Source organism: Catenuloplanes indicus (assembly GCF_030813715.1).
In the GTDB taxonomy this organism is placed as follows: Bacteria; Actinomycetota; Actinomycetes; order Mycobacteriales; family Micromonosporaceae; genus Catenuloplanes; species Catenuloplanes indicus.
In genome coordinates, this window is sequence record NZ_JAUSUZ010000001.1 from 7,188,494 (window position 1) to 7,246,164 (window position 57,671).

Annotated in this window: 44 protein-coding genes and 1 pseudogene (2 of these 45 running past the window's edge); 28 read left to right on the plus strand and 17 right to left on the minus strand. The window is 72.8% G+C overall.

From position 1 onward, the window contains the following. Nucleotides 1–1,512 carry the 3' portion of a RelA/SpoT family protein gene (locus tag J2S42_RS32665; protein WP_370879452.1) on the plus strand. Its footprint begins 885 nt before the window's first position, so the window shows 1,512 of its 2,397 coding nt (coding positions 886–2,397); its start codon lies beyond the left edge, outside the window; its stop codon occupies nt 1,510–1,512. A 766-nt stretch (nt 1,513–2,278) separates the two neighbouring features. Here J2S42_RS32665 and J2S42_RS32670 read toward each other — a convergent pair. Together J2S42_RS32670 and J2S42_RS32675 are read right to left on the minus strand one after the other, a co-directional pair. Next, nucleotides 2,279–3,109 (minus strand): peptidylprolyl isomerase, encoded by an 831-nt coding sequence (locus J2S42_RS32670; RefSeq protein ID WP_307245406.1) that lies wholly within the window; start codon nt 3,107–3,109, stop codon nt 2,279–2,281. A 54-nt stretch (nt 3,110–3,163) separates the two neighbouring features. After that, nucleotides 3,164–4,024 carry a peptidylprolyl isomerase gene (locus tag J2S42_RS32675; protein WP_307245408.1) on the minus strand — a complete coding sequence of 287 codons (861 nt, stop codon included), beginning with the start codon at nt 4,022–4,024 and terminating at the stop codon, nt 3,164–3,166. A 212-nt stretch (nt 4,025–4,236) separates the two neighbouring features. On the opposite strand from J2S42_RS32675, the gene J2S42_RS32680 reads away from it, so the two are divergent. From J2S42_RS32680 to J2S42_RS32715, 8 genes are all read left to right on the plus strand, one after another. Continuing rightward, entirely contained in the window at nt 4,237–4,923 is a 687-nt protein-coding gene (locus J2S42_RS32680) for an MBL fold metallo-hydrolase (protein ID WP_307245410.1), read from the plus strand. A 24-nt stretch (nt 4,924–4,947) separates the two neighbouring features. Further along, nucleotides 4,948–6,285 carry a histidine--tRNA ligase gene (hisS, locus tag J2S42_RS32685; RefSeq protein WP_307245412.1) on the plus strand — a complete coding sequence of 446 codons (1,338 nt, stop codon included), beginning with the start codon at nt 4,948–4,950 and terminating at the stop codon, nt 6,283–6,285. 185 nt (nt 6,286–6,470) lie between these two features. Next, nucleotides 6,471–7,694, plus strand: coding sequence for an urea ABC transporter substrate-binding protein (gene urtA / locus J2S42_RS32690; RefSeq protein WP_307245414.1), 1,224 nt, complete (start codon nt 6,471–6,473; stop codon nt 7,692–7,694). Beyond that, a complete protein-coding gene (gene urtB / locus J2S42_RS32695) occupies nt 7,694–8,539 on the plus strand; it encodes an urea ABC transporter permease subunit UrtB (RefSeq protein ID WP_307245416.1) in 846 nt (281 codons plus the stop codon). The genes urtA and urtB overlap by 1 nt, the downstream gene beginning before the upstream one ends. Further along, nucleotides 8,536–9,702: an urea ABC transporter permease subunit UrtC gene (gene urtC, locus J2S42_RS32700; RefSeq protein ID WP_307245418.1), complete on the plus strand. Its 1,167-nt coding sequence runs from the start codon at nt 8,536–8,538 to the stop codon at nt 9,700–9,702. Before urtB ends, urtC begins: the two co-directional genes overlap by 4 nt. Further along, nucleotides 9,699–10,448, plus strand: coding sequence for an urea ABC transporter ATP-binding protein UrtD (gene urtD / locus J2S42_RS32705; protein ID WP_307245420.1), 750 nt, complete (start codon nt 9,699–9,701; stop codon nt 10,446–10,448). The genes urtC and urtD overlap by 4 nt, the downstream gene beginning before the upstream one ends. Then, entirely contained in the window at nt 10,445–11,143 is a 699-nt protein-coding gene (gene urtE, locus J2S42_RS32710) for an urea ABC transporter ATP-binding subunit UrtE (RefSeq protein ID WP_307245422.1), read from the plus strand. Before urtD ends, urtE begins: the two co-directional genes overlap by 4 nt. A gap of 67 nt (nt 11,144–11,210) precedes the next feature. After that, nucleotides 11,211–13,130, plus strand: coding sequence for a LamG-like jellyroll fold domain-containing protein (locus J2S42_RS32715; protein WP_307245424.1), 1,920 nt, complete (start codon nt 11,211–11,213; stop codon nt 13,128–13,130). Nucleotides 13,131–13,239: 109 nt separating this feature from the next. Here the strand turns inward: J2S42_RS32715 and J2S42_RS32720 are convergent, their stop codons facing one another. The 3 genes from J2S42_RS32720 to J2S42_RS32730 form a co-directional block, all read right to left on the minus strand. Further along, on the minus strand, nt 13,240–14,859 hold the full coding sequence (locus J2S42_RS32720) for a methyl-accepting chemotaxis protein (protein WP_307245426.1): 1,620 nt from the start codon (nt 14,857–14,859) through the stop codon (nt 13,240–13,242). Nucleotides 14,860–14,961: 102 nt separating this feature from the next. Further along, complete coding sequence (locus J2S42_RS32725) at nt 14,962–17,238, minus strand: putative bifunctional diguanylate cyclase/phosphodiesterase (protein WP_307245428.1); 2,277 nt, start codon at nt 17,236–17,238, stop codon at nt 14,962–14,964. A 68-nt stretch (nt 17,239–17,306) separates the two neighbouring features. Then, nucleotides 17,307–17,804 carry a PaaI family thioesterase gene (locus tag J2S42_RS32730; RefSeq protein WP_307245430.1) on the minus strand — a complete coding sequence of 166 codons (498 nt, stop codon included), beginning with the start codon at nt 17,802–17,804 and terminating at the stop codon, nt 17,307–17,309. A gap of 89 nt (nt 17,805–17,893) precedes the next feature. Here J2S42_RS32730 and J2S42_RS32735 point away from each other — a divergent pair, with 89 nt between their 5' ends. After that, nucleotides 17,894–19,465: an MFS transporter gene (locus tag J2S42_RS32735; RefSeq protein ID WP_307245432.1), complete on the plus strand. Its 1,572-nt coding sequence runs from the start codon at nt 17,894–17,896 to the stop codon at nt 19,463–19,465. Nucleotides 19,466–19,479: 14 nt separating this feature from the next. On the opposite strand, the gene J2S42_RS32740 is transcribed toward J2S42_RS32735, so the two are convergent. The 3 genes from J2S42_RS32740 to J2S42_RS32750 form a co-directional block, all read right to left on the minus strand. Then, nucleotides 19,480–20,316 carry an SDR family oxidoreductase gene (locus tag J2S42_RS32740; protein ID WP_307245434.1) on the minus strand — a complete coding sequence of 279 codons (837 nt, stop codon included), beginning with the start codon at nt 20,314–20,316 and terminating at the stop codon, nt 19,480–19,482. Nucleotides 20,317–20,329: 13 nt separating this feature from the next. Further along, nucleotides 20,330–20,860: a hypothetical protein gene (locus tag J2S42_RS32745; protein WP_307245436.1), complete on the minus strand. Its 531-nt coding sequence runs from the start codon at nt 20,858–20,860 to the stop codon at nt 20,330–20,332. A 248-nt stretch (nt 20,861–21,108) separates the two neighbouring features. Further along, complete coding sequence (locus J2S42_RS32750) at nt 21,109–22,116, minus strand: 2-dehydropantoate 2-reductase (RefSeq protein ID WP_307245438.1); 1,008 nt, start codon at nt 22,114–22,116, stop codon at nt 21,109–21,111. Nucleotides 22,117–22,226: 110 nt separating this feature from the next. Between J2S42_RS32750 and J2S42_RS32755 the strand changes: the two genes are divergently transcribed. Continuing rightward, nucleotides 22,227–22,895 (plus strand): TetR/AcrR family transcriptional regulator, encoded by a 669-nt coding sequence (locus tag J2S42_RS32755; RefSeq protein ID WP_307245440.1) that lies wholly within the window; start codon nt 22,227–22,229, stop codon nt 22,893–22,895. Nucleotides 22,896–22,945: 50 nt separating this feature from the next. Here J2S42_RS32755 and J2S42_RS32760 read toward each other — a convergent pair whose 3' ends face one another. Further along, nucleotides 22,946–26,023, minus strand: a complete 3,078-nt coding sequence (locus J2S42_RS32760; RefSeq protein WP_307245442.1) for a hypothetical protein — start codon at nt 26,021–26,023, stop codon at nt 22,946–22,948. A gap of 370 nt (nt 26,024–26,393) precedes the next feature. Here J2S42_RS32760 and J2S42_RS32765 point away from each other — a divergent pair, with 370 nt between their 5' ends. Further along, nucleotides 26,394–27,752 carry a hypothetical protein gene (locus J2S42_RS32765; protein WP_307245444.1) on the plus strand — a complete coding sequence of 453 codons (1,359 nt, stop codon included), beginning with the start codon at nt 26,394–26,396 and terminating at the stop codon, nt 27,750–27,752. Between the two features lie 91 nt (nt 27,753–27,843). Here J2S42_RS32765 and J2S42_RS32770 read toward each other — a convergent pair whose 3' ends face one another. From J2S42_RS32770 to J2S42_RS32795, 6 genes are all read right to left on the minus strand, one after another. After that, the gene (locus J2S42_RS32770; protein WP_307245445.1) at nt 27,844–28,620 is read right to left on the minus strand and encodes an urease accessory protein UreD; all 777 of its coding nucleotides are present in this window, start codon (nt 28,618–28,620) and stop codon (nt 27,844–27,846) included. 337 nt (nt 28,621–28,957) lie between these two features. Next, nucleotides 28,958–29,617 (minus strand): urease accessory protein UreG, encoded by a 660-nt coding sequence (gene ureG / locus J2S42_RS32775; RefSeq protein ID WP_307245447.1) that lies wholly within the window; start codon nt 29,615–29,617, stop codon nt 28,958–28,960. Between the two features lie 37 nt (nt 29,618–29,654). Next, nucleotides 29,655–30,314 (minus strand): urease accessory protein UreF, encoded by a 660-nt coding sequence (locus tag J2S42_RS32780; RefSeq protein ID WP_307245448.1) that lies wholly within the window; start codon nt 30,312–30,314, stop codon nt 29,655–29,657. Then, nucleotides 30,314–32,020, minus strand: a complete 1,707-nt coding sequence (locus tag J2S42_RS32785; RefSeq protein WP_307245450.1) for an urease subunit alpha — start codon at nt 32,018–32,020, stop codon at nt 30,314–30,316. The genes J2S42_RS32780 and J2S42_RS32785 overlap by 1 nt, the downstream gene beginning before the upstream one ends. Further along, nucleotides 32,017–32,340, minus strand: coding sequence for an urease subunit beta (locus tag J2S42_RS32790; RefSeq protein WP_307245452.1), 324 nt, complete (start codon nt 32,338–32,340; stop codon nt 32,017–32,019). Before J2S42_RS32790 ends, J2S42_RS32785 begins: the two co-directional genes overlap by 4 nt. A gap of 9 nt (nt 32,341–32,349) precedes the next feature. Continuing rightward, on the minus strand, nt 32,350–32,652 hold the full coding sequence (locus J2S42_RS32795) for an urease subunit gamma (protein ID WP_307249164.1): 303 nt from the start codon (nt 32,650–32,652) through the stop codon (nt 32,350–32,352). 212 nt (nt 32,653–32,864) lie between these two features. On the opposite strand from J2S42_RS32795, the gene J2S42_RS32800 reads away from it, so the two are divergent. Both J2S42_RS32800 and J2S42_RS32805 read left to right on the plus strand, forming a co-directional pair. After that, nucleotides 32,865–33,413, plus strand: a complete 549-nt coding sequence (locus J2S42_RS32800; RefSeq protein ID WP_307245454.1) for an Atu4866 domain-containing protein — start codon at nt 32,865–32,867, stop codon at nt 33,411–33,413. A gap of 2 nt (nt 33,414–33,415) precedes the next feature. Further along, nucleotides 33,416–34,726 carry an amidohydrolase family protein gene (locus J2S42_RS32805; RefSeq protein WP_307245456.1) on the plus strand — a complete coding sequence of 437 codons (1,311 nt, stop codon included), beginning with the start codon at nt 33,416–33,418 and terminating at the stop codon, nt 34,724–34,726. A 36-nt stretch (nt 34,727–34,762) separates the two neighbouring features. On the opposite strand, the gene J2S42_RS32810 is transcribed toward J2S42_RS32805, so the two are convergent. Next, a complete protein-coding gene (locus J2S42_RS32810) occupies nt 34,763–36,982 on the minus strand; it encodes a transglycosylase domain-containing protein (RefSeq protein ID WP_307245458.1) in 2,220 nt (739 codons plus the stop codon). Nucleotides 36,983–37,148: 166 nt separating this feature from the next. Between J2S42_RS32810 and aspS the strand changes: the two genes are divergently transcribed. The 12 genes and pseudogenes from aspS (at nt 37,149) to J2S42_RS32870 (ending at nt 55,176) form a co-directional block, all read left to right on the plus strand. Further along, nucleotides 37,149–38,948, plus strand: coding sequence for an aspartate--tRNA ligase (aspS, locus tag J2S42_RS32815; RefSeq protein ID WP_307245460.1), 1,800 nt, complete (start codon nt 37,149–37,151; stop codon nt 38,946–38,948). A gap of 3 nt (nt 38,949–38,951) precedes the next feature. Next, nucleotides 38,952–39,776 (plus strand): SDR family oxidoreductase, encoded by an 825-nt coding sequence (locus tag J2S42_RS32820; RefSeq protein ID WP_307245462.1) that lies wholly within the window; start codon nt 38,952–38,954, stop codon nt 39,774–39,776. Between the two features lie 61 nt (nt 39,777–39,837). Continuing rightward, nucleotides 39,838–41,181, plus strand: a complete 1,344-nt coding sequence (locus J2S42_RS32825; RefSeq protein WP_307245464.1) for a sulfatase-like hydrolase/transferase — start codon at nt 39,838–39,840, stop codon at nt 41,179–41,181. Nucleotides 41,182–41,248: 67 nt separating this feature from the next. Then, nucleotides 41,249–41,467 (plus strand): hypothetical protein, encoded by a 219-nt coding sequence (locus J2S42_RS32830; RefSeq protein WP_307245466.1) that lies wholly within the window; start codon nt 41,249–41,251, stop codon nt 41,465–41,467. 176 nt (nt 41,468–41,643) lie between these two features. Next, nucleotides 41,644–43,083: pseudogene (locus J2S42_RS32835) on the plus strand (replication-associated recombination protein A); the annotation flags it as partial. Between the two features lie 1,015 nt (nt 43,084–44,098). Further along, nucleotides 44,099–49,027, plus strand: a complete 4,929-nt coding sequence (locus J2S42_RS32840; protein ID WP_307245468.1) for a hypothetical protein — start codon at nt 44,099–44,101, stop codon at nt 49,025–49,027. Nucleotides 49,028–49,150: 123 nt separating this feature from the next. Continuing rightward, a complete protein-coding gene (locus tag J2S42_RS32845; RefSeq protein WP_307245469.1) occupies nt 49,151–49,603 on the plus strand; it encodes a DUF948 domain-containing protein in 453 nt (150 codons plus the stop codon). A 27-nt stretch (nt 49,604–49,630) separates the two neighbouring features. Continuing rightward, entirely contained in the window at nt 49,631–49,927 is a 297-nt protein-coding gene (locus tag J2S42_RS32850) for a hypothetical protein (RefSeq protein WP_306832675.1), read from the plus strand. Continuing rightward, a complete protein-coding gene (gene alaS, locus J2S42_RS32855; protein ID WP_307245471.1) occupies nt 49,924–52,605 on the plus strand; it encodes an alanine--tRNA ligase in 2,682 nt (893 codons plus the stop codon). The genes J2S42_RS32850 and alaS overlap by 4 nt, the downstream gene beginning before the upstream one ends. Nucleotides 52,606–52,697: 92 nt before the next feature. Beyond that, entirely contained in the window at nt 52,698–53,159 is a 462-nt protein-coding gene (gene ruvX / locus J2S42_RS32860) for a Holliday junction resolvase RuvX (protein WP_307245473.1), read from the plus strand. Then, the gene (gene mltG / locus J2S42_RS32865; protein WP_307245475.1) at nt 53,159–54,352 is read left to right on the plus strand and encodes an endolytic transglycosylase MltG; all 1,194 of its coding nucleotides are present in this window, start codon (nt 53,159–53,161) and stop codon (nt 54,350–54,352) included. Before ruvX ends, mltG begins: the two co-directional genes overlap by 1 nt. Then, nucleotides 54,349–55,176 (plus strand): shikimate dehydrogenase, encoded by an 828-nt coding sequence (locus tag J2S42_RS32870; protein WP_307245477.1) that lies wholly within the window; start codon nt 54,349–54,351, stop codon nt 55,174–55,176. Before mltG ends, J2S42_RS32870 begins: the two co-directional genes overlap by 4 nt. A 264-nt stretch (nt 55,177–55,440) precedes the next feature. Here J2S42_RS32870 and J2S42_RS32875 read toward each other — a convergent pair whose 3' ends face one another. Further along, nucleotides 55,441–56,667 (minus strand): multidrug effflux MFS transporter, encoded by a 1,227-nt coding sequence (locus tag J2S42_RS32875; protein ID WP_307245479.1) that lies wholly within the window; start codon nt 56,665–56,667, stop codon nt 55,441–55,443. A gap of 79 nt (nt 56,668–56,746) precedes the next feature. On the opposite strand from J2S42_RS32875, the gene J2S42_RS32880 reads away from it, so the two are divergent. Together J2S42_RS32880 and aroC are read left to right on the plus strand one after the other, a co-directional pair. Next, nucleotides 56,747–57,226 (plus strand): MarR family winged helix-turn-helix transcriptional regulator, encoded by a 480-nt coding sequence (locus tag J2S42_RS32880; RefSeq protein ID WP_307245481.1) that lies wholly within the window; start codon nt 56,747–56,749, stop codon nt 57,224–57,226. A 13-nt stretch (nt 57,227–57,239) separates the two neighbouring features. After that, on the plus strand, nt 57,240–57,671 hold the 5' end (the start) of the coding sequence (gene aroC / locus J2S42_RS32885; protein ID WP_307245483.1) for a chorismate synthase. 747 nt of this gene lie beyond the right edge of the window; only the first 432 of its 1,179 coding nucleotides appear in the window; it begins with the start codon at nt 57,240–57,242; its stop codon lies off the right edge, out of view.

Below are 57,671 nucleotides of genomic sequence, written 5' to 3' on the forward strand. Positions count from 1 at the left end.
GCCAAGATCAAGGCGGAGACCACCGGCCGTCCCAAGCACCTGTACTCGATCTACCAGAAGATGATCGTGCGGGGCCGGGACTTCAACGACATCTACGACCTGGTCGGCGTGCGAATCCTGGTGGACACCGTGCGCGACTGCTATGCGGCACTCGGCGTGATCCACGCGAACTGGCAGCCCGTACCGGGCCGGTTCAAGGACTACATCGCGATGCCGAAGTTCAACATGTACCAGTCGCTGCACACCACCGTGATCGGCCCGTCCGGCAAGCCGGTGGAGATGCAGATCCGGACGTACGCGATGCACCGCACCGCGGAGTTCGGCATCGCCGCGCACTGGAAGTACAAGGAGCAGAAGGGCGCGACCGTGGTCGGCCCGCCCGCGCACATCGACGAGATGACCTGGCTGCGGCAGCTGCTCGACTGGCAGCGCGAGGCGAGCGACCCGAGCGAGTTCCTGGACGCGCTCCGGTTCGACCTCTCCAGCCAGGAGGTCTACGTCTTCACGCCGAAGGGCGACGTGATCCCGCTGCCGACCGGCTCCACGCCGGTCGACTTCGCCTACGCGGTGCACACCGAGGTCGGGCACAAGTGCATCGGCGCGCGGGTCAACGGCAAGCTGGTACCGCTGGAGTCGACGCTCTCCAACGGCGACGTGATCGAGATCTTCACGTCGAAGTCCGACTCGGCCGGTCCGTCGCAGGACTGGCTCGGCTTCGTCAAGTCGCCGCGGGCGCGCACCAAGATCCGGCAGTACTTCAACAAGGAGCGGCGCGAGGAGGCGATCGAGGCCGGCAAGGAGGCCATGGTCAAGGCCATGCGCAAGCAGGGCCTGCCGCTCCAGCGCCTGCTCACCTCCGACGCGCTCATCGCGATCGCCCGCGACCTGCACCTGAACGACGTCTCCGCGCTCTATGCCGCCGTGGGTGAGAACCAGGTCTCCGCGCAGTCCGTGGTCCAGCGCCTGGTGGCCGGCTACGGCGGCGAGGAGGGCGCGGTCGAGGACATCGCCGAGACCGCCGTACCGACCCGCCCGCCGAGGACCCGCGCCACCGGCCACGACCCGGGCGTCGAGGTCCGCGGCGTCTCCGACGTCTGGATCAAGCTGGCCCGCTGCTGCACCCCGGTCCCCGGCGACGCCGTGTTCGGCTTCGTGACCCGGTCCGGCGGCGTCAGCGTGCACCGCGACGACTGCGCGAACGCCGAGGACCTGAAGGTCCAGGAGGACCGGATCGTCGTCGTCACCTGGAAGCCGACCAGCGCCTCCACGTTCCTGGTCGCGATTCAGGTAGAGGCGCTCGACCGGCACAAACTGCTGGCCGACGTGACTCGCGTGCTCTCCGACGAGCGCGTCAACATCCTCTCCGCGACCGTGACGACCACGCGCGACCGGGTGGCGGTGAGCCGCTTCAGCTTCGAGATGGCCGACCCCAAGCACCTCGGCCACCTGCTCGCCGCGGTCCGCAAGGTCGACGGCGTCTTCGACGCCTACCGCGTCACCTCCGGAGCCTGACCACCACCGGTTCGCCGTCGGAAGTGCAAAGGCGTACAACCGATATGCCCGCTTCCGGCGGCACCGGTTCCGCTTGCTCCCGCGGGCACCGGTCGTCGCTGGCGCTCCTCCCTGCACGATCCGTGGCCGCAAGCCCGAGCCGCCCGCGGCGACGTCGCTTCATGGCGAATGTCGGGCAGGCGCCGGCAGTCTGTCGCCATTCCGCCGGATCGTCGGCGCCGATCGCCAGCGGCACGCTACCGCGAATGGCGTCGCCCGCCCGTGTGTCGGCCGCACTTCCCCGCTCGCCGGACGCCACCGGCCCTGAGTGATCAATCAGTGGAGCAAAAGGTAGGTCAACTTCGATATTTGATCTCCTTTTCGCTCCACTGATTGATCACTCAGGGGTGGGCGAGCGCGTTCCCGGCGCGGATCAGCGCAGCAGGTCTGCCGACCGTGGGTGTCGTATGGCGAAATATCGGACCTGGGTTCGACGGCTGCCGGCGTCGACGTTCTTGTAGAGATCCTTTCAGTGGTGCTGGGTGTGCGGTGTGGCGGTGTCCAGGGGCTGGTGCGGGCTGTGGGGTTGATCGTGCGGCCTCGGATCGTGCAGGGAGGAGCGCCAGCGACGACCGGTGCCCGCGGGAGCATGCGGAAGGTGGCCCTGCCGGAAGCGGGTATATCCGAAATGTCGTTTAATGGGGGCTTGCCCGGTCGCCGCTCCGGGGCGGGACACGCGACGGCCCCCGGCGCGAGGTGCGACGGGGGCCGAGGTGGTGCGGGTGGGTCAGGCGGCGGCGACGGTGACGGTCTGGATGTTGATGTCTTCCTTGGGGTGGCCGCCGCCGGGGCTCGGGTCGAACGCGCCGTCGTGGCCCTTCTCGGTGGCCTTCTTCAGGACCGCGAGGCCGGCGTCGGAGACCTTGCCGATGATGGTGTAGTCCGGGGACAGCTCGGTGTCCTCGTAGATGAAGAAGAACTGGCTGCCGTTCGTGCCGTCCGCGCCGCTGTTGGCCAGTGCGACCACACCGGCCGGGTACGGCGGGATGTCGGTGGTCGGCAGGTACTCGTTGCTGTAGCGGTAGGCCGGGCCGCCGGTGCCGTCGGTCTCGCGGTAGCCCTTGCCCTTCGCGCTCGGGTCGCCGCACTGGAGCATGCCGGGGAACATGCGGTGGCACTTGGTGCCGTCGAAGAACTTCTTGCCGGACAGGTACGTGAACGACTCGACCGCGCACGGCGACTTGGTCTTGTCCAGCGTCACGTCGACCACGCCGAAGTTCGTGGTGACGCTCATGACCGACTTGCCGACGTTGGACGCGCTGGCCGGCGGCATGCCGACGTCGACCGTGGTGCCCTGGCCCTGGTCCGGCGCGGCGGTCCAGGCGCAGGTGGTGGTGCCGGCGGCGACCGGCGAGGTGGTGGTCTCGTCGTCGTCACCGCGCAGCACGGTGACCGCGATCAGCACGCCGGCCGCGACCACCAGGACGGCCGCGCTGGCGGACGCCACGATCCAGAGGTTCTTGCGCTTGCGGGCGGCAGCCTCCTTGCGGGCCGCCATTTCCCGCTCGAGCTTGGCCCGTGCTGCGGCGCGCTGCTGCCGCTCCTTGATGGACGACACGGTGTTCCTCCTGGATGACGTATGTGCTGGCAGCGATATGAGGGTCAGGGTAAGTCAGGAAGCTGTGGACGCGGAGGCGGCGGGTGCGGCCGGTGCGGCGGTGGCGCCGACCTCGCCGACGGTCAGCGACGTGATGAGCACGTCGTTCTTCGGCACGACCTTCTCGCCCGCGTCGTTCGCGACCGTCTCCGCCTTGCCGATCTCCTGCACCGTCTCCAGGCCGGTCGCGACCGAGCCGATGATCGGGTACTGCGGCGTGGCCGGGTTGAAGTCCTTGAAGAAGATCAGGAACTGGCTGCCGTTCTGGCCCGGGGTCGGCGAGGTGAGCGCGATCGTGCCGGCCGGGTACGCCGGGGTGACGCTGCCCGACGGCGGCGCCGACGGGTTCGTGGCGGACGGGACGTTCTCGTCGAAGTACGTGTACGTCGGCCCGCCGAGCCCGTCACCGGTGATGTCGCCGCAGTGCAGCGCACCCTCCTCGGTGATCTCCGTGCACTTCGTGTTGTCGAAGTACTGCCGGCCGGCCAGGTAGCTGAAGCTGGCGACGGAGCACGGCGCGTCCGTGATGTTCAGCGTCGCGGTCACCGGCGCCAGTGAGTTGAACGTGATCGTCGCCGGCCGGGTGCCCTCGGACGGGATGCCGTCGGTCGGCGGCTGGCCCACGTCGCGGCTCGCATCCGCGCCGGACTGCGTGGTCCACGAGCACGGCTCGCCGCTGGCCTCGGTGGTGTCCGGGTCGCGATCGAAGACGCCCAGCGCCCACACCGCGATGCCGGCGCCGAGCACGGCCACGATGCCGATGGCGGTGGCCGCCCCGATCCGGCGCCGGCGGCGCTCCTTGGCCGCCCGCCGCGCCATCTGCCGGTCGAGCTTCGCGCGCGCGAGCTTGCGCTGCCGTTCCTTGCTGGGAGCCACGAGTCCTAATCTCCTGTCACGGTCCGCGGGGGCAAGACGCACTCTCAGTGCGGCACGCCACACGAGGGCGTAGTGTACGGCCAACCGCTGGGAAAGTGGCGCCCAGGTAGCGCCGACACGCCATCAAAGATCATCGACGCGCGCCGCGCCCTGCCGATTGTCGTTTGCCGTTGCCGATAAGCTGACCTGGAAACCCGGACCGGGGAGGGTACGTGCTCGTCGACGGCTTTGCGGCCGAGGCCTTCGGGACCAACTGCTACGTGGTGGCGACCGGCCCCGGGGAGCAGTGCGTGGTCGTCGACCCGGGCATCGGCGTCGTCGACCGGCTCGAGGAGTTGCTGGCGAAGCACCGCCTGCACCCCGCGGCCGTGCTGCTCACGCACGGGCATCTGGACCACACGTTCTCCGTGACGCCGGTCGCCGGCGCGCACGGCATCCCGGCCTACGTGCACTCGGCCGACCGTGAGCTGCTCAAGGACCCGTCGAAAGGGCTGTCCATGGACTACCGGGCGCTGTTCGGCGGCCGCCTGGAGTACGCGGAGCCCGACGACGTCGTGGAGATGATCGACGGCGCCGTGCTGGACCTGGTCGGCTTGGAGATCGCGGTCGACCACGCACCGGGCCATACCGGCGGGTCGGTGCTGTTCCGGCTCCCGGGGAACGCGGACGAGGAGATCTGTTTCTCCGGCGACGTGCTCTTCGCGGGGTCGATCGGGCGCACCGACCTGCCGGGCGGCAGCATGGACGCCATGCGGACGAGCCTGCGGGACCGGATCCTGCCGCTCGCCGACGAGACGATCGTCCTGCCCGGCCACGGCCCCGCCACGACCATCGGGCGCGAGCGCGCCACCAACCCCTACCTCCGCGAGTTCGGCTCGCCGCCGGCCCGCGGACTGTAGGGCTCGGACTTCTAAGGAAACGCCTTGAGTAGCAAGATCACGCCCCTGTCCGGGTTTCCCGAGTGGCTGCCGTCGCAGCGCCTCATCGAGCAGGAGATCCTCGGCCGCGTCCAGCGCACGTTCGAGCTCTACGGCTTCGCGCCGCTGGAGACGCGCGCGGTCGAGCCCCTGGACCAGTTGTTGCGCAAGGGGGAGACCTCGAAGGAGGTCTACGTCCTGCGCCGCCTGCAGGCGGAGGACGGCGGAACCGACGACACTGTCGTAAAAGATGAACTTGGTCTGCACTTCGACCTGACCGTCCCGTTCGCCCGGTTCGTTCTGGAGAACGCGGGCAAGCTGCAGTTCCCGTTCCGCCGCTACCAGATTCAGAAGGTGTGGCGGGGCGAGCGGCCGCAGGAGGGCCGCTACCGCGAGTTCTACCAGGCGGATATCGACATCGTGGACCGGGACACGCTGCCCGCGCACTACGAGGCGGAGATCCCGCTGGTGATCGGCGACGCGCTCGGCGGGCTGCCGATCCCGCGCGTGAAGATCCAGGTCAACAACCGCAAGGTGCTGGAGGGCTTCTACCGCGGGCTCGGCATCGAGAGCACCGAGGACGTGCTCCGCCAGGTCGACAAGCTCGACAAGATCGGCCCGGCCAGGGTGTCCGAAGGGCTGATCGCCGGCGGCCTCTCCACCGCCCAGGCGGAGAAGGTGCTCGCGCTCGCCGAGATCCAGGCGCCGGACAGCGGCTTCGCGGACCGGGTCAAGCAGCTCGGGGTCAGCGACCCGCTGCTCGACGAGGGCCTGGCGGAACTGGTCCGGGTGGTGGACACCGCGGTCGCGGAGAAGCCCGGTCTGGTGGTCGCGGACCTGCGGATCGCACGTGGGCTGGACTACTACACCGGCACGGTGTACGAGACGCTGCTGGAGGGATACGAGCGGTTCGGCTCGATCAGCTCCGGCGGCCGGTACGACAACCTGGCCACGTCCGGCCGGGACGTCTTCCCGGGCGTGGGCATCTCGATCGGCGTCACCCGGCTGCTCGCGATCCTGTTCGGGCGGGACGCGCTGACCGCGTCCCGCGCGGTGCCGACCTGCGTGCTGGTCGCGGTGAACAGCGAGGAGGAGCGCCCGCGCAGCGTCGCGGCCGCGGCCGCGCTGCGCCGCAACGGCATCCCGGCCGAGGTGGCGCCGAACGCCGCGAAGTTCGGCAAGCAGATCCGGTACGCGGAGCGCCGCGGCATCCCGTACGTCTGGTTCCCGGGCGAGCGGGACTCGGTGAAGGACATCCGGTCCGGCGAGCAGGCCGACGCGGACGCGGCCACGTGGACGCCGCCGCAGGAGGATCTGCGGCCGGTCGTCACCGGCGCCGTCTGATCCGTCGCGGTAATGGCGCGGCGGAGCATGATCCGCCGCGCCATTACGCTGCGTGCATAACTCCTCACAACGTACCGACGGCGGTTGTGAGGTGTCGTTAAAGTGCCGGACATTCACGGGCGCGGATATGTGAAATGGCACGCCCCTAGCTTCCTCTCCACCTGCACCGACAGAGAGGAAGTCGGATGTCACGAGGTTTTCGGGGTACGTTCGCCGCACTGGGTCTCGCCGCCGCGCTCGCCGTCACGTCCGGCTGCGTCGGCTCGCCGGACGGCAGCGCGCAGGCCGCGAACGGCGACACGATAAAGGTCGGTGTCCTCCACTCGCTCAGCGGCACCATGGCGATCAGTGAGGTCACGGTCAAGAACGCCGAGCTGCTCGCGATCGAGGAGATCAACGCGGCCGGCGGCGTGCTGGGCAAGAAGCTGGAGCCGGTTGTCGAGGACGGTGCGTCCGACTGGCCCACGTTCGCCGAGAAGGCGCAGAAGCTGATCAGTCAGGACCGAGTCGCCACGGTGTTCGGCGGCTGGACGTCCGCCAGTCGCAAGGCGATGCTGCCGGTCTTCGAGCGGAACAAGGCGCTGCTCTGGTACCCGGTGCAGTACGAGGGACTGGAGAGCTCGCCGTACATCTTCTACACCGGCGCGACCACGAACCAGCAGATCGTGCCGGGTTTGGACTACCTGAAGGAGCAGGGGAAGAAGAAGGTCTTCCTGGTCGGCAGCGACTACGTCTTCCCGCGTACCGCAAACAAGATCATCAAGGCGTACGCCGCCGCGAACGGGATGGAGATCGTCGGCGAGGAGTACACGCCGCTCGGCCACACCGAGTTCTCCACCGTGGTCAACAAGCTCCAGCAGGCCCGGCCGGACGCGGTGTTCAACACGCTGAACGGTGACTCCAACGTGGCGTTCTTCAAGGCGCTGCGCGGCGCCGGCATCACCGCGGACACGATGCCCACGGTCAGCGTGAGCGTGGCCGAGGAAGAGGTCGCCGGCATCGGCCCGGACAACATCGCCGGTCACCTGGTCGCCTGGAACTACTACCAGACCACCGCCGGCGCCACGAACGAGACGTTCGTCAAGGCGTTCAAGGCGAAGTACGGCGCGGACAAGGTCACCTCCGACCCGATGGAGGCCGGCTACAACGCGGTCAAACTGTGGGCCGCGGCCGTGCAGAAGGCCGGCACGGTGGAGGTCGAGGCCGTGAAGAACGCGGCCAAGGGCGTCTCGCTGGACCTGCCGGAGGGCACGGTCACCATCGACGGCGAGAACCAGCACGTGTTCAAGACCGCGCGGATCGGCCTGGTGCAGCCGGACGGTCAGATCAAGGAGGTGTGGAACTCCGGGCAGCCGATCAAGCCGGACCCGTACCTCAAGGGGTACGACTGGGCGACCGGGCTGAGCTGATGGCGACCCTGAACCAGCTCTTCATCGGCGCGAGCATGGGCGCGGTGCTGCTGCTGATCGCGCTCGGCCTGACGTTCACGTTCGGCCAGATGGGCGTGATCAACATGGCTCACGGGGAGTTTCTACTGGTCGGCGCGTACACCGCGTACGTGCTGCAGAACGTGACGCTGGCCCTGCCGGTGGCGTTCGTGATCGCCGGGCTGCTCGGCCTGGTCCTGGAACGGCTGCTGATCCGGCGCTTCTACGGCCGGCCGCTGGACACGCTGCTGCTCACGTTCGGCGTCAGCCTGATCCTGCAGCAGCTCGCCCGGGACGTCTTCGGTGCGCCCAACGTCGGCGTCACCGCGCCGTCCTGGCTGACCGGCGGCGTGGCCGGCATCCCGTACAGCCGGATCTTCATTCTGGTCCTGGCCCTGGCCTGTGTCGGCGCGATCTCGCTCTACCTGACCCGGATGAAGCAGGGGCGCCGGATGCGCGCGGTCATGCAGAACCGGCAGCTCGCGGCCGTCAGCGGCGTCGCCACCGAGCGCGTCGACCAGCTCACCTTCTTCATCGGGTCCGGGCTGGCCGGCGTGGCCGGCGTCGCGCTCACGCTGATCGGGCCGGTCGGGCCGTCGCTCGGCACCTACTACATCGTGGACGCGTTCCTGATCGTGGTGGCCGGCGGGCTCGGCCAGCTGCGCGGCGCGGTGATCGCCGCGTTCACGCTGGGCGTGCTGAACAGCTTCGTCGAGTTCTGGACCGACGCCAGCCTCGCCAAGGTGGTGGTGTTCGCGGTGATCGTCGCGTTCCTCCAGGTCCGTCCGCAGGGCCTGTTCGTCCTCCGCAGCCGGGCGCTGACATGAGATCGGCCCGGCTCGGTGTCTTCGTGATCGTCGGGCTGCTGCTGCTGCTCGCGGCACCGGCGCTGCTGCCCGCGTTCCGGCTGGAGCTGCTGGCCAAGTGGCTCTGCTACGCGATCGTGGCGGTCGGCATCCACCTGGCCTGGGGCCGCGGCGGCATGCTCACGCTCGGCCAGGGCGTTTTCTTCGGCCTCGGCGGCTACGCCATGGGCATGCACCTGAAGCTGGCCGACGCCGGCCCCGGGGCGCTGCCCGACTTCATGGTGTGGAGCGGCGTCGAATCGTTGCCCGCGCTCTGGGCACCGTTCCGCAACCCGGTCTTCGCGCTGGTCATGGTGGTCGTGCTGCCGGCCGTGACGGCGCTGCTGCTCGGCACGCTGGTGTTCCGGCAGCGGGTGCGCGGCGCGTACTTCGCGGTGCTCTCCCAGGCGCTCGCGGCCGCGTTCGTGATCCTGCTGGTCGGTCAGCAGGGCCTGACCGGCGGCACGAACGGGCTGACCAACGTGCAGTTCTTCTTCGGGCTCGACCTCTACGACCCGGCGCAGAAACGGATCGTCTACTACCTCGTGGTGCTCGCGCTGCTGGCGGTGTTCCTGGCCGCGTGGCAGCTGAACCGCAGCCGGCTCGGGCGGCTGCTGATCGCGATCCGGGACGGCGAGGACCGTGTGCGGTTCCTCGGCTACGACCCGGCCGTGGTGAAGACGCTGGTCTACGCGGTGTCCGCGGCGATGGCCGGGATCGCGGGCGCGCTGTTCGTGCCGGTGGCCGGCATCCTCGGCCCGGCCGACCTGGGCGTGGTGCCGTCGCTGGAGATGCTGGTGGCGGTCGCGATCGGCGGGCGGTTCTCGCTCGGCGGCGCGATCGGTGGCGCGGTGCTCTACAACTACGCCAGCACCGGGCTCAGCGAGTCGTTCCCGTCCGGGTGGACGTACCTGCAGGGCGCGCTGTTCATCGCGGTGATGCTGTGGGCGCCGCGCGGCCTGGCCGGGCTGCTGTCGGACGGGGTGGGGCTGGTCCGGCGCCGGCCGTTCGCGCCGGCTCCGGACCCGGCGCCGGGTTCGCCACCCGCGTCGCCGCCACCCGCGTCGCCGCCGCCCGCGTCGCCGCCGCCCGCTTCGGCTCCGGCTCCGGCTCCCGCTTCGGCTTCGGGGGAGGTGGCGGTGTGAGCGGGCGGCTGGAGGTGCGTGGCCTGAACGTCGTCTTCGACGGCTTCCACGCGATCACCGACCTGGACGTCACGGTGCAACCCGGTGAGCTTCGCTTCCTGATCGGGCCGAACGGCGCGGGCAAGACCACGCTGATCGACGTGATCACCGGGCGGACCAGGCCCGCGTCCGGCTCGGTACGGTTCGACCGCACCGAGCTGACCGGCCGGCGCGAGCACGCGATCGTCCGGCTCGGCGTCGGCCGTACGTTCCAGACCTCGGTCGTCTTCGAGGAACTGACCGTGCTGGAGAACCTGGACCTGGCCGCATCGTTCCGGCGGCGCCTGCCCGCGCTGCTGCGGGCCCGGCGCGGCGTCTCCGGCGATGTCGCGTCCACGCTGGACACGATCGGCCTGACCGAGCTGGCCGCGCGTCCGGCCGGGGTGCTCTCGCACGGGCAGCGGCAGTGGCTGGAGATCGGCATGCTGATCGTGCAGCGGCCGCGGCTGCTGCTGCTCGACGAGCCGGTGGCCGGCATGAGCCGCGGCGAACGAGAGCGCACCGGCGAACTGCTCCAGGCCGTCGCGAAGGACCACACCGTGGTGGTCATCGAGCACGACATGGAGTTCCTGCGCCGGTTCGCCAGCCAGGTGACCGTGCTGCACGAGGGGCGGCTGCTGTGCGAGGGCACGGTGGCGCAGGTGCAGTCCGATCCACGCGTCCAGGAGGTCTACCTGGGACGGTCAAGCGCACGGGAGGCCGCATGACCCTGGTGGTGCAAGGACTCGATGTCGCGTACGGCCGGGCCCAGGTGCTCTTCGGGGTTGATCTGCACGCGCCGGCCGGTGAGCTGGTCTGCGTCATGGGCCGCAACGGCGTGGGGAAGTCCACGCTGCTCAAGGCCATCATGGGTGTGCTGCCCGCGCGCGCCGGCACGATCACGTTCGAGGGTGAGGACCTCTCGAGACTGAAGACCCACGAGCGGGTACGCCGTGGGCTCGGCTACGTCCCGCAGGGCCACGAGACGTTCCCGCAGCTGACCGTGGCCGAGAACCTCCAGGTCACGCTGGAGGCCGCGCGCTCGGCGGACCGGGCTGCGCTGGACGAGGCGCTCGACCTCTTCCCGGCGCTGCGCGGCCTGCTCAAGCGCCGCGCCGGCTTCCTCTCCGGCGGCCAGCAACAGCAGCTCGCGATGGCCCGCGCGCTGGTCACCCGCCCCCGCATGCTGCTGCTCGACGAGCCGACCGAGGGCATCCAGCCGTCGATCATCGTGGAGATCGAGGAGGCGATCGCGCGCCTGCACACCGAGGCCGGCCTCGCCATCCTGCTCATCGAGCAGTACCTGGACACCGCACTCCGCCTCGCCGACGAGTTCGTCATCCTGGACGCCGGCGAGGTGGTCCGCTCCGGCAACCGATCGGACCTGCACGACGAGTCCCTGCACCAGCTTCTCTCCGTGTGATCTTGTGGTGACGTCGCGTGCGCCACTAGGCTTCGAACGTCTGTCCACTGTGGCGTTAGGATCCCTGATGGCGCTCGTGCGTCTCCTGACCGTCTCGACGGCCGTCCTCCTCGTCTCTCTGCCCGCGGCACCGGCCCTGGCCGCGGCCCCGCCGAACGTGCCCGCCGACCTCCGCAGCGACCGGCGCGACTGCGCGACCGGCGAGGACCGGCCGTGGGTGCACACCATTGAGCCGACACTCAGCGCGCGGGTCTCCGACCCGGACCCGGCGCAGGGCCTCACCACGACGTTCAGGTGGCGGGTGCTCGGTGCGGCGTACGCGGACGCCGACCAGCGCGCGACCGGCGCGCCGAACGGCAGTGTGACCTCGGTGCCGCTGTCCGGGCTCCGGGACGGACTGACCTATGCATGGCAGGCGCGGACCTTCGACGGGGCGCTGGCCGGCGAGTGGTCGGCCGAGTGCGAGTTCTCGATCGACACGACACCACCGGCACCGCCGTCGGCCGTGGTGCTCGCGCAGCCCTCCGTCACGATCGGCTCACCGGCCGTTTTCCGGGTCAGCCCGCCGGTGACCGCGCCGGACTCGGTGGACGCCTACGCGTACGCGCCGAGCAGCGGAGTCTCGGCCGGGGCCGCGCCGGTCGTCGCCGCGAACCCGGACGGCAGCGCCGACGTGACCGTCATGCCGGTCACCACCGGCATGACCACGCTGTGGGTCTGGTCCCGTGAGCGCACCGGGCTGTTCTCCACGCCCGTCACGGTCGACTTCTGGGTGCGTCAGCTGCCGGGGCCGGTGGCGCATTGGTCGTTCGACGACGCGTCCGCACCCGGTGGGGACACCAGCGGAAACGGAAACCACCTGGCGTTCGCGGGTGCGGCCGCACGCACGCCCGCCCGGGGCGGTCTCGGCACCGGCCTGTCGCTCGGCGCCGCCGGCGACGTCGCGACGACGGCCGGCCCGATCGCGGCCGCCGATCCGGACACCGGTGCCGCGAAGCCGCTCGACACCTCGGACAGCCTGACGGTGCAGGCCTGGGTGCGCGCCGACGACCCGGCCGCCGCGGCGCGGACCGCGGTGAGCGTCGAGGGCGCACGTACCGCCGCGTTCACGCTCGGCGTCCGGGACGGCCGGTGGAGCTTCGCCATGGCGGAGGCGGACACCGACGATCCGGAGATCCGGGCGGCGGGGTCGGACGAGGCCGCGGTCGCCGGTCGGTGGACACATCTGGCCGGTACCTACGACGCGGCCGGCGGCGCACTGCGTCTCTACGTCAACGGGGTGGCGCAAGCCGCCGCCGCGACGCTCACCCACGGCTTCGCGGCGGACGGTGCGGTCGTGATCGGGCGCGGGTTCCGGCGCGGCGGCCCGGCGGAGCCGCTGGGCGGCGCGGTCGACGACGTGTCGATCCACAACCGGGTCGTGCCCGTGCGGGACTTCGAATCGGTCTCGCTGCCGCTGGTGCCGACGATCGTCGCGTCGGCACCGGCGGTCCGCCCCGGCGAGACCGTGACGTTCACGATCGGCGGCCGGGGCGACAGCAACGTGGTGGCGTTCCGGTACTCGCGGAGCGGCGCGGCGCCGTACGAGACGCTGACGCCGGAGGCGCCGGGCGGGGAGGCGCGCTTCACACTGACCGCGCCCGCGACCGGTGGGGTGTCGTTCTGGATCGCGGCGGTGGACACCCTGGGCCGCGCCAGCGCGAAGATCCCCGGCGGCGTCAGCGTGATCGTGCCGTACACCGTCACGGTCCCGGTCTACGACCCCGAGGAGAGGCCGCTGGCCGGCGCGACGGTCAGCCTCGGTGCCGGGATCAGCGGGGTCACCGACATCAACGGCGAGGTGGTGTTCTCGGACGTGCCGTACGGCACCTACGTGATCACGACGGCCAAGGACGGGTGGTGCCGCAGCGAGGAACCGATCGAGGTCGGGCCCTATCACCTGAATTATGCGGTGTGGTTCGTCGACACGGTTCCCTGCGCACGGTGAGGGTGTGCCGCACCGAGCCGGTGGCCGGGGACGTGACGTTCGGTTACTCGTTCTTCGTGTACTTCATCGCCACCGAACCCCGCTGCTGACGGGGGCCCTCGGGCCCTCGTCAGTACGTGAAGCGGGAGACCGTGGTCTGTAGCTCGGTGGACATCCGGGACAGTTCGGCGGCGGAGCGCTGGGCGTCGGCGACGGACTCGGCCGTGATCCGGGCGTTCTCGGCCACGTTGTCGATGCTGGCGCTGATCTGGCCGGTGGCGCTCGCCGCCTCGGCGACGTTGCGGTTCATCTCGGCCGTGGTCGCGGACTGCTCCTCGACCGCGGACGCGATCGTGGTGGTGTAGTCGTTGATCCGGCCGATCACCTCGGCGATCTCCTGGATCGCGGTGACCGCCTGGTTACTGTCGGCCTGGATCGCCTCGACCCGGCGGGAGATGTCCTCGGTGGCCCGCGCGGTCTCCTGGGCCAGGTCCTTGACCTCGGTGGCGACGACCGCGAAGCCCTTGCCGGCCTCTCCGGCGCGGGCGGCCTCGATGGTGGCGTTCAGCGCGAGCAGGTTGGTCTGCTCCGCGATCGCGGTGATCACTTTGATCACGTCGCCGATCTGGCGGGACGACTCGCCGAGCGTGGCGATGGTCTGGTTGGTGGACTCCGCGACGGCCACGGCCTGCCCGGCGACCTCGGCCGCGTTGTTCGCGCTCTGCGCGATCTCGCCGATCGCGGCGCCCATCTCCTCGGACCCGGCCGCGACCGTGGTCACGCCCTGGGACACCTCCTCGGATGCGGCGGAGACCACCTTGGCCTGGGTGGAGGCCTCCTCCGCGTTCTTGGCGATCTGGTTCGCGATGACCGAGGTCTCCTCGGCCGCGGCGGCGAGGCTGTGCGACGCCGCGCCGACGGACGCGACCACCTCGCGGGTCTGCCGCAGCGCGCGGGTGAGCGCGGCCGCCATCTGGCCGACCTCGTCCTTGCCGTGCACGTCCGGCTCGTCGGTGAGGTCGCCCTCGGCCATCCGGGACAGCGAGCGCTGGACCCGGGCCAGCGGGCCGACGATCTGCCGGGCCACCCAGACGCCGAGCGCCATCGCGAGCAGCACGCCGACGATGCCGACGATCACCAGCGTCCGCTCGCCGGTGGCCGCGGTGGCGGCGCCTTCGTCAGCGCGTTTCTTCGCCTGCGCCGCCTCGGCCTCGTTCTCCGCCTCGATCGCGTCGCTGGCCACCGTCATCTCCGGCAGCAGGACGTCGCGGTAGCCGGTGAAGAACTGGTCCGTCTGGCCGCGCTCGGCCAGCGGGAGCAGCTGGTTCTCGGCGATGTCGACCAGCTTCCCGTAGCTGGCGTTGAACGCCGGCATGGCCTCGGGGTCCACCGCGAAGGGCGCGTATGCGGCGGAACCCGCCTCGATCCTGCCCTCTCGGTCGTCCATCTCGCCGCGGAGCGTCGTCCGGGTCGCCGCGCTTGCGCCGCCGTACTCCAGCACCCGGGCACGCCAGCCCTGGAAGTCGCGTTGCAGCGACGACAGCGTGGTCAGCGGTGCGACGTTGTCCCGGTACAGCTGCTCGTTCCGGTCCGCCAGCGAGTCGAGCTGCACGAAGCCGGTAACACCGATCACACCGGCGGCCACCGAGGCCACGGCCACGGCGGAGAGGATCTTCGCGTTCACACCCCGGTCGGTGAAGAAGCGCGCCGGGCCGCCGTGCCGGGCGGCCGAGGAGGCCTCAGTGCTCATCAGTCATCCCCCGAATCCGGACCGGACGCAACCGGACCGCAACCGGCCAATCGACCGGTTGACACGGGGTCTTTATGTTTTTGCACCGTTTGGCGGTCCCGTTCACCGGCCGCCGAGTGCCGGTGAGGTGTGGATCAGCTCCTCCAGCTCCGCGGCCGGCATCGGCCGGGCGTAGTGGTAGCCCTGTCCGGTACGGCAGCCGAGCAGCGTCAGCTCGGTCGCCTGCGCGGCCGTCTCGATGCCCTCGGCCACGGTGTCCAGGTGCAGGACCTGGCTCAGCCGGATCACCGCCTCCGCGACCGCGGAACCCTCCGGCTCGCCGTTCAGCTCGGACACGAAGCAGCGGTCCAGCTTGAGGATGTCCACCGGCAGCCGGGTCAGGTAGCGCAGCGAGGAGTAGCCGGTGCCGAAGTCGTCCAGCGCGATCCGGATGCCGAGCCGGCGCAGCTCCTCCAGGCGCGTCACGCACACGCCGTCGTCGGCCACCGCGCTCTCGGTCAGCTCCAGCACCAGGTCGTGCGGGCTCAGGCCGGTGCGCGCGAGGATCGCGGACACCTGGTCCACCAGCCCCGGCGAGGCGAGCTGGCGCGGTGAGAGGTTCACCCCGGCGCGCAGATGCGCCCGGCCGGGCAGCCGCTGCCACGCCACGACCTGCCGGGCCGCCTCCTCCAGCACGAACAGGCCGATCTTCTCGATCGCGCCGGTCTGCTCGGCCAGCGGGATGAACCGGTCCGGCGGGATCAGGCCGCGCTCCGGGTGGTGCCAGCGGACCAGCGCCTCCACCGCGACCGGTTCGCCGGTCGCCAGCGTGACGATCGGCTGGTAGAACACGCGCAACTGCCCGGAGCCGACCGCGCCGCCCAGCTCACCGGCCAGCACGCTCTCCGTCGCGGCCAGGTCCTCGAAGCCCTCGGTCCACCGCTCGTACCGGTGCCCGCCCCGGCGTTTTGCCTGGTACATCGCCATGTCCGCGCGGTGCCGGACCACGTCGGCCGGGTCGTCGGCGGTGGTCAGCGCGATGCCGATGCTGACGCCGATCCCGGACGGTACGCCGTCGACCGTCAGCTCCCGCGCGGCTGCGGCCAGGATCCGCCGGGCGACCACCTCGGCCTGCTCCGCGTCGCCGACCTTGTGCAGCACCACCGCGAACTCGTCGCCACCGAGCCGTCCGGCCGTGTCCGACTGGCGGACGCACTGCCGCAGCACGTCCGCGAACGCGATCAGCACCGCGTCACCGGCCTCGTGCCCGCGCGTGTCGTTGAACCGCTTGAAGCCGTCCAGGTCGATCAGCAGCACGGCGGCCACCTCGCCGTGCGTGACCTGGCGCCGCACGGCCGTGTCCAGGCTGGCCCGGAGCCGTACCCGGTTGGCCAGGCCGGTCAGCGCGTCGCTGATCACCAGCTCGTGGTTCTCCCGCATCGCGAGGATCTGCCTGGCCGCGACCGCGCCGGTCATCACGATCATACCGGCCACCAGCCCGCCCCACGGGAACAGCGCGCGCTCCTGCGCGGTGGCCGCGAGCAGCAGCGCGTACCCGATGGAGAGCGCGAGGTACGGCAGCTGCGTCGCGGAGCGGGCCAGCCGGTCATCGGCCGGTGGGCGGACGTCGACCGGCCGGGCGATCCGCGCCGCCGCCGCGGCCGCGGCGAGGAACACCCCGGTGATCATCAGCAGTGTGGGCACCGTGCGCCAGCCGCTGTCCACGTCTATCTCGCCGTGCACCGCGTCGTACGACCAGTACAGGTCCGCCGCGAGGCAGACGGCCAGCCCGGCGATCAGCGCGGTCAGCGGGTGCCGGACCGCGGTGATGCCGCTGCGCAGCAGCAGCGTGCACACACCGAACAGCAAAGCCAGGTCGGTGAGCGGAAACGCGACGCCGAGCAGCGCGTGCAGCCCGGCACCGCCCCGGGCGAGCATCGGGCCGATCAGGAAGTACCACATGATCATGAAGCCGCCACCGACGACCGTGGTGATGTCGGCCGCGAACGTGAGCCGTTCCCGCCCGGAGAGCGGCCGCATCGGGAACGACAGTACGCCGGTCAGCATCAGCGGCGCCCACAGCAGGCGACAGGTCTGGATCGCGACCGGCCCCCAGGACGGCGCCACGCCGAGCAGATCCGCCACCGCGTACGCCAGGATCGCGCCGGCCAGCACGGTCCAGCCGGCTGCCATCCACCACCAGGCGCGGCGCACCGGTGGCAGCGCGCGGGCACCGGCGATCCAGCAGGCGGCGGCGGCCAGCGCGGACCCGAGCAGCATGCCGCGCCGGAACAGCAGGCCGTCGTCCGGCAGCAGCCCGGACAGGTGGGCGGCGAGCAGCGACACCCACGCCCCGGCCACGATGACCAGCGGCCACCCGGCCGGACGCAGCATGGCCATGTCGTCGCTCCTGGTCGGCCGGGGTCAGTGGCCGGTCCATTCGGCCCGGCCCCGGCCCGGCTGAGAAGTCACGGCAGGTCAAAGATCAGGCAGCTGGACGTGGCGTGGGCGAGCAGCCGCCCGGCCGCGTCGGTGAGCCGGGACTCGGCTAGCGCGGTCCGGCGGCCGCGGTTGAGCACCGTGCCCTCGCAGCGCACCCGGCCGGTCGCGATCGTGACCGGGCGGACGAACTTCACGTTCAGGTCCAGCGAGGTGTAACCGACGCCGGCCGGCAGCGTGGTGTGCACCGCGCACGCGGCGGCCGTGTCCAGCAGCGTCGAGATGACGCCGCCGTGCACCGAGCCGAGCGGGTTGTAGTGGAACTCCTGCGGCTCCAGCTCGAGGCCGATCCAGCCCTCCTTCGCCTCCATGCCCGCGATGCCGACCGTTTGCATGATCGGCGGTGCCGGCAGCTCGCCCGCGGCCATCGCCCGGATCAGGTCCAGACCGTCGCGGCGGCCGAGGTGAGCGGCGACCGCCGCGGGATCCGTCCAGCCGTACGTGCGGCTGCGCTGCGTCTCTTCCATGGACGCAGCCTGACAGCCCGGCCCACCGTTGCGCGAGGGGTTCCCGGCCGCGCCGCATAACGGGCGCGCTCCCGGGCATACACTGCGATGTGTCGATCACCGGGCCGCTGCGCATCGCCGTCTACCGCAATCTTTGGCTCGCGGTGCTGGTCAGCAACGTCGGCCTGTGGATGCAGACGGTCGGCGCGCAGTGGCTGCTGGTCAGCGAACCGAACGCGTCCACGCTCGTGTCGCTGGTGCAGACCGCCAGCCTAGCGCCGGTCTTCCTGCTCGCACTGCCGGCCGGCGCGCTGGCCGACGGCCTCGACCGGCGCCGCCTGCTGCTCACCGTGCAGACCGCGCTCGCACTGGTCGGCGGCGCACTGACGTTGGTCACCGCGCTCGGTGACGTACCACCGGCACTGCTGTTGACCTTCACGTTCGCGCTCGGCGCCGGTCAGGCGCTCACGCTGCCGGCCTGGCAGGCCACCATCCCCGACCTGGTACCGCGCGAGCAGCTCGTCTCCGCGTCCGCGCTCGGCTCGATCAGCGTCAACGCGGCCCGCGCGATCGGACCCGCGGTCGCCGGGCTGCTCATCGCGCAGGCCGGCGCCGCCGTGGTCTTCGGGATCAACGCGCTCACGTTCGTGCTGTTCGCGGCCGTGCTGGCGGCCTGGCGCCCGGGCACCGCCGGCGTGCCGCGCACGCCGGAGCCGTTCACCTCCGCGGTCCGGGCCGGCAGCCGCTACGTGCGGCACTCCCCGGTGGTCCGCCGGATCCTGCTCCGCGCGATCCTGTTCATCGCGCCCGGCAACGCGCTCTGGGCGTTGCTGCCGCTGGTCGCCAGCCAGCGGCTCGGCTTCGGCTCCGGCGGGTACGGCCTGATGCTCGCCGTGCTCGGCGCCGGCGCGGTCGCCGGTGCGTTCCTGCTCGCCCCGATCCGCGACCGGGTCTCCAACAACCAGATGCTGCTCGCCGCCGGCGTGATCTACGCGGCTGTGCTGGCCGTGCTCGGCCTGCTCCGGACGCCCGCGGTGGTCCTGGTCGCGCTGCTCCCGGCCGGCCTGGCCTGGGTCGCGGTGCTGTCCACGATAAACGCGTCCATGCAGCTCTTCCTGCCCGGCTGGGTGCGGGCCCGGGGCCTGTCCATCTACCAGATCGTCGTCGCCGCGGCCCAGGCGCTGCCGGCGCTGGCCTGGGGGCTGCTCGCGGACGCGGCCAGCCTGCCGGTCGCGCTGTCCGCCGCGGCCGGCGTGATGCTGACCGGAACGCTGACGCTGCGCCTCTGGCCGCTGATCGACACCCGGGACATGGACCGCGCGCCCGCGGTCTTCTGGCCGGAGCCGCACCTGACGCTCGAACCGGACCTGCGCGCCGGGCCGGTGCTGGTCTCGGTGCGCTACCGGGTCACGGCGGAGAACACGGCGGCGTTCATCACCGCGATGGACGCGGTCCGCCGGTCCGTCCAGCGGACCGGGGCGTACCGGTGGGGGCTCTTCCAGGACGGTGCCGGTGCCGGCACGTTCGTCGAGGTGTACCTGGTGCCGTCCTGGGCGGAGCACCTTCGTCAGCACGAGGGCCGGCTCACCGGGGCGGACCGGGCGGCGGAGGAGCGGGCCCGCGCGCTGGCGGACGGCCCGCCGGAGGTCAGCCACCTGTTCCCGGCCATCGCACGGCCGTAGCGGTACGGCCGCGCTCAGGGCGTGGGCAGGAGCGCGCGGATCGGGGTCGCCGGGTGCCCGGAGAGCAGCGGCACGTCCGCGGTGACCGGGGCGAGCGCGCCCGACGCGATCGCGGTGTAGGTGGAGATCCACGCGTCGAGCTGCCAGGCCGGCGCGGCGTAGTGCGCCCGGGACGCGCGGGCCTCCGCCAGGGACTCGGCGTGGTAGCCGACCGGGCGGCCGGTGTGCGCGGTGAGCAGCGCGGCCACGTCGGCCAGGCCGACCGCTTCCGGGCCGGTCAGGTGGTACGTGCGGTGCGCGTGGCCGGCGGGGGAGCGCAGCACCGCGGCGGCGCAGTCCGCCACGTCCGCGCGGGCCACGGCGGAGACGCGGCCGTCGGCGGCCGGGCCGCGGATGACGCCGTCCGGGCCGGCCAGCGTGAGCAGGAAGTCGGCATAGAGGTTGTCCCGCAGCGCGGTCCAGGTCAGACCGGAGGTGCGCAGGTGCTCCTCGGTGGCGTGGTGGTCGCGGGCCAGCGTGAACTCCGCGTCGGCGGCGGCGCCGAAGAACGAGATGTAGACCAGATGGCGTACGCCCGCGGTGACGGCCGCGTCGATGAACGTGCGGTGCTCGTCGAGGCGGTCGGCGGACTCGGCGGCGGAGACCATCAGCGCGACCTCGGTGCCCCGCAGCGCGCGGGCCACGGCGTCGTGGTCGCCGTACGAGGCGGCGGCCACGGTCGAGCGCGGCAGCGCCGGGGCGCGTGAGGGGGAGCGGGCGATCAGGCGCAGCGGATGGCCGGCGGCGCAGAGACGGCGGGCGACCGCGCCGCCGAGATGGCCGGTCACGCCGGTCACCGCGATCTCGATCATGCCGGTGATTGTGTCACTGGCCGTCGTCCGTGGGGCGATCACGGCGTACCGGCGGCGGCGCGGTCGTGTCGTCCCCGCGCGTGCCGCGCGCCGGGCCGGCCGGGTGGTTCTCACTGGTCCGGTCGGCCGGGTGGTTCTCGCGCGGGCCGCGCATCGGGTCGAAGAACGCGTCCTCGGCCGACTCCGGCGGGCGGCGGAACCAGGCGCGGGCGCTCGGCGTGCTGACCAGCGCGGCGTAGATGACCGGCCAGCCGAGCGAGGGCAGGCCGGCCAGCACGGTCTCCTGGGTCATCCGGGCCACGGCCAGCGCGGCACCGGCGCCGCAGAGGAGCAGCAGCAGCACGCGGCCCCAGCCGTGACCGCGGAGCACGGCCCAGGCCAGCAACAGATAGAGCGCGCCGTACGGCACCAGCGACCACGGCGGGAGGACGCTGCCCATCGGGTCGCCGGACAACCCGTACGCGAGCGTCAGGGCACCACCGGCGCCGAGCAGCACGGAGGTCGCCAGGACCGCGGCCGGCGGGAGACCGCGACGCATGACCATGCGCGGATCTAACCATGAGTATCGTTCGCGAATCAGTCATCGGCCCGCCCGCCTGGTGTCGTTCATCCGAACGAGGAGACGCTCGTCGCGCTCCGCGTAACGGGCCGTGACTGAGGATCATGCGAGCGGGTCCGGCCGTAGCGCCCCGGCCGCACAGGCGGCGATCAGGTCGTCCTTGTCCGTGCGGACGCGGCGGACATGGAGAGGCCCTGCCGCGGGGTTGGTGCGGCAGGGCGCTCAGGGGATGACTACTTGTGGTTCAGGCCCCGCATCAGCGCGAGAACGGCCCGGTTGAGCGGCACGTCCACGCCGTGCCGGTCGCCGAGCCGGACTATCGCGCCGGTGATCAGCTCGTGCTCGGTGGCGCGCCCGGCGGCCCGGTCGTAGTGCATCGACGTGCCGTCGTCCGGCGCGAACTCGTCGTAGACCTGCAGCGTGCGGGTCACGTCGTCCGCGGTCAGCGCCGCGCCCTCGGCGATGCCGGCCCGGACCGCCTCGCGCAGCAGCCCGCGGGTCAGCTCGCGTACCGACTCGTTCTGCTGGATCACGACCATGCGCTGCATGGTGAGCGCGGTGATCGGGTTGGCGGCCGCGTTCGTCAGCAGCTTGCGCCAGGCCGCGGTGCGGAAGTCCGCTACCAGTTCCACCGCGAGGCCGGAACCGGCCATCAGCGCGGCGAACCGCTCCCCGGGAAGCGAGCCGGTGCCTGCCGCTGGTGCGGCGGTGCGGTTCGCGGCGGCCGGTGCCGCCGGTGCGGTGGTGAACGCGGTCGTGAAGCCGGTCAGGGACTCGGCGCCCGCGGTGTCCGGGCAGCCCTGCACCGTGAGGCGAGCGCCCCGGCGGTGCAGCACGTGGCCGCGGTCCAGCAGCTCGGCGGCAACGTAGACCAGCGCGGGCAGCACCGTGGTGCCGGACGGGAGGAGCGGGCCGACGCGCTCGGCGTGGTCGACGCCGTTCTGCAGCACCACGACCGTGGTGTCCGGGCCGACCAGGCCGTCGAACCAGGCGGCGGCACCGGCCACGTCCTGCGCCTTGGTGGCCAGCAGCACCCAGTCGGCCGGCTGCGCCTCGCCCGGATCGACCAGCACGGGTACGTCCAGCTCGCGCACGCGATCGGTGCGCTCGATGACCAGGCGTTCCGGCCGGGTGCGCGCGCAGAGCACGACGTCGTGACCGGCGTCGTGCGCCGCCTCCGCGACCACCAGGCCGACCGCGCCGGCACCGATCACCGCGACGCGGGTTTGTCTCGTGGACATGAACCTGCCTCCCGAAGAAAGTGAGAAGATCTTCTCAGTTGGGAGTGTGACGCGACCACTTTGCGATCTCGTTACGAGGGCGTGCCAAGCGCGGGCGATACAATCCCGACATGTCGCTGCCAACTGGACGCCGGGCCGCGCCGGCCCTCGGAGTGAGCGAGGACGACGACCGCCCCCGGCGCAGCGACGCAAGGCTCCGCCGCTCCGCGCTGCTGACCGCCGTCGGCGAGCTGATCGCGGAGCGCGGCACCGAGTTCCCGCTGGCCGAGGCGGCCGAGCGAGCCGGGATCTCGACCGCCACCGCGTACCGGAACTTCTCCGACACAGGCAGCGCGGTCGATGCGTACTTCGCGGATCTGATGGGTGATCTGCTGGAGGCGTTCGACGGGCTGCCGGTCGGCGACGACCCGCTCGGCGACATCCGTGTTCTGTGTCACGAGTGGGTGGCGCAGGCCACCCGCTGGGGCGCGGCCGCGGTCCACATGCGCTCGCCGCGCGGCCTGCTGGCCCGGCGGAACATGGAGGACCCGTTCATCGGCGCACTGTACGACCGGCTGGCGCGGCTGGTGGAGACCGCGATGACGCGCGGACGGCTGCCGCAGCAGGACGTCCGGTTCGCGGTGCTGATGTGGGTCACGATCTTCGACGAGCGAGTGGTGATCGACCTCACCACCACGCTGGGGTGGAGCGAGCGGACCGCGGCCGACCACCTGACCGAGGCGCTGCTGCGCACGTTCGGCGTGCCGCCCGCGATCATCCCGCAGGCCATCTACGGCTGAGCACGCGAAAGGCCCGGCCGGAGACCGGGCCTTTCGATCACTCACTCAGTTCACTCCGGGAAGGAACCCGGCGGGACGTCGCTGGTGCTGGCGTTGCCGCCGGCCGTCGCCTCCAGGCTGATCTCCCAGATCGTGTACTGGCTGTTCGTCGTCTCGTACGTGATGGCCTCGTCGAACTTGCTGAAGTCGCAGTCCCGGTTGAACCGCGTCCCGTCGAAGTCCGACCCGCTGGTCACGTAGATCGTGTACGCGCCGTCGTGGATCGAGCTCGCCGTGAAGTTGCCCTTCGCCTGGACGTAGAACGACACCTCCGGGCGGGTCTGGCCGTTCTTCACCAGGTTGATCAGTGCGTCGTGGTCACCGCCGTTGTCGACCTTCAGCTCGCCGAGGCCACCCTGGATGCGCCGGTAGTAGTTGCCGTTCGGGGGCCGCCGGTTCTCCTCCTTGAGCGCCTTCGGCATCCACCCGCCGACCTTCAGGTCCGCCGAGCTCAGCGCGGTCGCCGCGTCCCGCAGGTCCGCGCCGCCGTCCGACCGGGACAGCAGGTTGACCGCCGAGGAACCGGTGCACAGCGCCGACCCCTCCGCGGAGAGGCTGCTGTCCAGCACGTCCGTGCTCAGCGCGTTCAGCGCGTCGACCAGCAAGTTGTGCTCGTCCGCCACCTCCTCCGGCGGCGTCACCCGGGCCAGCTCGTCGGCCTGCAGGCCGAGCATCTCACCCAGATCGTCCGCGGCCGAGGAGAGCGCGTCCGGCTTCGTGGTCCGGTTCATCGCGTCCCAGGCCGGCTGCACGTCCGCGTCCAGCGCGGACAGCACCGCCTGGTACTGCGCGGTGGTCATCGCGACCGCGGCCTGACTGGTCGCGGGCGCGGGGCCGGCACCGTTCCCGGACGGGCCCGGCTCCGGGTCGCCGCTGTTCAGCACCCACGGTACGGCCACCACACCGGCACAGAGCAGCACCACGAGCACGGCCACCCCGGCGATCAGGCCGGTGGTGCGCTTCGGCTTCGGCTGCGGCGGAGCGGCGAAACCGCCGGGAGCACCGAGCGGGTACGCGCCGGGCTGCCCCCACGCGGGCGTGCCGGACTGCGGCGGCTGACCCCACACCTGCGCACCGGGAACCGGCCCGTTCGGGCCACCGGACGCCGGCACACCCGACGTCGGGTAACCGGCGGCACCCGCGCCCGAGGTGGGGTAGCCGGGCGTGCCCGGCGGCGGGTAGCCGGGCGTACCGGCGGCGTTCGGGTTCTGCTGGTATCCGGGCGTGCCGGGAACCGGCGGGTAACCCGGGGCGCCGGACGCGGGCTGGCCGGGCACGCCGGACACGGGTGGGTAGCCGGGAGCCCCGGACACGGGCGGGTAACCGGGCGCACCGGACGCCGGCGGATGGCCGCCGGCCGGGGCGCCGGAGACCGGCGGGTAGCCGGGCGTGCCCGGGGTCGGCGGGTAGGACTGCGCGGGTGCGCCGGAGACCGGCGGGTATCCGGGGGTGCCGGGCACGGGCGGGTAGGACTGCGCGGGAGCCCCGGAGACCGGCGGGTTCCCGGGAGTGCCGGGCACCGGCGGGTAGGCCGGCGAGGCGGCGCCGGGAGGCGACTGGTAACCCGGTCCGGGCGTGGGCGGGTATGCCGTCGAGGGCGAGCCCGACGTCGGCGGGAGGCCGGCAGCGGCCGCTTCGCTCGCGGCATTCGGCGCGGTCCCGCCCGGCAGCGTGTAGCCGGGCGGCGTCGCGTCGGCTGCGACCGGAGCCGGGGTGGCGTCGGCTGCGGCGGGTGCCGGGGTGGCGTCGGCTGCGGCGGGTGCCGGGGTGGCGTCGGCCGGCACGTGCTGGGTGGTCTCCGCGTTGAACGGCGGGGTGGCCGGCCGGGCCGCGGTGTCGCCCGGCTGTGCGCTCGCGGCGGTGGCACCGGCGGCCGCTCCCGCGGCTCCGGCGGCACCGGCCGCGAGCACGGCCGGGGCGATGCCCGGATCGGTCTTGTCGTCGTCCGCGGCCTTCTTCTCCTCCGACGGCGTCTGCCCCGCGGCGGCGACCGGGATCGCGGCCGTCCGGTCCTCGTCCGCGGCGCTCGCGGTCGCCGCCGTGGCGGCCGACCCCGCCGGTACGGCGGCGGCTGGGATGACGGCGGTGGATGAACCGGCCGGGATCACCGTGGTCCGGTCTTCGTCGGTAGCGGCGGTCCGCGCGGTCTCTCCGGAGCCGGTGGTGTTGCCCGGGGCCCGGTCAGCGCCGGTCGTCGCGGTCGCGCCGGCTGGGATGACGGCGGTGCGCTCGTCGTCGGAGCCGGTTGCCGGGGTCGCGCTGGCCGCGGAGCCGGCCGGGATGACCGCGGTGCGGTCGGCGTCCGTCTGCGGGGCGTCGCCGGCGGCGGGGACGGCGGCCGGGGCCGCCGGGGTGGCCGGGGCACCGGTGGGGATGGCCGCGGTCCGGTCCTCGTCCGTGACGGTCGCGGGCACCGGGGCCGCGGCGGCCGGGATGACGGCGGTGCGGTCGGCGTCGGAGCCGGTCGCCGGGGTCGCGCTGGTCGCGGAGCCGGCCGGGATGACCGCGGTCCGATCCTCGTCCGAAGCCGAAGCCGAAGCCGAAGCCGAAGCCGAAGCCGAAGCCGAAGGTGCGGCCTCGGCAGGTGGCTCGGTGACGTGAGGAGCCGGGGGAGTGCGGGTGGAGAGGACCGTGGTGCGGTCGTCGTCAGCCGGAGGTGGGGTGGTCGCGAAGACCGTGGTGCGCTCGTCCGCGTCGCTGTCCGGTGCCGGGATGACCGTGGTGCGGTCCTGGCCGGCCGGGAGCGCGGTGTTCTTCTCGCCGTCGCCGGGGAGCGTGATCGGCTTCGTCTCGTCGTACGGCGTCGGCAGCGGAATGATCGAGGTGGGCTCGCCGGCCGTGCCGCCGGATGTGATCTTGATGTGGATGGTGAGTTCCGGTGGACCGTCCGTGGACGTGGCGTCGTTGCGCGGAAGCCGGAGGATCGCGCCGTCGCCGATGCCCGCCGGCAGGTTGATCGCGATGAGCCGCCCGTCCGGCGGCAGCGCGATGGTCTTCGTCGTGCCGGAAGCCGCTTCCGCGGCCGTGAGCTCGACCGTAACGATGTCGGACCCGCCGCTGGGCGGTCCGCTCCCCGAATCCCGTGCCATCACTGGATTATGCAAGTGCGTGTCACGCCCGCTCCGACCAGGGAGACGCCTGAAGGGCCCGTTTTACGAGCTGGACAGCCATATGGTGTCGAATGTCGACCTGATCCCTCCGGCGGCGGGACGCTGCTCAATCAATGACGGAAGGTCAACTTCTGTCCACTTAGCGTGAATCAACGCATGCTGAACAGGGCGGGGCTGTCGTCGTCCTGGCGGATATGCCGCTATTGCCGCCTTCGGCGAGTGCGTGCCTGCGTGATCGTGGCCGCTCACTGTCCGGAACGCGATAGTTCGCAGATGCCTCCGTATCGACGCGAAATCCGAATGGCACTGGTGCAACCCGTGTATGCGCAGCGGCGTCTGGGTGTGCGTGATGAACATGCGACGCGCGGCACCGGGCATCCCGGCGACGGCATCGACGGCCGCGGGGAAACTCCGTTCGCCCATGGTCCGGGAGGTCTCGCTCGCCGTCGGCGCGGCGGTGACGCTGACCGGGATCTGGCTGTTGATCCTGCCGACCGTGTGGTCACCCGGCGGGGACGCGCTGCACTACCTGCGGCTGGCGGACAACCCGCGGGCGCAGGTGCACACGCCGTACACCTACCGGATCCTGATGCCGTTGCTGGCGAACGAGATCGGCGGGCGGTACCACTATCGCGAGGCCTATCAGCTGCTGAACGCGATCGCGCTGGCCTCCGGCGGGGTCGCGGCCTATCTGCTGACCCGGCGGCTCGGCGGCCCGCGCGGCGCCGCCTACGTGGCGATGGCCGGTCTGCTCAGCCTGCCCGGCTGGCTCTTCTACCTGTACCAGCCGTACCTCATCGACCCCGCCGCGATGGCGCTGCTCGCCTGGTCGATGCTGGCCGCGCTGTCCGGCTGGACGGCCGTGCTGCCGTTGCTGCTGGTGGCGACCGCGCTGGCCCGGGAGACCGTGATCGCGTACGCGGTGCCGCTCTACATGATCTTCCGGGAGAAGTGGATCGACTGGCGGGCGGCGATCCGGGTGGCGCTGGTGGTCGGCCCCGGCCTGCTCGCCACCACGGCGGTGCAGGCGAAGCCCGCGCACGGCTGGCCGACCCAGGACCTCCTGGTCCAGGCCGGTGTGCGGATCGTCGGGATGAAACTCGACGACCAGGGGATCGTGGCCGCGCTCGGCATCGCCGCCGGCACGTCACTCGGAATCTGGTGGGCGCTCGGGCTCTACGGCTTCCGGTACGCCGGCCGCCTCGGCTGGCTGATGATCCCGGTCCTGGCGCAGTTCGTGGTCGGCGGCGACTGGGGCCGGTTCAGCCTGTACGCGTTCCCCGCGCTGGTTCCGGCCGGGGCGATCGCGCTCTGGCGCCATCCGCGCCGCGCGCCGCTGACCGGCCTGGTGGTCGTGCAGAGCCTGCTGGTCTTCCTGGACCTGGCGATCGACGGTCACCCGAAGATCAACGGCTTCCAGCCCTCGACGTACGTCAGCCTCGCCCTCATCCCGATCACGTTCGCGGTCCTGCTCTGGCCCGCCCGCCGATCCCGTCCGGGCACGCCGCTCCCGGTGCCCGGGGCCGGCACACCGGTACCGGCCCTGGCGGCGGACCCCGTCGGAGCCCGGCCCGAGGCGTCCGTGCCGCCCGCGGCCGGGGAGTCGTCCGCGGCGCCGGAGGCCACGCCGGAAAGGGAAGCGGACGGTGCGGGACCGGGAGCCGGTGATGTCCCGGCCGTACGGGCCGCGGACCACCGCGGAACGTGAGGCCGGACGAGCCTGACGATCACATCGGCCACCTCCCGCGCCGACGGCTCGGCAGCGGCTCCGCCGGTGCGCGCCACCGGTACGCGGGCGCTCAGCCGGCTCGCACGGACGCGAGGTGCAGGCACGCGTCCAGTGGGCCGCGGACCGCGCGCAGGTCGGTGCCGGCCGCGGTGGCGAGGATTGCCGGGCCGGGCAGCGGCATCACGGCGGCGGTGTCGCCGATCGGTGCGGCCGGGGGTGGACCGCCGTCGGCCCACACCGGGTCGATCATGATGAGCGAGCCGGACGCCCGTGCGCCGGAGCCGAGGACGGCGGCGCCGGACCAGCCGGGCGCGGCCGGGCCGACGGAGAGGTCGTGGCGGTAGAGCGTGCGGCCGGCGTAGCGGATCGTGGTGTGCAGGCGGACGTCGCCGGCGGGCTCGTCGTGGCGGCCGCACACCAGTTCGTCGCGCCAGATGAGGGTGCCACCGTTCGCGACGTCGACCACGGTGACCGCGTCGTGGTCGCAGCCGGTCGCGCCGATCAGCGGCTCGGGCAGCCAGTGCAGGACGCCGCCGGGCGCGACCGTCGCGTGCACCTCGACCAGCGAGGTGTCCGGCCGGCCGTGTGCGCGCGGCGTGGGCAGCGCGATCGAGGCCGCGACCGTGTGGACGGTGAGCGCGGCGCCGGACTCGACGGTGATCTCGATGCGCAGCCGGTCGCCGCCGAGCGGCCCGGCGGCGCCGCCGACCAGGTGCACCTCCGCGGGTACGCCCGGCTGCCGGGCACCGGTCCGGCGGACCAGCAGCGGCGGCTCACCGGCCAGCGTGGGCAGGCCGGTGCCACCCCGGCCGTCCGGCACCGCCACGATCCGCGCGGTGGCCCGCATCAGCCGGCTCCCGCGCCGCACCGCGCCGCACGCCGGCGTTCCGGCGCCACCGCGATCGGCCCGGCAGGCCGCATCGGGATCGGTCCGGTGGGCCGCATCGGGATCGGCCCGGTGGGCCGCACCGGGAACGGTCCGGTGGGCCGCACCGGGAACGGTCCGGTGGGCCGCACCGGGAACGGTCCGGTGGGCCGCGCCAGGGTTTGCGGGCCGGACCGGGCCGTGAGCGGCCCGGCACGCCACGCCGCCGCGGGGTGCGGCGGCCGTGGCCGGTGGGACGCCGGAGCGACGTGGTGATGCGGCCGGTGGGCGGCTGCGGGCGTACCCCCGGAAGGGTTTGTCATGTGGCGGCCGTGACGCGGGCGGTGACCTGGGTGCGGACCCAGGCCGCGACCTGGGAGGCGCCCCGGTCCTCGGCGATCGACTGGAAGATGGTCGGGAGGTCGCCGCGCCGGGCGCGGGCGTCGCGGTCCATCACCGAGAGATCCGCGCCGACCAGCGGGGCCAGGTCGATCTTGTTGATGACCAGCAGGTCGGCGGTGGTGACGCCGGGGCCGCCCTTGCGCGGGACCTTGTCGCCGCCGGCCACGTCCACCACGAAGATCTGTACGTCGATCAGGCCCTTGCTGAACGTGGCGGTGAGGTTGTCGCCGCCGCTCTCCACCAGGATCAGGTCGAGCGGGCCGAGCGTGGCCTCCAGGTCCTCGACCGCGTCCAGGTTCGCGGAGATGTCGTCGCGGATGGCGGTGTGCGGGCAGCAGCCGGTCTCGACGGCACGGACGCGGGCGGCCGGGAGCACGCCGTTGCGCAGCAGGAAGTCGGCGTCCTCGGTGGTGTAGATGTCGTTGGTGACGACGGCGAGCCGCAGCTCGTCGCCGAGTGACCGGCACAGCGCGGCGACCAGCGCGGTCTTGCCGGAGCCGACCGGGCCGCCGATACCGACCCGGAGCGCGCGGGCGTCCGGGGGCGGTGGCGTGTGCGGGTCCGGGCCGGCGTCCATCGGTCCGTGACCGTGGGGCATCGTGCCGTCGGTGTCCTTATGAGGCAAAGAGACGCACCTCCCAGGTGGCGTGGTGTTCGGCGCCGATGTCCAGCAGCGGCGCACCGTCGGCCGGCAGCTCGTCGACGGGCTTGTCCAGGTAGGTCAGTGCGGTGGCCGCGACCGCGTCGCAGTCCGTGGCCAGCCGGGCGAGCAGCGCGTGCACGCCGTACGGGTCCAGGCCGAGCAGCCGGACGGCCGCGCTCGCCGGGCCGCTGACCGTGCCGTGGGCGGCGGCCACCGCGGCGTGCGTTGGCGGGAGGCCGGCCGCGGCCGCGATCAGGCCGAACGCGACCGGCTGGTGCACGTCCGGGCGGTGCGGCGCGGGCACCGTCCACATCGCGCGGCCGGCCCGCAGCAGCGCGCGGCCCTGTGCGCGGGAGGCGGTGCGCAGCGCCGGTGACGGCGTCCGGGCGTCGAGACCGGCGTCGAGCTCCGCCAGCGCGGCGGTCCGCGCACAGGCCGCGGCCGCGAACGCCGCCGCGACCAGCCCGCCGGTGGCCAGCCGGCCGGTCAGGAAGCCGGCCAGGTCGGTCAGCGTGCGCACCCGGCCCGCGCTGACCTGGGCCTCCAGGCCGGACGAGTGCGCGTGCCCGCCTGCCGGGAGCCGCCCGTCCGCGAGGACGAGCAGCGTGGCGAGCGAGCCGGAGCCGGTCATCAGAACAGGAAGTAGCGCTGGGTCATCGGCAGCGAGTCGACCGGTTGCGGCTCGACCACGTCGCCGTCGATGCGAACCGTGAACGTGTCCGGCTCCACCTCGATCCGCGGTGTGGCGTCGTTCAGCGGCAGGTCGGCCTTGCCCACGCTCCGGGTGCTCGCGACCGGGACCAGGCGGCGCCGGACGTCGAGCCGGTCCGCCAGCCCGTCCTCGATCGCCGCCCCGGCCACGAACGCGACGCTGGTCGCGGCCGGTGCGCTGCCGTACGCACCGAACATCGGGCGGGGCAGCATCGGCTGCGGCGTCGGGATGGACGCGTTCGCGTCGCCCATCTGGGCCCAGGCGATCATGCCGCCCTTGATCACCAGTGCGGGCCGGACGCCGAAGAACGCCGGGTCCCAGAGCACCAGGTCGGCGAGCTTGCCCGGCTCGACCGACCCCACCTCGCGGTCGATGCCGTGCGCCACGGCCGGGGCGATCGTGTACTTGGCCACGTACCGCCGCGCCCGGAGGTTGTCCTTGCCGCCGTCGCCGGGGAGGCTGCCGCGCCGCGCCTTCATCACGTGCGCGGTCTGCCAGGTCCGCATGATCACTTCGCCGACCCGGCCCATCGCCTGCGAGTCCGAGCCGATCATCGAGATCGCGCCCAGGTCGTGCAGCACGTCCTCGGCCGCCATCGTGGTCGGGCGGATCCGGCTCTCCGCGAACGCCAGGTCCTCGGGGATCGACGGCTTGAGGTGATGGCAGACCATCAGCATGTCGATGTGTTCGGCGAGCGTGTTGCGGGTGTACGGCCGGGTCGGGTTCGTCGACGACGGGAGTACGTGCGGCTCGGACGCGACCGTGATGATGTCCGGCGCGTGCCCGCCGCCCGCGCCCTCGGTGTGGTAGGCGTGGATCGACCGGCCGGCGATCGCGGCGAGCGTGCTCTGCACGTACCCGGCCTCGTTGAGCGTGTCGGTGTGGATCGCGGCCTGCACGCCGGACGCGTCGCAGACGCGCAGGCAGGCGTCGATCGCGGCGGGCGTGGTGCCCCAGTCCTCGTGCAGCTTGAAACCGCCGGCGCCGCCGCGCAGCTGCTCCCACATGGACTCCTCGGAGACCGTGTTGCCCTTGCCGAGCAGCAGTACGTTCACCGGCCAGACGTCCAGCGCCTCGAACATCCGGGACAGGTACCAGGCGTTCGGCGTGACCGTGGTGGCCTTGGTGCCCTCGGCCGGGCCGGTGCCGCCGCCCATGATCGTGGTGATGCCGGAGGCGATCGCCTCCTCCAGGATGCCGGGCGCGATCAGGTGTACGTGCGAGTCGATCGCGCCCGCGGTGAGGATCCTGCCGTTGCCCGCGATCACCTCGGTGCCCGGGCCGATCACCAGATCCGGGTGCACGCCGTCCATGGTGTCCGGGTTGCCGGCCTTGCCGAGCGCGACGATCCGGCCGTCCAGGATGCCGACGTCGGCCTTGACGATGCCCCAGTGGTCGAGGACGACCGCGCCGGTGATCACGGTGTCCAGCGCCTTCTCCGCGCGGGTGGCCAGCGACTGGCCCATCGACTCGCGGATCACCTTGCCGCCGCCGAAGACCGCCTCGTCACCGCCGCCGCTGCGGTCCTCCTCGACCTCGATCAGCAGGTCGGTGTCGGCCAGCCGGATGCGGTCACCGGTGGTCGGGCCGTAGAGCGCGGCGTACCGTCGCCGGTCGATCCTCATCGGGTGTGGTCCTTGTCCAGTGGGCCGGCGGCCTCGCCGCGCAGGCCGGGGACGATGCGGCGGCCGCCGAGCGGCACCAGGCCGACCTCGCGCGGCACGCCCGGCTCGAAGCGCATCGACGTGCCGGCCGGTACCGCCAGCCGGTGCCCCCACGCGGCCCGCCGGTCGAACTCCAGCGCCGGGTTCGCCTCCGCGAAGTGGTAGTGCGAGCCCACCTGGATCGGCCGGTCACCGGTGTTCGCCACCGGCAGCGTCAGCACCGGCTTACCGGCGTTGATCTCGATCTCCCCGTCGCCGGGCAGGATCTCTCCGGGAATCACGCTGGCCCCCTACGGGATCGGCTCGTGCACGGTGACGAGCTTGGTGCCGTCCGGGAACGTCGCCTCGATCTGCACCTCGGCCAGCATCTCCGGCACGCCCTCGAGCACGTCCTCGCGGGTCAGGACGGTCCGCCCGGCCTCCATCAGCTCGGCCACGGTCCGGCCGTCCCGCGCCGCCTCCAGGATGAACGCCGTGATGATCGCGGTCGCCTCCGGATGGTTCAGGCGCAGGCCGCGTGCCCGGCGCTTCTGCGCCACGTCCGCGGCCACGTGGATGAGCAGCCGATCCTGCTCGTGCCGGCTGAGGAACAAGTCTCCGACCTCCATGTCCGCTCCGGGCCATCGATGCTGGCACCGGCACGTTTCGTCCCTGTTAAGCCCACGCTGCCGTCGATCACCACGCTACCGGCGACCGCACCGGCCCGGGGCCGGAACGTGCCTGGGTGGGGTGCACCCTGGTTCGGCCGCCGCGCCCGCCGCAGGGTGGACATGCATCAACACCGACGATCACCAGGGGGTACGCCATGAGTGCGCGACTCTTCACCGGCGCCATGATCTGCACGCCGGACCCGGTGGCCGGTCTCGACCTGCGCGTCGAGGACGGCCGGATCGCCGCGATCGGGCCGGGGCTGCCGGCCGGTGGCGTGCCGGTGACCGAGCTCCGCGGCCGGATGATCGCGCCGCTGTTCGCCGGGCCGCTGGCCGCCGGCAACCCGGCCACGTTCGCGGTGCTGCCGGCCGGGCCGCCGGAGATGGCGGTGCTGTGGCCGCGTGACGCCACGTTCGTCGTCGACGGCGCGATGGTGTCCTCGGTCGAGGCCGTGCCGGGCCCGTCCTCGTCGCCGCACCTCGGCACCTGGATCGACTCGACCGGCTACATCCACCAGCACCTCACGCCGGACGGCCGCTACGACGAGACGCGCGGCGGGCGCCCACACGCCTACCGGGGCGCGTTCCGGATCTACGACGACCACATCGTGTACCGCGACGACCTGGGTTTCTGGGCCTACGGCCGGTTCGACGGCGGCCTGCTGCACCACGCCGGCTACACGTTCACCCGGAAGGACTCCTGATCATGGCGATGCTCTTCACCGGCGGCGCGGTCGTCACCATGGACCCGGCGCTCGGCGACCTCGAGCGCGGCGACGTGCTGGTCTCCGGCACGGAGATCGTCGCGGTCGGGGCGGACCTGCGCGATCACCCGGCCGCGCGGGACGCGGAGGTGGTCGACACCCGCGGCGCGATCGTGGCGCCGGGCTTCGTGGACACGCACCGGCACGCCTGGCAGGCACAGATGCGCCGGACCATCCCGGACGTCGGCGACCTGGGCGAGTACCTGTCGTCCACGCTGGCCGGCGTCGCACCCGCCTACACGCCGCAGGACATGTACACCGGCACTCGGCTGGCGGCGCTGTCCGCGCTGGACGCCGGGATCACCACGATGCTGGACTTCTCGCACAACTCACGGTCGGCCGCGCACTCGGACGCGGCGATCCGCGGCCTGGCGTCGACCGGCATCCGCGGCGTGCACGCGTCGATGGGACCGCACTTCGGGGCGTGGGACCGGCAGTGGCCGGCCGACCTGGCCCGGCTGCGCGCCGCGCTGCCGGACGGCGGGCTGATCACGCTGCGGCTGGCCGCGCTCGCCACCGACATCGTCGGCCCGGACCTGGTCTACGGCCCGTCGCTGGCGGCCGTCGCCCGCGACCTGGACATCGCGGTCAGCGTCGACGCGGTCTTCGGCGCCGCGTCCTCGGCCGCGATCCTGGACTGGGCGCGGCGGGACCTGCTCGGGCCGGGCGTGGAACTGATCCACGCGACCGGCCTGACGCCGGACGCGTGGCGGGCGATCGGCGCGACCGGCGCGACGGTCTCGCTGGCGCCCAGCTCGGACACGCAGATCGGGCTGGAGACCGCGATCCCGGCGGTGGACGAGGCGCTGGCCGCGGGCGTACGGCCGGGCCTGAGCATCGACGTGGAGGTGGCGCTGGCGAGCGACATGTTCACCCAGATGCGGGTGCTGCTGGCGGTGCAGCGCATGCGGGCGGTCACCCGGCCGGAGCGCCGGATCACCACCCGCGACGTGCTCGGCTTCGCCACGGCCGACGGCGCGCACGCGATCGGCCTGGGCGCGGTGACCGGCGCGCTCACCCCGGGCCGGCAGGCGGACCTGATCGTGGTGGACGCGGAGGCGGTGAACACGATGCCGCTCAACGACGCGATCGGCACGCTCGTGCTCGGCGCCGATCCGCGGAACATCTCGACGGTCCTGGTGGCGGGCGTGGTCCGCAAGTCCGCGGGCCGGCTGACCGGCGTCGACCTGGACGTGCTCCGCCGCGAGGTGACCGCCTCCCGGGACGCGGTCCGCGCCGCGGTCGCCCGCTGACCCGGCCGGGCTGATCCCGGCCGGGCCCGCGGCGCGTCAGTCCTCCGTGGACGGCGACTTCGACGACTTCGGGGCGGGTGGCAGCTGGGGGCTGGCGGCGGAGCCGGACTTGAAGGAGATCTTCTCGCTCGGCGCCGGGAAGTCCCGGACCGGCTGGCCCGCGAGCGCGTCGTGCAGCAGCGTCCCGATCGACCGGATCACCTGGTCCTGGGCGGCCAGGCCGACGATGTCGGTGGGGTTGTCCGGGTTGGCTGCGATCCCGGCGATCGCCAGCTGCGGCGTGAACGCGATGAACGACTCGGTGGCGTAGTTGTCCGAGCTGCCGGACTTGCCGGAGACCGGGCGGCCGACCATGCCGCTCAGCTCCGTGGACGTGCCGCCCGGGCAGCTGCCGTAGGTGGGCTGCTGACCGACCACGCAGCGGCCGGCGTCGGCCGCGGCCCGGGCCACGTCCTTGTCCAGTGCCTGCGTGCACTCCGGCTGCGCCACCTTGGCCGCGGCGTCGCTGACCGTGCCGGTGGAATCGGTGATCGACACGACCGGGGTCGGCTTGCAGAACTTGCCGTCCGCGGCCAGCGTGGCGTACGCGTTGGCCATGTCCAGCGGCGTGGTCGCGGAGACGCCGAGCGTGAACGCGCCCCAGCCGCTCGGCTTGGCCGCGAGGGCCGCGTCCTGCTGGTTGCGGAACTGGATGCCGAGCCGCTTGGCCATCTCCACGGCCTTGGTGACGCCGACCTCCTGCTGCAACTTGATGAAGTACGTGTTCGACGACTTGCCGAACCCGGTCCACATGTTCTGGTAGCCGTCCTGGTAGGTCTTGTCCGCGTTGCTCGGGCACCAGAACCCGCCGCACGCGGTCGCGCTGCCGTCCGGGTAGATCGTCTTGAACGGGCTCTTGGTGGTGTAGCCGGTGTCCAGCGGAAAGCCGTTCTCCAGCGCGGCCAGCAGGACGAACAGCTTGAACGTGGAGCCGAACTGGTATCCGGCCGAGTCGTCGCTGCCCGCGATGAACTGGTTGACCGTGTTCGGGTAGTTGCCGCCGCCGGGGTTCGGCTCGATGCTGAAGTACCGGTTGATGGCCAGCGCCTTGACCTTGCCGGTGCCCGGCTCGACCGCGGCCAGCGGCGCGGCCTTCGGGTCGTCGTGGTCGTAGATGCGCACCGACTCGGCCGCGGCCTGGTCCTGCATGCGCGGGTCCATCGACGTGACGATCCGCAGGCCGCCCTTCTTCAGCAGCTCCTCGCGGTCCTCCGGCGTCGGGCCGAACTCCTCCTGCTGCTTCCACCAGGACAGGAAGTAGTCGCAGAAGAAGCCCCAGCTGTTGTGCGTGCGGGGCACGGCGGTGCAGTTGCTGGTGGCGGCCGTCGGCTTGAGGTTCAGCGGCTCGGCGATCGCCTTGTCCGCCTCCTCCCGGGTGATCGCGCCGGTGCCGACCATCGCGTTCAGCACGTAGTTCCGCCGGCCGACCGCCTGGTCCTCCGGGTTGTTCACCGGGTCGTACGCGTACGGCGACTTCACCAGCCCGGCGATCATGGCGGCCTGGCCGAGCGTGAGCTTGTCCGGCGTGGTGGAGAAGTACGCGCGGGCGGCCGCGGAGACGCCGTACGCCTTGTTGCCGAAGAACGCGATGTTCAGGTATCGGCGGAGGATCTCGTCCTTGTCCTTCAGCTTCTTCTCCAGCGTGATCGCGTACCGGATCTCCTGGAGTTTGCGGCCGGTGCTGACCTCGGTCGCGGCGTCCCGTTCCGCCTCGGTCGCGGACTCGTCGTTCTTCAGCACGTTCCGGACGTACTGCATGGTCAGCGTGGACGCGCCGGACACCTCGCCGCCCCGGCTGTTGGAGACGAACGCGCGCAGCAGGCCCTTGAGGTCCATGCCGCCGTGCTCGTAGAAGCGGGTGTCCTCGGCCGCCACGATCGCGTCCTTCATCACCGGCGCGATGTCGTCGATGCCGACGTCGGTGCGGTTCTCCTCCCAGAACTGGGTGATCTGCGTCTTGCCGTCATTGGCGTAGATGTACGACGCCTGCGGGGTCGGTGGCACCTGCAGGTCGCTGGGCAGGTCCTCGAACGAGTCACCGGCCAGCTTCGCCGCCATGCCGGCCGTGGCGCTCACCGGCAGCGCGGCGCCCGCGACGACACCGCCGACGATCACGCCGAGCAGCGCCAGCGCCAGGAGTTTGCGGCCGACGGCCAGCGGCGAGCGCGGTGCGGCGGGGCCGGCCTTCTCGGCGCCCGGGACCAACGGTGCGGTCACGTCTCCCTGTGGATCTGTCACGAGGTAAAGATGGTTTTCAGCGGCGATCGGTTGCACCGCCGCGCGAGATTCCTTCGGCTTCGGTGCCGCGCGAAATGTGAAGCGGCAGGCCTGACAGAATGCGAAGCTGACGACACCTGACCGCAACGACGAGGAGTTCACTGTCGTGATCCGTACTCATGACGCCGGCAGCCTGCGCGCCACGGACGCCGGCGTGACCGTGACGCTGGCCGGCTGGGTGGCCCGCCGCCGCGACCACGGCGGGGTCATCTTCGTGGATCTCCGCGACGGCTCCGGCGTGGTGCAGGTGGTCTTCCGCGAGGACATGGACGCGGCGCACGCGCTGCGCAACGAGTACTGCGTGAAGGTGGTCGGCGAGGTCGCGGCGCGGCCCGCGGGCAACGAGAACCCGGAGCTGCCGACCGGCGCGATCGAGGTGATCGTGTCCGAACTGGAGGTGCTGTCGGAGGCGGCGCCGCTGCCGATCCCGGTCGACGACGACGTGAACGCGGGCGACGACATCCGGCTCCGCTACCGCTACCTGGACCTGCGCCGCTCCGGCCCGGCCCAGGCGATCCGGCTGCGCTCGAAGGCGTCGCAGATCGCCCGGACCGTGCTGCACGAGCGCGACTTCCTCGAGATCGAGACGCCGACGCTGACCCGGTCCACGCCGGAGGGCGCGCGCGACTTCCTGGTGCCGGTCCGCCTGCAGCCCGGCAGCTGGTACGCGCTGCCGCAGTCCCCGCAGCTGTTCAAGCAGCTGCTGATGGTCGGCGGCATGGAGCGGTACTACCAGATCGCCCGCTGCTACCGCGACGAGGACTTCCGCGCGGACCGCCAGCCGGAGTTCACCCAGCTCGACATCGAGATGTCCTTCGTCACCCAGGAGGACGTGATCGACCTGGGCGAGGCGCTGGTCAAGGCGCTGTGGAAGGAGCTGGCCGGGCACGAGATCGCCGGCCCGATCCCGCACATCACCTACCTGGACGCGATGGCCCGCTACGGCTCGGACAAGCCCGACCTGCGGTACGGCGTCGAGCTGACCGAGCTGACGGACTACCTGACCGGCACCGAGTTCCGGGTGTTCGCCGGTGCGATCGCGGCCGGTGGTTACGTCGGCGCGGTGGTCATGCCGGGCGGCGCGGCGCAGACCCGCAAGGAGCTGGACGGCTGGCAGGACTGGGCGAAGGCGCGCGGCGCCCGCGGCCTGGCCTACGTGGTGCTGGACGCGGAGACCGGCGAGCCGCGCGGCCCGGTGGCGAAGAACCTGTCCGAGGCGCACCTGGCCGGGCTGGCCGACGCGGTCGGCGCGAAGCCGGGCGACGCGATCTTCTTCGCCGCCGCGACCGAGAAGCGGGAGGCGCAGGAGCTGCTCGGCGCCGCGCGCGTCGAGATCGCGAAGCGGGCGAACCTGATCGACGAGTCCGCCTGGGCGTTCTGCTGGGTGGTCGACGCACCGATGTTCGAGAAGACCGACGAGGGCGGCTGGACCGCCGTGCACCACCCGTTCACCTCGCCGAACGCGGAGTGGATCGACAACTTCGAGACCGCGCCGGACCGGGCGCTGGCGTACGCGTACGACATCGTCTGCAACGGCAACGAGATCGGCGGCGGTAGCGTCCGTATCCACCGCGGCGACGTGCAGAGCCGGGTCTTCGACCTGCTCGGCATCTCGACCGAGGAGGCGCAGGACAAGTTCGGCTTCCTGCTGGAGGCGTTCAAGTACGGCCCGCCGCCGCACGCCGGCATCGCGTTCGGCTGGGACCGGGTCTGCATGCTGCTGGCCGGTGCCGACTCGATCCGCGAGGTCATCGCGTTCCCGAAGACCCGCGGTGGCTTCGACCCGCTGACCAGCGCGCCGACGCCGATCACGGCGCAGCAGCGGAAGGAGGCCGGCGTGGACTTCAAGCCGGCCCCGGCCGCCGCGGGCACGGCCGGGGTCGCGGCGCCGGTCGAGAGCAAGTAAGTAGTGACGTACCTCGTTGTCGGTGCCGGGGGACACCTCGGCGGCGAGGTCGCGCGCCGGGCCCTGGCGTACGGGCACCGGGTGATCGGGACGTACCACTCGGCGCCGGGGGAGATCCCCGGCGTCGGGTGGCGCCCGCTGGACGTCCGTAACCGGGTGGCGGTCCGGGAGTTGTGCGCCGCGGTCCGCCCGTCCGTAGTGATCAACACCGCGGCCCGGTACACCGACTGGGCGACCACCGCGGACGGCGCCGCCTCGGTCGCGCTGGCCGCCGCGGACGTCGGTGCCCGGCTGGTGCACCTGTCCACGGACGCGCTGCACGCCGGGCGCCCGGCGCCGTACGGTGACGACGAGGTGCCGTCCCCGATCACGCCGTACGGCGCGTCGAAGGCCGCGGCCGAGACCGCGGTGCGCGCGCTGCATCCCGGCGCCGCGCTGGTCCGCACCTCGCTGATCATCGGCGACGAGCACAGCGCGCAGGTCCGGCTCTGCATCGACATGATCACCGGGCGGGCGTCCGGAGTGCTGTTCACGGACGAGTTCCGCTGCCCGGTCGGCGTCGAGGACCTGGCCGAGGCCGTGCTGGAGCTGGCCACCTCGGACTATGCCGGCGTGCTCAACGTGGCCGGGCCGGACACCGTGACCCGGGCCGGGCTGGGCGAGCTGGTGGCCCGGCGCTACGGTCTGGACCCGCTGCGGGTGCCGGCCGGCTCGCTGAACGGCATGCATCGCCCCGCGCGCGTCGTCCTCGACTCGTCGCGGGCCGGGAAACTCCTGACCACGCGCATCCGGGGTGTACGCGAGCTGCTCGATCACCGTCCGGAGTGAAAATTATTGCCGTGTCGTGATATGGGGCGATTGAGGACGATATAGCCACGATCATCGTCTGATGACAGTAATTCGTCGCGCGGTGGCGGCCGGTCTGCTCGCCGGGCTCACGATGCTCACCGCGGCGCCCGCCGTGACGGCCGCCCCGGCCGCGCCCCGGCGGCCGAACGTCCTGCTGGTCGTGCTGGACGACGCCGGCCTCGGGCAGATCGACGTCATGCGGCACACGCAGGCCTGGCTCGGCCGGACCGGCCGGGACTACACGCACGCGGTCGCGACCACGCCGTCCTGCTGCCCGAGCCGGTCGTCGATCCTCAGCGGTCGGTACGTGCACAACACCGGCGTCATCCAGCAGGACAAGATCGGCGTCTACGACCACGACCGGACGCTCCAGCACGACCTGAAGCGGGCCGGCTACGCCACCGCGGCGGCCGGCAAGCTGTTCAACGGGTGGGAGCTGGCGAAGCGGCCGCCGTACGTCGACCACTGGGCGCTGCAGCACGGCGGATACGTGAAGGCGCACTTCAACGTGGATGGCACCGACGTGTACCCGCCGTATTCCACCACGTTCACCGGCCGGCAGGTGACCGGCTACATCGACCGGTTCGAGCGGGACGACGACCGGCCGTGGTTCATCTACGCCGGGTTCGTCGCGCCGCACTCGCCGTACACGCCCGAGCCGAAGTACGCGGACGTGCAGCTGAGCTGGCGTGCCAATCCGGCCACGCGGGAGAAGGACCGCTCCGACAAGCCCGCGTACGTCCGTAAGTACCGGGTCAGCGGCGCGGAGGGCGCGCGGACCGCGATCGCGCAGATGCGCACGCTGCTCTCCGTCGACGACCAGATGGAGGCGATCCGCCGCCGCCTCGCCGCGACCGGCGAACTCGACGACACGCTCGTCGTGTTCCTCTCCGACAACGGCAAGTCCCTCGGTGAGCACGGCCTGCCGACGAAGTTCGTCCCGTACCAGGGCTCCGTCCGCGTACCGCTGCTGCTCTGGTGGCCCGGCCGGGTGCCCGCCGGACGCGATTCCCGGGTCGCGCCGCTGATCGACGTCACACCCACGGTGCTGGACCTGGCCGGGCTCTCGCCCAGCTACCGGGTCGACGGCCGCAGCCTGCTCGCCGCACCGCGCCGGACCGGTGTGCTCCTCGAGTACTGGCACGACAAGGCCAACGGCAACGTTCCGAGCTGGGCCTCCACCTACGCGCCGGGCGCGTACCAGTACATCGAGACCTACGACGGGCCGCGCGTCGACCGGGAGTACTACGACCTGCGCCGCGACCCCTGGCAGCTGACCAACCTGCTCGCCGACGGGCGGACCGCCGGCGACCCGGACGTACCGGCGCTCTCCGCCGCGCTCGCCCGCGCCCGGACCTGCGCGGGAGCCGCCGACTGTCCGTGAGTGAGATTTCGCGCGGGTGGGTACAGCGAGGTCAACCTCTTACATACACCCCTCCCGGAGGATGGCAATGCTGGCTCTCATCGCCGCCGGAGTCTTCGGCTTCGCGCTCCTGCTCGACCTGCTGAACACGAACTTCGGCGCCCCCGACCTGTTCAACTGGAACACGCTGGTCCTGATCGGCCTGTTCCTGCTCGCGCTCTACCTGGGCGGCGTCGGCTCCGGCCCGCGCACCGGCACCGGTGGTGGTGGCCGCCGCTACTTCGGCCGTCGCCCCGGCCGCGGCTGACGATCGAAAACCTTCATCCAGCGGTACGGATGCCCGTCCACTTCTCCGCTCCGAGCCCGACGGCCCGAGCGTCGCAGTGGGCGGGCATCCGTACGCGTACCCCCTGATCTGGATCTTCGTTCGGGGTGGGGTCCGGCGTGCGAGCCCGTGGGAGCGTGGGCGGTATCGTTCGTGGAGTGGAGGTCGAGGGGCTGTTCACCGTCACCGGAACGGGCGGCGTCAGCGTGACGCCGGACCGGAACGGCAGCGTCGCCGCCCCCGATGCGCAGGGTGCCAGTTTCGTCGCGCCTGGTGAGGACTCGCCACTCGCGGTCCGCATGCGCCCGCGCACCATCGACGAGCTCGTCGGCCAGTCGCACCTGCTCGCGCCCGGTGCGCCGCTGCGCCAGCTGGTCGGCGGCGACACCCCGATGTCGGTCATCCTGTGGGGCCCGCCCGGCAGCGGCAAGACCACCATCGCGCACCTCGTGGCCGGTGCCACCAACCGCCGCTTCGTCGCCATGTCCGCGCTGTCCGCCGGCGTCAAGGACGTCCGCGCGGTGATCGACACGGCTCGCCGGGAACGCCGCTACGGCGGCCCGCCCACCGTGCTGTTCATCGACGAGGTGCACCGGTTCAGCAAGACCCAGCAGGACTCGCTGCTCGCCGCGGTCGAGGACCGGACCGTCACGCTGCTCGCCGCCACCACGGAGAACCCGTACTTCTCGGTCATCTCGCCGTTGCTGTCCCGGTGCGTGCTGCTCACGCTGCATCCGCTCACCGAGGACGACGTACGCGGTCTGATCCGGCGGGCGCTGACCGACCCGCGCGGCCTCGGCGGCGCGCTCACGATCTCCGACGACGCGCTGGAACACCTGATCCGGCTCGCCGCCGGTGACGTGCGCAAGGCGCTGACCGCGCTCGAGGCGGCCGCGTCGTCCGCGCTCGCCCAGTCCGCCTCCGAGATCGACCTGGCCACCGCGGAACAGGCGGTGGACGTGGCCGCGGTCCGCTACGACCGGGCCGGCGACGCGCACTACGACGTGACCAGTGCGTTCATCAAGAGCATGCGCGGCTCCGACCCGGACGCGGCGCTGCACTGGCTGGCCCGCATGCTGGTGGCCGGCGAGGACGCCCGGTTCATCGCGCGCCGCCTGGTCATCTTCGCGTCCGAGGACGTCGGCATGGCCGACCCGACCGCGCTCCAGGTCGCGACCGCGGCCGCGCAGGCCGTGCAGCTGATCGGCCTGCCCGAGGCCGGCCTGAACCTCTCCCAGGCCGTCATCCACCTCGCCACCGCGCCGAAGAGCAACAGCGCCACCACCGCGCTGTTCGCCGCGATGGCGGACGTGCGCGCGGGCAAGGGCGGGCCGGTGCCGCGCCACCTGCGGGACGCGCACTACCCGGGGGCTAAGGGTCTCGGCCACGGCGCCGGATACCGGTATCCGCACGATGACGCCCGCGGCGTGGTGCGACAGCAGTACGCGCCGGACGATCTGGCGTCCGAGGAGTACTACCAGCCGACGGATCGCGGCTTCGAGCGTGCGGTGGCCGAGCGGCTGCCGAAGCTGCGCCGCGCGGTCCGCGGCACTCCGATGCCGTTCCGCCGTGAGCCGGCCCCGAGCCCGGGCCCGGCGGCTCAGGCGCCGGCTTCCGCTTCTCCGCCGGCTGCGGCGCCCGCGGCCGGCGTTGCGGATCTCACCGCTGCTCCTGCTGCGTCCTCCGCGCCGAGTTCTTCCTCCGCGCCGGGTTCGCCTTCCGTGCCGGATTCGCCTTCCATGCCGGCTTCGCCCTCTGCGCCGGATTCGCCCTCCCTGCCGGTGTCGTCCGCTCCGCTGGATTCGCCGTCCGGGCCGGGTTCGTCGCCGGGGCCGGGTGTGACCGCCCTGTCGACTGGCATCGCGCCGGTGGAGTCCGGCGGTGACGCGGACGGTCCGGCGGGCGGGCGCGCGCCGTCCGCGGATGTGAGCGAGTCCGCTGATCCGGCGGAGGTGAGCGGACCCGCCGATCCCTCGGGTACGGGATCGGCCGTACCCGGAATGTCGGGTTCTTCGAACGCGACACCCGCGAGTGACGCGGTGGAGCCCGCGACGGACGGCCCGGTGACCGGTGAGCGGTCGGCCGGCACCGGGAAGGGCGCCGGCCGGCGCGGGAAAGCCGCTGGCCGGCGACGTGCTCCGGAACCACCGGCGGAGGACGGCGGGTGAGCCGGCGGACGGCGCCCGCGCTGTGGATCAACACGGTGGGTGGCGGTGACCGGCCGTCCGGCGGTGGCGAAAAGCGGCGGCGTGGCGCACGCTCGCTGGAGGGGTCCGGCCCGCCGGGGCATCCGGGAGTGACGTCGCTCACCGTTACGGCGGGCGGCGGGCGCGTGGCCTGCGAGCCCGCGAGGCGGGCGGTGCCCGTTCGGGTCCGGACGTGGACGGCGGCGGGCGGACGGTTTGTAGCTTGGTGGGTCACGCCCGGGTCAGCCCGGCGGTTGCCCGGCCGATCGGTACGGGGCACAGCCGGCCGGCGGGTGGGTGTGACGGAACGGGACCTCGCCGGTCCGGGCACGACCGGGCGGGGTGCAGGGGCCATGGCCGGTGCGGCCGTGGCCGGCAGGACGTCGGCGATCGACCGCGTGTCGGTGGAGACAGAGAGAGTGGTTGCGTGAGGGCACGGGGTTCGGACGGTGCGGACGACGGCCAGGAGGCCGGCGGCCAGAAGCGCGGGCGCCGGTGGGGCATCGGCCGTACCGGCGGCACGCCCGACAGCACGCCGCCGGCCGAGGAGGTCTCCGGCGAGGAGACCGGCTGGCTCGACGACCTTCGCACCGCGAAGCAGTCCAACGTCGATTTGAGCGACGGCGCGCCCGCGCTCCCGGCCGGCGCCGGCTTCCCCGCCGCGCCGGACCTGGCCCCGGACGACGACTTCACCGCCGCGGGCGGCCCCGGCCAGGACGGCGGGCACGGCGACAACCAGGGCGGCCGCTTCGGTGCCGGCGCACCGGCGCCGCGCCCACGGCCTGGCACCCCGCCGGGCGCGATCCCGCAGCAGGGCGCGCGCGGGCCGTTCGGCGGGCCGGACGGCGATCCCGGCGGCTTCGGCCCGGCCGTTCCCGGCGGCCAGGGTGGCTTCGGTCCCGGCGGGCCGGGCGGTCCCGGTGGATTCGGCGCCGGGGGCCCAGCGGGTACCGACGGTCCCGCCGGCGGCTTCGGCCCCGGTGGTCCGGCGGGTCCCGGCACGCCCGGCGGCTTCGGTCCCGGTGCTGCGGCGGGTCGCGGTGGTCCCGCCGGCCCGGGCGGTGCCGACGGGTTCGGCGCGGGTGGCCCGGCGGGTCGCGGTGGCCCTGGCGGTGCCGACGGGTTCGGTCCGGCCGGTCGCGGTGGCTCCGACGGTTTCGGTGGTCCGGGTGGTCCTGGTGCTCCCGGCGGTCCTGGTGCTCCGGGCGGTCCTGGTGCTCCTGGCGGTGCCGGTGCTCCTGGCGGTGCTGGGGCTCCTGGTGGTCCCGGCGGTGCCGGGGGTACCGCTGGTTTCGGTCCCGGTGGCCCGGCGAACGCCGGTGTGGCCGGGCCCGGTGGACGCCGGCCGGGCGGCCCGGACGGTGGTTTCGGCGGCGAGCCGGCCAGTGGCGAGATCCGCGGCGGGCGGGCCGCGGCCGGCATGGGCCCGCAGAACGGGCCGTTCGGCGGTGGCCGGGCGGCCGCGCCGCAGGGTCCGGCCTACGGCGGCGAGCCGGGCGGTTATGACCAGGGCGGACGACGCCCGGGCGGCCCTGAGCAGGGCGGCCCGTTCGGCGGCGAGCCGGACGGCCGGCGCGCGGCCGGTCCCTACGGTGGCGAGCCCGCCACCGGTGACGTCCGCGCGGGCCGTCGTGCGGCGCCGGACGGTGCGCCTGCCGGTCCGTACGGTGCGAGTGGCCCGTTCGGTGGTGAGCCGAACAGCGGCGAGATCCGCGCGGGCCGTCGTGCGATGCCGGACGGTGGTGAGCCGAACAGCGGCGAGATCCGCGCGGGCCGTCGTGCGATGCCGGACGGTGGTGAGCCGAACAGCGGCGAGATCCGCGCCGGTCGCCGTGCGGCGCCGGACGGTCCCTACGGCGCCGGTGAGCCCGGCGGCCGCCGCGGTGCGGGTGAGCCGTACGGTGACGAGCCGGCCAGCGGTGAGATCCGGGCGGGGCGGCGGCGCGCGGCCGAGCCCAGCGCCGCGGAGCAGCGTGGCGGCGGGTTCGGTGGCGATGCGCGCGGTGCCGGGCCGTACCCGTCGCCGCGTCGTGGCGACGACCAGGCCGGCGCCGGTGATCGGCGTCCGGGACCGCCGGCGGCCCGGCACTCCGGTCCCGGCGAGAACGCGCCCGACGCACTGATCGACATGCGGCCCACCGCGTCCACCGACGAGGAGATGGGGGCCGGTAACCCGCACTCCTGGGCGTTCACCCCGTCCCGGCAGAACCCCGAGGTCAGCCGGCGTGGCGGCGCGAGCGGTTCCCGATCCCGGTTCGCCGGCCCGGCCGGCCAGCCCGGCGACGTGCCGGCCTCCGGCAACGCCCCGGCGCTGCCGCCGGGCGCGGTGGCTCCGGTCTCCGGCGGGCGTTCCGGCCCGGTGGGCAGCCGGCCCGACCACGGCGGCGGCTCGCACAGCGCGGGCGGCCCCGGCGGCCCGGGTGCGGTGCGTGACCGGTTCGGCGACACCGGCGGCCGCGGCCCGGACGGCGGCCGAGGCTTCGGCCCGGCCGGTCCCGGCGGCCCCACGCGTTCCGGCGCGGACGGTCCGCAGCCGGGCGTGACCGGCATCGACGGACTCGCGGGCGGCCGCCCCGGTTCTGACGGCCCGGACGGCGGCCGTGGTGGCCGCCCCGGCTTCGACGGCCCGGACGGCGGGCGTCCCGGCGTGGACGGCGGTCGTGGTGGTCGTCCCGGTTTCGACGGCTCGGACGGCCGGCCCGGTTTCGACGGCCCTCAGGGTGGTCGTTCCGGCGGCCCGCAGGGCGGCCGGCCGGGCATGGACGGTCCGGGCGGACGCGCGGGCGGGCGGGCCAGTGCGCCGATCCCGCCGGTCATGCCCGGACGGCCCGGTGCGACGCCGCCGGCCTCGCTGCCACCGGCGGCCCCGGCGCTGCCGCCCGGTGTGGAACCGGTGTCGGGAGCGCCCGGCAGCCCGGCGGGCCCGCGTGCGCCCGGTTCGGGCACGCCCACCGGCGCGATCTCCGGCCGTGACCGGTTCCGCGGGCCGCGTCCCGCCGACGGCAACGACCCGGGCACCGGCCGTGTGCCGGGCCAGCCCGGCCCCGGCCGCGCGGGCGTGGCCGGCGCCGCCGGTGTCCCCGGCATGCCCGGCGCACCTCGACGCCCCGGCGACGACGGGCCGAGCCGTGGCCCACGCCCCGGCGAGGACGGCTTCGGCCGGCACGGCGACGGCGAGCGCGGCCGCGGCGGCCCGGACGGACGCCCCGGCGACGGCCGCGGCCCTGGCAGTGGCGAGTTCCGGCAGGTCGGCCCCCGCGGCCGCGACGGTGGTCGCACCGGTACCGGTGAGTTCGACCGGGTCGGTATGCGTGGCGAGGGTGCTCGCGACGGTGGTCCCGGTGACCAGGGCCGGCGCGGCGCGCGTGGTGGCACGGGTGAGTTCGACCGGGTCGGTATGCGTGGCGAGGGCTCGCGTGACGGCGGTGGCTACGGCCCCGCCGACGGCGAGTCGGGCCGCCGCGGTGGCCGCACCGGCACCGGCGAGTTCGGCCAGGTCGGCATGCGCGGACCGGACGACGGCGGTCGTCGCGGCCCCGGGCGCGCGGCGGTCCCCGGCCAGCCGGCCGGCGGCCCGGATGGCCCTGGCGGCCGTAACGCCGCCTCCGGTTACAGCTCCGGCCGTGACGGCGGCCGAGGCTTCGGCCCGGACGGTGGTCCGGGCGGCTTCGGTCCTGGCCGTGACGGCGGTCCGGGTGCCGGTCGCGATGCCGGCTCCGGCCCGGACGGCGGCCCCGGCGGCCCCGGTGGCTTCGGTCCCGGCCGTGACGGTGCCGGCAACGCTGGCTTCGGTCCCGGGCGTGACGGTGGCGCGGGTTTCGGTCCCGGGCGTGACGGCAGGCCCGGCGGTTACGGTTCCGGCCGTGACGGCGGAGCAGGCGCCGGACGAGGCTTCGGCCCCGGTCGTGACGATGAACCGGGTGATGGCCGCGGCTTCAGTCCCGGGCGTGACGGCGGTCCTGGATACGACGGTGGGCCGGGTGGCCGATCTGATCATGATGGTGGCTCGAGTGGCCGTGACGGCGGTCCGGGCGGCCCGGATTTTGGCCCGGGCCGCGAGAGCGGCCCGGCCGGCACCGACGCCCGTGACCACGGTCCCGCCTCGCGTGAACTAGGCCAGGGCAGCACCGGCGCCCCGGCGGTACGCGACGCCGGTGGCCCGGGTGGCCGTGCGCCGGGTGGCCCCGGCGCCGGCCCCGCCACCGGCCCGCGCGAGATCGGCGCGGCCGGCCCGCGCGAGATCGGCGCTGCCCGCGCCGCCGTGCGCCCGCCGGGCGCCGAGCCGGCCGTGCCCGGTCATGCGCTGGGCGTGCCCGGTCAGACGCCGGGCGGGCCTGGACAGGCACCGGGCGGGCCTGGACAGGCACCGGGTGGACCGGGGCAGGTACCGGGCGGGCCCGGTCAGTTCCCGGGCGGGCCCGGGCAGGGACCCGGTGGACCGAAGCAGGCGCCGGGCGTACCGGGGCAGGCCATGGTTCGCCGTGGGCCGCTGCCCGAGGAGGGCAGCCTGGACGCCGCGGCGCGGGCGGTCGCGCGCGGTCCCCGGACGCTGCCGACGGAGATGGCCGCGCTGCCCGGGCGGGCGGCCGTGGCGGCGTTGCCGGCCGGGGACGGTGCGGGTGGCGCGCTGGAGAGCGGGGCGCTGCGGCCGGCGGCGGGTCGGGATTCCGTACCGGCGGATGATGTTGATCTTGAGAAGGAGAAGAAGGAGCGGGAGCGGCGGCAGCTGCGGCTCGGTGCGCTGGTGCTGGTGACCGTGTTGCTGCTCGGTGCGCTGCCGCTCTACTTCGGCATCCGGGCGGCGACGCGGGACCCGGTGTTCAACTCGCTGGACGACCTGGGTGTGCCGGCCTGGGCGGCGCAGAACACGGACGATCAGATCAGTGGCTCGCGGTGGTGCTTCATCGACTGCCGGCTGCGGACCCGGATCGCCGAGTCGGAGCGGGCGCCGGAGGAGACGACGCGGGTCTATCAGACCGCGCTCGCGGATGCCGGCTGGCAGCGCTGGGAGGTCGAGGGGTGCCCGGATCAGCCGGGTGTCCAGGGCGACTACTCCTGCTGGCGGCGGGACGAGCTGACGCTGGACCTGTGGATCAGGCCGCCGGCCTGCGCGAACGACGCGCTGGCGCTGCGGCCGTCGGTGGGGGCGACCGCGGAGGGGCAGGAGGCGGCGCCGCCCGCGGATCCGGACTGCCCGGGCGCGGCGGTGTCGATCAAGGTCAACAACGCGATCGGTGACGGCCGTACGCAGCCGCAGGCGCCCGTACCGTCGGATCTGATCGGTGAGACGCCGGAGGCGACGTTCGACCTGCCCACCGACTACCCGACGGACCTGCCGACGCCCGAGGCGACGTAGGGCGCGCGGGACCGCGCCGCCGCGCGGCGGCGTGTCACTGAGGGTAGGGTTCGCACGTTGGCGCAGAGTGGACGGTGTCACCTGCCCGAATACACATACAGCGTGGGATGAAGGGGAAGACGCGTGGACGGTGGAGAGATCGCTGCCCTGATCGGGGCCGGGGCGTTCGCGATGCTCGTTCTGTTTCTGGCGGTGCCGATCCTGCGGCTCCGGCACACGATCGACGCGGCGACCCGGGCGATCAACGACCTGAACGACCGCACGGAGCCCATGCTGCGCAACGTGAACCTCACGATCGAGGGCGTGAACACCACGCTCGATCAGGTGCACACGTCGCTGGACGGGGTGAACGTCCAGCTGGCGAAGGTGGACACGATCACCGGGCACGTGCAGAACGTGAGCGCCAACGTGGCGAACCTGACCACCGTGGTCTCGGCCGCGGCCGCGAACCCGCTGGTGAAGGTCGCGGCGTTCGGGTACGGCGTGCGCAAGGCCGCCGCCGCGCGCCGCGGTGCGGAGGAGGAGCGCGAGGTCAAGGACATCCTCAAGGCACGCCGACGGGCCGGTCGTCGCTAATCGGAACCAGCACGGGAGGATGTTGCTATGAAGCGTCTGCTCTGGCTCGGGATCGGCCTCGGTGTCGGTGTCCTGGTGGTCCGTCAGGTGACGAAGATGGCGCACGCGTACACGCCGCAGGGCCTCGCCGAGAGCGCGCAGGAAACCGCTGGCGGCCTGGTCGAGTCCGTGCGTAGCTTCGTGGACGACGTCCGGATCGCGATGGCCGAGCGTGAGCAGGAGATTCACGCCGCCTTCGCCGAGGGCGTGCTGTACGACGACCAGTTCGCCGAGGAGCGGGGCTACCCGCTGGACGGCATCGACACTCAGGAAGGCCGCAGATGAAGACCGCGGAGATCAAGCGACGATACCTGGCGCACTTCGAGGCCAACGGCCACGCCGTGGTGCCGTCCGCTCCGCTGCCGGCCATTGACGACCCGAACCTGCTGTTCGTCAACGCCGGCATGGTGCAGTTCGTGCCGTACTTCCTGGGTCAGCGCCAGCAGCCGTGGCCGCGTGCGGTCTCGGTGCAGAAGTGCATCCGTACGCCGGACATCGACGAGGTCGGCAAGACCTCGCGGCACGGCACGTTCTTCCAGATGAACGGCAACTTCTCGTTCGGCGACTACTTCAAGGCGGGCGCGATCCCGCTGGCCTGGGATCTCGTCACCAAGCCGGTCGCCGAGGGCGGTTTCGGGCTGGACCCGGAGCGGATCTGGGCGACGGTCTACCTCGACGACGACGAGGCCATCGAGATCTGGAAGAAGACCGGCATGCCGGCGGAGCGGATCGTGCGCCGCGGCAAGAAGGACAACTTCTGGTCGATGGGCATCCCCGGCCCGGCCGGCCCGTGCTCCGAGCTCTACTACGACCGCGGCCCGGCGTACGGCCCGGACGGCGGGCCCGAGGTGGACGAGGACCGCTACCTGGAGTTCTGGAATCTCGTCTTCATGCAGTACGAGATCACGAACGTCCGTAGCAAGGAGGAGTTCGACATCGTCGGCGAGCTGCCGGCGAAGAACATCGACACCGGCATGGGCCTGGAGCGGATGGCCGCGCTGCTGCAGGGCGTCGACAACATGTACGAGATCGACGAGATCCGCCCGGTGCTGGCCAAGGCCGCCGAGCTGACCGGCCGGACGTACGGTGCGAAGTCCGGCCACGCCGCGTCCGAGTCGCACCCGGACGACGTGCGCCTGCGGGTCATCGCGGACCACGTGCGCACCTCGCTGATGCTGATCGGTGACGGCGTCACGCCGTCGAACGAGGGCCGCGGCTACGTGCTGCGCCGCATCATGCGCCGCGCGATCCGCTCGATCCGGCTGCTCGGCTGGCAGGACAAGGCGCTGCCCGAGCTAATGCCGGTGGCGCGGGACTGCATGGCCCCGTCCTACCCGGAGGTCGCGGCGGAGTTCGACCGGATCTCGTCGTACGCGTACGCGGAGGAGGACGCGTTCCTCGCCACGCTGCGGGCCGGCACCACGATCCTGGACACCGCGATCGCGGACACGAAGAAGTCCGGCGGCGCGAAGCTCTCCGGTGACAAGGCGTTCCAGCTGCACGACACGTACGGCTTCCCGATCGACCTGACCCTGGAGATCGCGGCCGAGCAGGGCCTGACCGTCGACGACGAGGGCTTCCGGCGGCTGATGACCGAGCAGCGTACCCGCGCCAAGGAGGACGCGCGGACGCGCAAGACCGGCCACACGGACGTCTCCGCGTACCGGGGCGTGCTGGAGGACGGCGGCGCGGTCGAGTTCACCGGCTACGCCGAGACGTCGCGCGAGTCCCGCGTGCGCGCGCTGCTGAACAAGGGCGAGCGGCTGCAGTCGGCCGGTGAGGGCGACACGATCGAGCTGGTGCTGGACACCACGCCGTTCTACGCCGAGGGTGGCGGCCAGCAGCCGGACACCGGCCTGATCACGGTCGGCGGCGGCCAGGTCGAGGTGTACGACGTCCAGCAGCCGGTGCCGGGCCTGATCGTGCACAAGGCACGCGTGGTGCGCGGCGAGGTGCGGCCCGGTGAGTCGGGCTTCGCCGAGATCGACACGAACCGGCGCCGGGCGATCTCCCGCTCGCACACCGCGACGCACCTGGTGCACCAGACGATCCGCAACTTCCTCGGCGAGGCCGCGACCCAGGCGGGTTCGCTGAACGCGCCGGGCCGGCTCCGGTTCGACTTCAACACGCCGCAGGCGGTCCCGCCGGCCGTGCTGCACGACGTGGAGCAGCAGGTCAACGAGGTGCTACTGGCCGACCACGAGGTGCACGCGTTCGTCACCTCGCAGGAGGAGGCGCGGCGCCTCGGCGCGATGGCGCTGTTCGGCGAGAAGTACGGCGACGAGGTGCGGGTCGTCGAGGTCGGCGACTACGCGCGGGAGCTGTGCGGTGGCACCCACGTGGCCCGCTCCGGCCAGCTCGGCCTGGTGAAGATTCTCTCCGAGTCGTCGATCGGTTCCGGTGTCCGCCGCGTCGAGGCGCTGGTCGGCATCGACGCATTCGGCTTCCTGGCCAAGGAGCACCTGCTGGTGTCCCGCCTGGCGGATCTTTTCCGGATCCCGGCGGACCAGGTGGGGGACCGGGTCGAGCAGACCGTCACGGCGCTGCGGGACGCGGAGAAGGAGCTGGAGAAGCTGCGCGCCCAGGCGGTGCTCGGCGGCGCCGGCGCGATCGCGGATGCGGCCCGGGACCTCAACGGCATCGCCTACGTCGGGGCGGAGGCGCCGGAGGGCGCGGCCGGCAACGACGTGCGCACGCTGGCCATCGAGATTCGCGGGAAGATCGACCAGAAGCGCCCGGCGGTGGTCGCGGTAGCCGCGAAGTCGAACGGCAAGGCGTCACTCATCGTAGCGACGAACGCGGCAGCCCGCGATCGAGGGCTCTCCGCGTCGGACCTCGTGAAGGGCGCGCTCGGCGGCCGCGGTGGCGGCAATGCCGAGCTGGCACAGGGCGGCGGTGTCCCCGCATCGGAGACCGTTAAGCTTCTGGGCGCGATCGAGAGGTCAATTTCCGAGGCCGGCTGATAGCGCCATACGCCGATCGGCCATTACTCTTCGCATCGTGGCCCGATCGACGTCAGGAGGCGCGTGTTCAAGCTTGGCAGGGTGATCCGGCCGTGAGCGAAGGCTTCACTCGCGGAGTTCGCCTGGGCGTGGACGTGGGAGCGGTGCGCGTCGGGGTCGCGGTGTGCGACCCCGACGGCATCCTCGCCAGCCCGGTGGCGACCGTACCCCGTGACCAGAATGCGACCGATGATGCGGTTCCGGGCGATATGGCGGAAGTTTCGCGTCTCGCCGTGGAGCACGACGCGGTCGCGGTCGTCGTCGGTCTTCCCGTCGCGCTCAACGGGCGCGAGGGACCAGCGGCGACACTGGTCCGCGCGTACGCCGAACGACTGGGACGGGTGATCACCCCCGTTCCCGTCGTTTTGGCGGACGAGCGTATGTCGACGGTGGTGGCTACCCGTAGGCTGTCCGAGCGAGGCGTTCGGGGGCGGCGTCAGCGCGCGGTCGTCGATCAGGCGGCCGCCGTGGAGATCCTGCAAGGCTGGCTGGACGCGCAGCGGAGGCGCAACTGATGCTGGACGACTTGGAAGCTGCGTTCGACGAGCAGCAGGCCCCCCAGAAGGGGCGGCCGCTGCACCGGCGCAAGAAGAAGCGCGGCGGTGGCGGGAAATCGGCCATCGCCCTGATCATGGTGGTGCTGATCTTCGGCGGTCTCGCCGGCGCCGGCTACTACGGGTTCGACCGGGTGCGGAACTACCTCACCACGCCGGACTACGACGGTCCGGGCACGGGCGAGGTCACGATCGAGGTGAAGAACGGCGACACCGCCACGGCGATCGGCAACACGCTCTACAACGTCGATGTGGTGAAGTCCGCCAAGTCCTTCATCGAGGCGGCCGACGCGAACCCGGACAGCAAGAACATTCAGGTCGGATTCTACAAGCTCAAGAAGCAGATGAAGGCGTCCGACGCGGTGCTGGCGCTGCTCGACCTGAACAACCGGGTGTCCACCAAGGTGACCATCCCGGAGGGCACCACGTCCTTCGAGGTGTTCCAGCTGCTCTCCGACGCCTCCGACATCCCGGTCGAGGAGTTCAAGGAGGCGGCGAAGGACCCGGAGGCGCTGGGCGTACCGGACTTCTGGTTCACCCGCGGCGACGAGAAGCCGGTCACCAAGTCGATCGAGGGTTTCCTGTTCCCGGAGACCTACAACTTCGACCCCGGGCTGACCGCGAAGGAGATGCTCGCGGTGATGGTCCAGCACTTCCTGGACGCCACCACCGAGCTCGACTTCGTGAAGAAGGCGGAGGCGCGGGACATCACGCCGTACGACGCGCTGATGGTCGCCTCGCTCTCCGAGGCCGAGTCCGGCGTCGCCGCTGACCTGCCCAAGGTCGCCCGGGTCGTCTACAACACGCTCTTCAAGCCCAGCGCGGACATCGGCGGCCGGCCGCGCCTGCGCCTGGACGTGACCATCAACTACGGTCACCAGCTCGCGGGCCGGGACGCCAAGGAGTCGAAGAACATCACCCAGGCCGAGCTGGAGGACGCCTCCAACCCCTGGAACTCGCACCTCAACGACGGCCTGCCGCCGACCGCGATCAACAACCCGGGCAAGGCCGCGCTGGAAGGCGCGATGACCCCGGCCGAAGGCAACTGGTACTTCTTCGTCGCGATCGACAAGCAGGGCAACTCGGCGTTCGCGGAGACCTACGCCGAGCAGCAGGTGAACGAGCAGAAGGCCCGGGAGGCCGGGGTTCTGTGACGTCCCAGCACCGGGCGGCCGTGCTCGGCAAGCCGATCGCACATTCGCTCTCACCCGTGCTGCACAACGCCGGTTACGCGGCCGCGGGCCTCACCGGGTGGGCGTACACCGCGATCGAGTGTGCCGAGTCCGAACTGCCCGGTCTGGTGGACGGCCTCGGCGCGCAGTGGCGCGGCCTGTCCGTGACCATGCCGCTCAAGGAGGTCGCACTCACCGTCGCCGCGGCGGCCTCGCCGGCCGCCACGGCGCTCGGCGTGGCGAACACGCTGGTCCGGCGCGCGGACGGGTCCTGGTTCGCGGACAACACCGACGTGATCGGCATGGTCACCGTGCTGCGCGCCGCCGGGATCACCGACGGCGCGGCGATCGCGCTGCTGGGCGGGGGCGGCACGGCACGCGCGGCGCTCGGTGCCGCGGCCCGGCTCGGCAACGCGCCGGTCACGGTGTTCGTCCGCCGGCCGGAGGCCGGTGCGGAACTGGCGCCGGTCGCGGCCACGCTCGGCGTGCCGTTCCGGGTCGCGCCGTGGGCCGAGGCCGCGGACCTGCGCGGGTTCGACGTGGTCGTCTCCACGGTGCCGAAGGGCGCCGCGGACCACCTGGCGGCCGGGCCGCACTGGGCGGCGTCGACCGTCTACTTCGACGTGGTCTATCACCCGTGGCCGACACCGCTGGCGGCCTGGGCCGCGGCGGGCGGGTCGCCGGTGGTCACCGGGCTGGATCTGCTGCATGCGCAGGCACTCGGCCAGTTCACCCAGTTCACCGGTGTGGACGCGCCGGCCGACGCGATGCGCGAGGCACTGGACAAGGCCGTCGCCGAGGGATAGCCGCGCGGTGATCCCATTCGCGCTGACGCCGGAAGACCGGCGGAGCGGGTGGTCGCGTTGTGCCCGAGATCTCGGACGCGCGGCGCCCACCGTGCTTCCGGACAGTGCGCGGTCCGCGGCTCTGCGGGCCCCGGCTTGTCATGGGGGAACCTGCCGGCGGCGGGAAGTGCGCGGTCCGCAGCCCCGCGGACGACTGGGAGGCCGGTCGGCGGGCCGCGAACCGGTGTGCGTGCGCGGGGCGACACCGGTGGTGGTGAGGCCGGGTCAGGCGGGGGTGTGGCGGGCGCGGGCCAGGGTGAGGACGGTCAGCAGGGAGAGGGTGGCGCAGACCGCGATCACCAGGGCCATGGGTACGGCGCTGGACTCGCCGCCGAGGCCGACCAGGGGAGCGGCGACGGAGCCGATCAGGGTCTGGACCGTGCCGAGGAGGGCGGCGGACGTGCCGGCGCGGTTGCGGTGGCGGTCCAGGGCCAGAGCGGCGCTGTTCGGGTTGACCATGCCGATCGTGGCCAAGAAGCAGAACAGCAGGACGCAGACCGCGATCATGCTGGACAGCGCGGCCGCGACGAGCAGCGCGGCGCCCGCGACCGCGCCGGCGGCCAGGGACGTGACCAGCAGCTGACGGGGGGACCAGCGGTCGAGCAGGCGGCCGTTGAGCTGGCTGGCGGCGACCAGGCCGATCGCGTTCACGCCGAACAGCACGCCGTAGACCGCGGTGGAGAGGCCGAACACGTCCTGGAGCACGAACGACGAACCGGAGAGGTACGCGAAGAGGCCGGCCATGGCCAGGCCGCCGGCGACGGCGTACCCGATGAAGACCCGGTCCTTGGCCAGCACGCGGGTGGTCTCGGCGACGTCGGCCAGCCCGCGGGTGCTGCGGCGGGCGGCCGGCAGCGTCTCCGGGAGCACACGGACCACCGCGATCGTGATCAGTGTGGCGACCGCGGCCAGCACCAGGAAGATGCCGCGCCAGTCGGTGAACGTGAGGACGAGCGTGCCGAGGCTGGGCGCGAGCACCGGTGCCACGCCGAAGACCAGGGCGAGCCGGGAGAAGTATTTGGCGGCGGCCTTGCCGGAGTAGAGGTCGCCGACGACGGCGCGGGCCACGACCGTACCCATGCCGCCGGCGAAGCCCTGTGCGAAGCGCACCGCGGCCAGCGCGCCGGTCGACGGCGCGAACGCGCACGCCACGCAGAGCAGCGCGTACGCCACCATGCCGATGATCACCGGGGTACGGCGGCCGAGCCGGTCGCTGAGCGGGCCGGTGACCAGCTGGCCGACCGCCATGCCGACCATCAGCGTGGTGAGCGACAGCTGGACCTGGGACGGCGTGGCGTGCAGGTCCGCGGCGATCTCCGGGAACGCGGGGAGGTACATGTCGATCGACAGCGGGCCGATCGCGGTGAGCGTGCCGAGCAGCGCCACCAGGGCGAGAGCGGACCGGCCGCGCGGCGGCGCCACGGCCGAGTCGACGGTGGTGGTCTGTGACACGCTGATACGTCCTTCCGGGAGAAAAGCTCTGTGGGCAGACTAGTTGCACAAGGCGACTAAAAGACAGCGGGAGTACGCCATGACCTCGGCGGATGAGATCAGCGACACGCTCGGCCACCTGCACCAGGTGCTGCGCCGCGCGGCCGCCCGGCGCGACGCCGACCGGCTGCCGGACGCGCAGGTCGAAGTGCTCCGGCTGGTCGAGCGCCGGCCCGGCATCTGCGTCCGGGACGCGGCCGAGGCGCTGCGCGCGGCGCCGAACACGGTCAGCACGCTGGTCGGCGACCTCGCGGACGCCGGGCTGATCGCCCGCGAGCGCTCGCCGGAGAACCGCCGCCAGGTGCGGCTCACGCTGACCGGCGCCGCGCGCCGCCGGATCGACGCCTACCAGGAGGAACGCCGCGCGCTGGTCCGGGACGCGCTGGACCGGCTCGGCGACGACGCCCGCAACCGGATCGCGGCCGCCGTCCCCGACCTGCGCGCGCTGGCCGCGCTGCTCGCCGGTGGCCCGGAAGGTGGGACGGTACGGCCAGCACGTGAGACCGGGACGCGGCCATGACAGACTGTGCGACGTGTTGCGCTGGCTGACCGCAGGTGAATCCCATGGCCCCGCCCTCGTCGCTCTGCTGGAGGGGGTCCCCGCCGGTGTGCGGGTGACGACCGCCGACATCGGGCGGGAGCTGGCCCGCCGCCGTCTCGGCTACGGCCGCGGCGCCCGGATGTCGTTCGAGCAGGACGAGATCGAGATCATCGGCGGGATCCGGCACGGCGTCACGCTGGGCAGCCCGGTCGCGATCCGGGTCGGCAACTCCGAGTGGCCCAAGTGGCAGACCGTGATGGCCGCGGACCCGGTCGACCCGGAGGAGCTGGCCGGCCAGGCGCGCAACGCGCCGCTGACCCGGCCCCGGCCCGGGCACGCCGACCTGGCCGGCATGCAGAAGTACGGGCACGCCGACGCCCGGCCGATCCTGGAGCGCGCGTCCGCGCGGGAGACGGCGGCGCGC

Coding starts and splice junctions, on each gene's coding strand:
- J2S42_RS32725 (WP_307245428.1), bottom strand. CDS start 17,238: ATGGCCATGCTGCGTCCGGCCGGGTGGCCGCTGGTCATCGTGGCCGGG.
- urtA (WP_307245414.1), top strand. CDS start 6,471: ATGTCACGAGGTTTTCGGGGTACGTTCGCCGCACTGGGTCTCGCCGCC.
- urtB (WP_307245416.1), top strand. CDS start 7,694: ATGGCGACCCTGAACCAGCTCTTCATCGGCGCGAGCATGGGCGCGGTG.
- J2S42_RS32780 (WP_307245448.1), bottom strand. CDS start 30,314: ATGACCGGCTCCGGCTCGCTCGCCACGCTGCTCGTCCTCGCGGACGGG.
- J2S42_RS32880 (WP_307245481.1), top strand. CDS start 56,747: ATGACCTCGGCGGATGAGATCAGCGACACGCTCGGCCACCTGCACCAG.
- J2S42_RS32785 (WP_307245450.1), bottom strand. CDS start 32,020: ATGAGGATCGACCGGCGACGGTACGCCGCGCTCTACGGCCCGACCACC.
- J2S42_RS32825 (WP_307245464.1), top strand. CDS start 39,838: ATGACAGTAATTCGTCGCGCGGTGGCGGCCGGTCTGCTCGCCGGGCTC.
- J2S42_RS32750 (WP_307245438.1), bottom strand. CDS start 22,116: ATGTCCACGAGACAAACCCGCGTCGCGGTGATCGGTGCCGGCGCGGTC.
- J2S42_RS32760 (WP_307245442.1), bottom strand. CDS start 26,023: ATGGCACGGGATTCGGGGAGCGGACCGCCCAGCGGCGGGTCCGACATC.
- J2S42_RS32800 (WP_307245454.1), top strand. CDS start 32,865: ATGAGTGCGCGACTCTTCACCGGCGCCATGATCTGCACGCCGGACCCG.
- ureG (WP_307245447.1), bottom strand. CDS start 29,617: ATGGACGCCGGCCCGGACCCGCACACGCCACCGCCCCCGGACGCCCGC.
- J2S42_RS32830 (WP_307245466.1), top strand. CDS start 41,249: ATGCTGGCTCTCATCGCCGCCGGAGTCTTCGGCTTCGCGCTCCTGCTC.
- alaS (WP_307245471.1), top strand. CDS start 49,924: ATGAAGACCGCGGAGATCAAGCGACGATACCTGGCGCACTTCGAGGCC.
- urtE (WP_307245422.1), top strand. CDS start 10,445: ATGACCCTGGTGGTGCAAGGACTCGATGTCGCGTACGGCCGGGCCCAG.
- J2S42_RS32740 (WP_307245434.1), bottom strand. CDS start 20,316: ATGATCGAGATCGCGGTGACCGGCGTGACCGGCCATCTCGGCGGCGCG.
- J2S42_RS32805 (WP_307245456.1), top strand. CDS start 33,416: ATGGCGATGCTCTTCACCGGCGGCGCGGTCGTCACCATGGACCCGGCG.
- J2S42_RS32850 (WP_306832675.1), top strand. CDS start 49,631: ATGAAGCGTCTGCTCTGGCTCGGGATCGGCCTCGGTGTCGGTGTCCTG.
- J2S42_RS32730 (WP_307245430.1), bottom strand. CDS start 17,804: ATGGAAGAGACGCAGCGCAGCCGCACGTACGGCTGGACGGATCCCGCG.
- J2S42_RS32745 (WP_307245436.1), bottom strand. CDS start 20,860: ATGGTCATGCGTCGCGGTCTCCCGCCGGCCGCGGTCCTGGCGACCTCC.
- J2S42_RS32755 (WP_307245440.1), top strand. CDS start 22,227: ATGTCGCTGCCAACTGGACGCCGGGCCGCGCCGGCCCTCGGAGTGAGC.
- J2S42_RS32720 (WP_307245426.1), bottom strand. CDS start 14,859: ATGAGCACTGAGGCCTCCTCGGCCGCCCGGCACGGCGGCCCGGCGCGC.
- J2S42_RS32765 (WP_307245444.1), top strand. CDS start 26,394: ATGAACATGCGACGCGCGGCACCGGGCATCCCGGCGACGGCATCGACG.
- urtC (WP_307245418.1), top strand. CDS start 8,536: ATGAGATCGGCCCGGCTCGGTGTCTTCGTGATCGTCGGGCTGCTGCTG.
- J2S42_RS32770 (WP_307245445.1), bottom strand. CDS start 28,620: ATGCGGGCCACCGCGCGGATCGTGGCGGTGCCGGACGGCCGGGGTGGC.
- J2S42_RS32715 (WP_307245424.1), top strand. CDS start 11,211: ATGGCGCTCGTGCGTCTCCTGACCGTCTCGACGGCCGTCCTCCTCGTC.
- mltG (WP_307245475.1), top strand. CDS start 53,159: ATGCTGGACGACTTGGAAGCTGCGTTCGACGAGCAGCAGGCCCCCCAG.